The organism is Mucilaginibacter sp. (assembly GCF_035492695.1).
GTDB lineage: Bacteria > Bacteroidota > Bacteroidia > Sphingobacteriales > Sphingobacteriaceae > Mucilaginibacter.
This window is the reverse complement of sequence record NZ_DATJJC010000009.1, coordinates 1-57,671: the sequence shown is the minus strand read 5'-3', so window position 1 is coordinate 57,671 and position 57,671 is coordinate 1. Positions and strand designations below refer to the sequence as shown.

56 protein-coding genes and 2 tRNA genes (1 of these 58 running past the window's edge) are annotated in these 57,671 nt (G+C 44.7%); 36 read left to right on the top strand and 22 right to left on the bottom strand.

Annotation, left to right across the window (positions count from 1 at the left end; genetic code table 11):
- On the bottom strand, positions 1-347 hold the 5' portion of the coding sequence (locus VL525_RS06640) for a dihydrofolate reductase family protein (protein ID WP_325384642.1). Its footprint begins 217 nt before the window's first position; only the first 347 of its 564 coding nucleotides appear in the window; its start codon is at positions 345-347; its stop codon lies off the left edge, out of view.
- Between the two features lie 489 nt (positions 348-836).
- Here VL525_RS06640 and mutS point away from each other — a divergent pair, with 489 nt between their 5' ends.
- The 3 genes from mutS to VL525_RS06625 all read left to right on the top strand — a co-directional run bounded on the left by mutS (position 837) and on the right by VL525_RS06625 (position 4,404).
- Entirely contained in the window at positions 837-3,446 is a 2,610-nt protein-coding gene (gene mutS, locus VL525_RS06635) for a DNA mismatch repair protein MutS (RefSeq protein WP_325384640.1), read from the top strand.
- A 208-nt stretch (positions 3,447-3,654) separates the two neighbouring features.
- Positions 3,655-4,215, top strand: coding sequence for a C40 family peptidase (locus tag VL525_RS06630; protein ID WP_325384638.1), 561 nt, complete (start codon positions 3,655-3,657; stop codon positions 4,213-4,215).
- Positions 4,216-4,281: 66 nt separating this feature from the next.
- Complete coding sequence (locus tag VL525_RS06625) at positions 4,282-4,404, top strand: hypothetical protein (protein WP_325384636.1); 123 nt, start codon at positions 4,282-4,284, stop codon at positions 4,402-4,404.
- Here VL525_RS06625 and VL525_RS06620 read toward each other — a convergent pair whose 3' ends face one another.
- Together VL525_RS06620 and VL525_RS06615 are read right to left on the bottom strand one after the other, a co-directional pair.
- Entirely contained in the window at positions 4,405-6,312 is a 1,908-nt protein-coding gene (locus tag VL525_RS06620; protein WP_325384634.1) for a DUF3857 domain-containing protein, read from the bottom strand.
- Positions 6,309-8,291: a DUF3857 domain-containing protein gene (locus VL525_RS06615; RefSeq protein WP_325384632.1), complete on the bottom strand. Its 1,983-nt coding sequence runs from the start codon at positions 8,289-8,291 to the stop codon at positions 6,309-6,311. Before VL525_RS06615 ends, VL525_RS06620 begins: the two co-directional genes overlap by 4 nt.
- Before the next feature lie 116 nt (positions 8,292-8,407).
- Between VL525_RS06615 and VL525_RS06610 the strand changes: the two genes are divergently transcribed.
- A complete protein-coding gene (locus VL525_RS06610) occupies positions 8,408-9,490 on the top strand; it encodes an exonuclease domain-containing protein (RefSeq protein ID WP_325384630.1) in 1,083 nt (360 codons plus the stop codon).
- A gap of 129 nt (positions 9,491-9,619) precedes the next feature.
- Here the strand turns inward: VL525_RS06610 and queG are convergent, their stop codons facing one another.
- Positions 9,620-10,567 (bottom strand): tRNA epoxyqueuosine(34) reductase QueG, encoded by a 948-nt coding sequence (queG, locus tag VL525_RS06605; RefSeq protein ID WP_325384628.1) that lies wholly within the window; start codon positions 10,565-10,567, stop codon positions 9,620-9,622.
- Between the two features lie 112 nt (positions 10,568-10,679).
- Between queG and VL525_RS06600 the strand changes: the two genes are divergently transcribed.
- Positions 10,680-11,144 carry an STAS/SEC14 domain-containing protein gene (locus tag VL525_RS06600; protein ID WP_325384626.1) on the top strand — a complete coding sequence of 155 codons (465 nt, stop codon included), beginning with the start codon at positions 10,680-10,682 and terminating at the stop codon, positions 11,142-11,144.
- Between the two features lie 4 nt (positions 11,145-11,148).
- Complete coding sequence (locus VL525_RS06595) at positions 11,149-11,382, top strand: hypothetical protein (RefSeq protein ID WP_325384624.1); 234 nt, start codon at positions 11,149-11,151, stop codon at positions 11,380-11,382.
- Between the two features lie 43 nt (positions 11,383-11,425).
- Here VL525_RS06595 and VL525_RS06590 read toward each other — a convergent pair whose 3' ends face one another.
- Entirely contained in the window at positions 11,426-12,205 is a 780-nt protein-coding gene (locus VL525_RS06590) for a polysaccharide deacetylase family protein (protein WP_414684725.1), read from the bottom strand.
- 96 nt (positions 12,206-12,301) lie between these two features.
- On the opposite strand from VL525_RS06590, the gene VL525_RS06585 reads away from it, so the two are divergent.
- A complete protein-coding gene (locus VL525_RS06585) occupies positions 12,302-13,417 on the top strand; it encodes a permease (protein WP_325384622.1) in 1,116 nt (371 codons plus the stop codon).
- 1 nt (position 13,418) lies between these two features.
- Here the strand turns inward: VL525_RS06585 and VL525_RS06580 are convergent, their stop codons facing one another.
- From VL525_RS06580 to ruvB, 3 genes are all read right to left on the bottom strand, one after another.
- The gene (locus VL525_RS06580) at positions 13,419-14,498 is read right to left on the bottom strand and encodes a Gfo/Idh/MocA family oxidoreductase (protein WP_325384620.1); all 1,080 of its coding nucleotides are present in this window, start codon (positions 14,496-14,498) and stop codon (positions 13,419-13,421) included.
- On the bottom strand, positions 14,488-16,764 hold the full coding sequence (locus VL525_RS06575) for a GH92 family glycosyl hydrolase (protein ID WP_325384618.1): 2,277 nt from the start codon (positions 16,762-16,764) through the stop codon (positions 14,488-14,490). The genes VL525_RS06580 and VL525_RS06575 overlap by 11 nt, the downstream gene beginning before the upstream one ends.
- Positions 16,765-16,887: 123 nt before the next feature.
- The gene (ruvB, locus tag VL525_RS06570; RefSeq protein ID WP_325384616.1) at positions 16,888-17,910 is read right to left on the bottom strand and encodes a Holliday junction branch migration DNA helicase RuvB; all 1,023 of its coding nucleotides are present in this window, start codon (positions 17,908-17,910) and stop codon (positions 16,888-16,890) included.
- Positions 17,911-18,059: 149 nt separating this feature from the next.
- Here ruvB and VL525_RS06565 point away from each other — a divergent pair, with 149 nt between their 5' ends.
- Positions 18,060-18,494: a GyrI-like domain-containing protein gene (locus VL525_RS06565; RefSeq protein WP_325384614.1), complete on the top strand. Its 435-nt coding sequence runs from the start codon at positions 18,060-18,062 to the stop codon at positions 18,492-18,494.
- Between the two features lie 101 nt (positions 18,495-18,595).
- Here the strand turns inward: VL525_RS06565 and VL525_RS06560 are convergent, their stop codons facing one another.
- From VL525_RS06560 to VL525_RS06545, 4 genes are all read right to left on the bottom strand, one after another.
- Positions 18,596-19,327, bottom strand: a complete 732-nt coding sequence (locus VL525_RS06560; RefSeq protein ID WP_325384612.1) for a polyprenol monophosphomannose synthase — start codon at positions 19,325-19,327, stop codon at positions 18,596-18,598.
- A 101-nt stretch (positions 19,328-19,428) separates the two neighbouring features.
- Positions 19,429-20,913 (bottom strand): MFS transporter, encoded by a 1,485-nt coding sequence (locus tag VL525_RS06555; protein ID WP_325384610.1) that lies wholly within the window; start codon positions 20,911-20,913, stop codon positions 19,429-19,431.
- Positions 20,914-21,094: 181 nt separating this feature from the next.
- The gene (locus VL525_RS06550; protein ID WP_325384608.1) at positions 21,095-22,009 is read right to left on the bottom strand and encodes a hypothetical protein; all 915 of its coding nucleotides are present in this window, start codon (positions 22,007-22,009) and stop codon (positions 21,095-21,097) included.
- Positions 22,010-22,017: 8 nt separating this feature from the next.
- Positions 22,018-23,196: an acetyl-CoA C-acyltransferase gene (locus VL525_RS06545; RefSeq protein ID WP_325384606.1), complete on the bottom strand. Its 1,179-nt coding sequence runs from the start codon at positions 23,194-23,196 to the stop codon at positions 22,018-22,020.
- 233 nt (positions 23,197-23,429) lie between these two features.
- Between VL525_RS06545 and VL525_RS06540 the strand changes: the two genes are divergently transcribed.
- The 8 genes from VL525_RS06540 to queD all read left to right on the top strand — a co-directional run bounded on the left by VL525_RS06540 (position 23,430) and on the right by queD (position 31,472).
- On the top strand, positions 23,430-25,496 hold the full coding sequence (locus VL525_RS06540; protein ID WP_325384604.1) for an HDIG domain-containing metalloprotein: 2,067 nt from the start codon (positions 23,430-23,432) through the stop codon (positions 25,494-25,496).
- 397 nt (positions 25,497-25,893) lie between these two features.
- Positions 25,894-26,328 (top strand): Rrf2 family transcriptional regulator, encoded by a 435-nt coding sequence (locus VL525_RS06535; protein ID WP_325384602.1) that lies wholly within the window; start codon positions 25,894-25,896, stop codon positions 26,326-26,328.
- Positions 26,329-26,385: 57 nt separating this feature from the next.
- Positions 26,386-27,666, top strand: a complete 1,281-nt coding sequence (locus tag VL525_RS06530; RefSeq protein ID WP_325384600.1) for a hypothetical protein — start codon at positions 26,386-26,388, stop codon at positions 27,664-27,666.
- 11 nt (positions 27,667-27,677) lie between these two features.
- On the top strand, positions 27,678-28,631 hold the full coding sequence (gene ric, locus VL525_RS06525) for an iron-sulfur cluster repair di-iron protein (protein WP_325384598.1): 954 nt from the start codon (positions 27,678-27,680) through the stop codon (positions 28,629-28,631).
- Positions 28,632-28,686: 55 nt separating this feature from the next.
- Positions 28,687-29,496, top strand: coding sequence for a DUF2249 domain-containing protein (locus VL525_RS06520; protein WP_325384596.1), 810 nt, complete (start codon positions 28,687-28,689; stop codon positions 29,494-29,496).
- Entirely contained in the window at positions 29,496-30,752 is a 1,257-nt protein-coding gene (locus tag VL525_RS06515) for a hypothetical protein (protein ID WP_325384594.1), read from the top strand. Before VL525_RS06520 ends, VL525_RS06515 begins: the two co-directional genes overlap by 1 nt.
- Before the next feature lie 47 nt (positions 30,753-30,799).
- Positions 30,800-31,081, top strand: a complete 282-nt coding sequence (locus tag VL525_RS06510) for a metal-sulfur cluster assembly factor (RefSeq protein ID WP_325384592.1) — start codon at positions 30,800-30,802, stop codon at positions 31,079-31,081.
- 34 nt (positions 31,082-31,115) lie between these two features.
- Positions 31,116-31,472, top strand: a complete 357-nt coding sequence (gene queD, locus VL525_RS06505) for a 6-carboxytetrahydropterin synthase QueD (protein WP_325384590.1) — start codon at positions 31,116-31,118, stop codon at positions 31,470-31,472.
- Between the two features lie 11 nt (positions 31,473-31,483).
- Here the strand turns inward: queD and VL525_RS06500 are convergent, their stop codons facing one another.
- From VL525_RS06500 to VL525_RS06470, 7 genes are read right to left on the bottom strand one after another with little or no spacing between them, the layout of a single operon-like run.
- Positions 31,484-32,251, bottom strand: coding sequence for an ABC transporter permease subunit (locus tag VL525_RS06500; protein WP_325384588.1), 768 nt, complete (start codon positions 32,249-32,251; stop codon positions 31,484-31,486).
- Between the two features lies 1 nt (position 32,252).
- Positions 32,253-32,978 carry an ABC transporter ATP-binding protein gene (locus VL525_RS06495; RefSeq protein WP_325384586.1) on the bottom strand — a complete coding sequence of 242 codons (726 nt, stop codon included), beginning with the start codon at positions 32,976-32,978 and terminating at the stop codon, positions 32,253-32,255.
- Positions 32,975-34,183, bottom strand: coding sequence for a nitrous oxide reductase family maturation protein NosD (gene nosD, locus VL525_RS06490; RefSeq protein ID WP_325384584.1), 1,209 nt, complete (start codon positions 34,181-34,183; stop codon positions 32,975-32,977). The genes VL525_RS06495 and nosD overlap by 4 nt, the downstream gene beginning before the upstream one ends.
- A gap of 29 nt (positions 34,184-34,212) precedes the next feature.
- Positions 34,213-34,665 (bottom strand): nitrous oxide reductase accessory protein NosL, encoded by a 453-nt coding sequence (locus VL525_RS06485; RefSeq protein WP_325384582.1) that lies wholly within the window; start codon positions 34,663-34,665, stop codon positions 34,213-34,215.
- The gene (locus VL525_RS06480; protein ID WP_325384580.1) at positions 34,641-35,219 is read right to left on the bottom strand and encodes a hypothetical protein; all 579 of its coding nucleotides are present in this window, start codon (positions 35,217-35,219) and stop codon (positions 34,641-34,643) included. Before VL525_RS06480 ends, VL525_RS06485 begins: the two co-directional genes overlap by 25 nt.
- A gap of 58 nt (positions 35,220-35,277) precedes the next feature.
- On the bottom strand, positions 35,278-37,266 hold the full coding sequence (gene nosZ / locus VL525_RS06475) for a Sec-dependent nitrous-oxide reductase (RefSeq protein ID WP_325384578.1): 1,989 nt from the start codon (positions 37,264-37,266) through the stop codon (positions 35,278-35,280).
- Between the two features lie 28 nt (positions 37,267-37,294).
- A complete protein-coding gene (locus VL525_RS06470) occupies positions 37,295-37,780 on the bottom strand; it encodes a cytochrome c (RefSeq protein WP_325384576.1) in 486 nt (161 codons plus the stop codon).
- Between the two features lie 275 nt (positions 37,781-38,055).
- Between VL525_RS06470 and VL525_RS06465 the strand changes: the two genes are divergently transcribed.
- A complete protein-coding gene (locus tag VL525_RS06465) occupies positions 38,056-38,529 on the top strand; it encodes a hypothetical protein (RefSeq protein ID WP_325384574.1) in 474 nt (157 codons plus the stop codon).
- A gap of 38 nt (positions 38,530-38,567) precedes the next feature.
- A complete protein-coding gene (locus VL525_RS06460) occupies positions 38,568-39,065 on the top strand; it encodes a hemerythrin domain-containing protein (RefSeq protein WP_325384572.1) in 498 nt (165 codons plus the stop codon).
- Between the two features lie 139 nt (positions 39,066-39,204).
- Here the strand turns inward: VL525_RS06460 and VL525_RS06455 are convergent.
- Both VL525_RS06455 and VL525_RS06450 read right to left on the bottom strand, forming a co-directional pair.
- Positions 39,205-39,291, bottom strand: a tRNA-Ser gene (locus VL525_RS06455).
- Positions 39,292-39,420: 129 nt separating this feature from the next.
- Positions 39,421-40,287 carry a universal stress protein gene (locus tag VL525_RS06450; RefSeq protein ID WP_325384570.1) on the bottom strand — a complete coding sequence of 289 codons (867 nt, stop codon included), beginning with the start codon at positions 40,285-40,287 and terminating at the stop codon, positions 39,421-39,423.
- 142 nt (positions 40,288-40,429) lie between these two features.
- Between VL525_RS06450 and VL525_RS06445 the strand changes: the two genes are divergently transcribed.
- From VL525_RS06445 to VL525_RS06405, 9 genes are all read left to right on the top strand, one after another.
- Positions 40,430-42,955, top strand: coding sequence for a cation-translocating P-type ATPase (locus VL525_RS06445; RefSeq protein WP_325384568.1), 2,526 nt, complete (start codon positions 40,430-40,432; stop codon positions 42,953-42,955).
- A gap of 10 nt (positions 42,956-42,965) precedes the next feature.
- Complete coding sequence (locus VL525_RS06440; protein ID WP_325384566.1) at positions 42,966-43,577, top strand: Crp/Fnr family transcriptional regulator; 612 nt, start codon at positions 42,966-42,968, stop codon at positions 43,575-43,577.
- A 67-nt stretch (positions 43,578-43,644) separates the two neighbouring features.
- Positions 43,645-43,860 carry a DUF2892 domain-containing protein gene (locus tag VL525_RS06435; RefSeq protein ID WP_325384564.1) on the top strand — a complete coding sequence of 72 codons (216 nt, stop codon included), beginning with the start codon at positions 43,645-43,647 and terminating at the stop codon, positions 43,858-43,860.
- Positions 43,861-43,998: 138 nt separating this feature from the next.
- Positions 43,999-44,283, top strand: coding sequence for a rhodanese-like domain-containing protein (locus VL525_RS06430; RefSeq protein ID WP_325384562.1), 285 nt, complete (start codon positions 43,999-44,001; stop codon positions 44,281-44,283).
- Between the two features lies 1 nt (position 44,284).
- Entirely contained in the window at positions 44,285-44,596 is a 312-nt protein-coding gene (locus VL525_RS06425) for a rhodanese-like domain-containing protein (protein WP_325384560.1), read from the top strand.
- Positions 44,597-44,598: 2 nt separating this feature from the next.
- Complete coding sequence (locus VL525_RS06420; protein ID WP_325384558.1) at positions 44,599-44,841, top strand: hypothetical protein; 243 nt, start codon at positions 44,599-44,601, stop codon at positions 44,839-44,841.
- 6 nt (positions 44,842-44,847) lie between these two features.
- Positions 44,848-45,147, top strand: coding sequence for a thioredoxin (trxA, locus tag VL525_RS06415; RefSeq protein WP_325384556.1), 300 nt, complete (start codon positions 44,848-44,850; stop codon positions 45,145-45,147).
- 11 nt (positions 45,148-45,158) lie between these two features.
- Positions 45,159-45,611, top strand: coding sequence for an OsmC family protein (locus tag VL525_RS06410; protein ID WP_325384554.1), 453 nt, complete (start codon positions 45,159-45,161; stop codon positions 45,609-45,611).
- Between the two features lie 152 nt (positions 45,612-45,763).
- Positions 45,764-45,837: transfer RNA gene (locus VL525_RS06405), tRNA-Pro, on the top strand.
- 120 nt (positions 45,838-45,957) lie between these two features.
- Here VL525_RS06405 and VL525_RS06400 read toward each other — a convergent pair.
- On the bottom strand, positions 45,958-47,523 hold the full coding sequence (locus tag VL525_RS06400) for a M81 family metallopeptidase (protein ID WP_325384552.1): 1,566 nt from the start codon (positions 47,521-47,523) through the stop codon (positions 45,958-45,960).
- A gap of 288 nt (positions 47,524-47,811) precedes the next feature.
- On the opposite strand from VL525_RS06400, the gene VL525_RS06395 reads away from it, so the two are divergent.
- From VL525_RS06395 to VL525_RS06355, 9 genes are all read left to right on the top strand, one after another.
- The gene (locus VL525_RS06395) at positions 47,812-49,065 is read left to right on the top strand and encodes a DUF4249 domain-containing protein (RefSeq protein ID WP_325384550.1); all 1,254 of its coding nucleotides are present in this window, start codon (positions 47,812-47,814) and stop codon (positions 49,063-49,065) included.
- A 269-nt stretch (positions 49,066-49,334) separates the two neighbouring features.
- Positions 49,335-50,297, top strand: a complete 963-nt coding sequence (locus VL525_RS06390) for an AAA family ATPase (protein WP_414684726.1) — start codon at positions 49,335-49,337, stop codon at positions 50,295-50,297.
- A 5-nt stretch (positions 50,298-50,302) separates the two neighbouring features.
- Positions 50,303-51,184 (top strand): DUF58 domain-containing protein, encoded by an 882-nt coding sequence (locus VL525_RS06385; protein ID WP_325384546.1) that lies wholly within the window; start codon positions 50,303-50,305, stop codon positions 51,182-51,184.
- Between the two features lie 4 nt (positions 51,185-51,188).
- On the top strand, positions 51,189-52,160 hold the full coding sequence (locus VL525_RS06380; RefSeq protein ID WP_325384544.1) for a hypothetical protein: 972 nt from the start codon (positions 51,189-51,191) through the stop codon (positions 52,158-52,160).
- A complete protein-coding gene (locus tag VL525_RS06375) occupies positions 52,153-53,151 on the top strand; it encodes a VWA domain-containing protein (RefSeq protein ID WP_325384542.1) in 999 nt (332 codons plus the stop codon). Before VL525_RS06380 ends, VL525_RS06375 begins: the two co-directional genes overlap by 8 nt.
- Entirely contained in the window at positions 53,151-54,191 is a 1,041-nt protein-coding gene (locus VL525_RS06370; protein WP_325384540.1) for a VWA domain-containing protein, read from the top strand. The genes VL525_RS06375 and VL525_RS06370 overlap by 1 nt, the downstream gene beginning before the upstream one ends.
- On the top strand, positions 54,188-54,919 hold the full coding sequence (locus VL525_RS06365) for a tetratricopeptide repeat protein (RefSeq protein ID WP_325384538.1): 732 nt from the start codon (positions 54,188-54,190) through the stop codon (positions 54,917-54,919). The genes VL525_RS06370 and VL525_RS06365 overlap by 4 nt, the downstream gene beginning before the upstream one ends.
- A 13-nt stretch (positions 54,920-54,932) precedes the next feature.
- A complete protein-coding gene (locus VL525_RS06360) occupies positions 54,933-56,732 on the top strand; it encodes a BatD family protein (protein ID WP_325384536.1) in 1,800 nt (599 codons plus the stop codon).
- On the top strand, positions 56,722-57,495 hold the full coding sequence (locus VL525_RS06355) for a tetratricopeptide repeat protein (protein ID WP_325384534.1): 774 nt from the start codon (positions 56,722-56,724) through the stop codon (positions 57,493-57,495). Before VL525_RS06360 ends, VL525_RS06355 begins: the two co-directional genes overlap by 11 nt.
- The last annotated feature ends 176 nt before the right edge of the window (positions 57,496-57,671 follow it).

Here is a 57,671-nt window from a genome sequence, read left to right as displayed (position 1 = left end):
TTTGCTTTTAGCCGTTCAGTCACCAGTTTGTGCAGGTCGCCCGAATAAATTTCAACGTTCGGTCTGTCAACCGGCAGGTTCCGGTGAGATAATACGATCGTCGGCACATCGCCATACGCCCACCCATATGATTTGGAGAGTTGCAAAGCATGTTCGTAGGTATGGGAGCCCATCACATAGCAATCGATGGTCTTCAAAAAATCCGCCACATCCTGGTCGCTAACGGTAACGCCATTCTCGTAGCGATCAGCGGTCTCAAACCACGAAACGCTGTTGTCCTTTCTGGCAATAATGCCATCAAGACTTGAAACCATGTGTATCGTTACTTTAAATGGATGTGTTGCCATTGAGAGTATGAAGGTTTACCCGAAGATAAGATTTTCATAGATAACTGAACTCAAAATATCTTACGGACGGCGGTGCAATATAATGTACCCGTCATGCTGAACTTGTTTCGGGACCCCACATGCTGAGTATACCGAACAACGTCGACTTATCCTGTGGGGTCCCGAAACAAGTTCGGCATGACATCGTGGTATGGCTGTGCGGCCGGGATCACGATAATCATCTAAATCTGTTTAATCCCGGTTCAGACAAAATGCGTAAGCGATGGCAGTGTATACCGGCCCCGCGCCTAATGCCTGTAGCCGTATGAACGTACAGCGCGGCCCCGATATATCGGGGAACGCCCAATATTAAAAGCCAACCATCTTCCGGACTTTCCGACTTACGCGGACTTCCTGACTCCCAACTATCCACACTCCCCCGACTTTTCCACAATCCCCATTCCCTGCACCCAATGTCTTAAATTAGCCGATTGTAAAAAATAGCAGCCGTTGGCCAAAGATCACACTAAGGAAACCCCGTTAATGCAGCAATACAACCAGGTAAAAGCGAAATACCCGGGTGCGCTGCTGCTGTTTCGCGTAGGTGATTTTTACGAGACCTTTGGCGAGGATGCCATCAAGGCTTCGGGTATTTTGGGCATTGTGCTTACCCGTCGCGCTAACGGCGCGGCTACGCATATCGAGCTGGCCGGCTTCCCGCACCATTCGCTGGAAACTTACCTGCCCAAACTGGTGCGCGCGGGGCAGCGGGTGGCCATTTGCGACCAGCTGGAGGACCCCAAAACCACTAAAACCATTGTCAAGCGCGGCGTTACCGAACTGGTTACGCCCGGCGTGGCCATCAGCGATAACATCCTGCAGCAAAAAAGCAATAACTACCTGGCCTCGCTGTTTTTTGACAAGAACAGCATTGGCGTGGCTTTCATCGATATTTCGACAGGTGAATTTTTGACCGCGCAGGGTAATGCCGAATACATCGATAAGCTGTTGCAGGGCTTTAACCCGAGTGAGGTTATCTATCCCAAAAGCAGTCACCGTGATTATATAGATGCCTTTGGCGACCGCTACTATACTTACAAACTGGACGAGTGGCCCTATAGCGGCGATTATGCCGAGGAAACCCTGCTGAAACATTTCGGCGTAAAATCACTGAAAGGTTTTGGCATCGACAGGCTGGCTTTGGGCATTACCGCAGCCGGAGTTGCCTTGCATTACCTGAACGAGACTGAACATCGCAACCTGCAGCATATATCGTCCATCAGCCGGATAGAGGAGGGGCGATACTTGTGGCTCGACCGTTACAGCGTGCGCAACCTGGAGCTGGTGGGCTCATCCAACGAAAACGCTACCACGCTGGTGGATGTGCTGGATCAAACCTGTTCGCCCATGGGCGCGCGGCTATTGCGCCGCTGGATAGTAATGCCGCTGAAGGAGATAAAACCTATCAACGACCGCCTGGGCGTAGTGGAATACCTTATAGGCCAGGAGCGCCTGCGCGAGGAACTGCAAAACAACATCCGCCAGATAGGCGACCTGGAAAGGCTGATCTCCAAAATAGGCTTACAGCGCGCCAACCCGCGCGAGGTTTGCCAGCTGAAGAGGGCGCTAAAAGCAATCGAACTGATAAAACAACAATGCCTGGAGGCCGAAAGTGCGCCGCTGAAAGCCATTGGCGAGCAGCTAAACCCCTGCACCAGCATCAGTGAAAAGATAGAGAAAGAATTGAACCCCGAACCACCGGTGATGCTGGTAAAAGGTTCGGTTATCAATTCAGGTATAAACGAGGAACTCGACCGGCTGCGCAAGATCGCCTTTGGCGGGAAGGGCTACTTGTTAGAGATACAAAAACGAGAGGCCGAGCAAACCGGCATACCTTCGCTGAAAGTGGCTTTTAACAATGTGTTCGGCTATTACCTGGAGGTAACACACGCGCATCGCGATAAAGTGCCATCCGACTGGATACGCAAGCAAACACTGGTAAACGCCGAGCGTTACATTACCCCCGAGTTAAAAGAGTACGAGGAGCAGATATTAGGCGCCGAGGAAAAGATACTGGCGCTGGAAACTTCCTTGTATAACGACCTGCTTTATTCGCTGTCCGAATACATTCGCCCGATACAGTTGAACGCGCAGCTGATAGCCCGGCTGGATGTGCTGCTGAACTTTGCCACCATAGCCATCAAAAACTATTACGTCAAACCGGAAATAAACGACAGCCGTATCATTGATATTAAGGGCGGGCGACACCCGGTGATAGAAAAGAACCTGCCCCCCGGCGAGGAATACATCACCAATGATGTTTACCTGGACAGTGAATCGCAGCAGATCATTATTATTACCGGGCCGAATATGGCCGGTAAATCGGCCCTGTTAAGGCAAACGGGTTTGATCGTACTGATGGCACAGATGGGCTGTTTTGTGCCGGCCAAATCAGTTTCGATAGGCTTGGTGGATAAGATATTTACACGGGTAGGGGCATCAGACAATCTTTCGGCAGGCGAATCGACCTTTATGGTGGAGATGAACGAAACGGCCAGCATCCTTAATAACCTGTCCGACCGCAGCCTGATATTACTGGACGAGATCGGTCGCGGCACTTCCACTTACGATGGTATTTCCATCGCCTGGTCCATCGCCGAATTTTTGCATAACCACCCTAATGCCCGCGCAAAAACACTGTTCGCTACGCACTACCACGAGCTGAACGAACTAAGCAACTCGCACCCGCGAATCAAAAACTTTAACGTAACGGTAAAGGAAGTTGGTCACCAGATCATCTTCCTGCGCAAGCTGGTTCCTGGTGGCAGCGAGCACAGCTTTGGCATCCATGTAGCCAAGCTGGCCGGTATGCCGCATAAAGTAGTGGCCCGCGCCAACGACATCCTCAAAAAACTGGAAGCCGAGCGCACCGGCGGTGAACATATCAAAGAAAGCATCCGCAAAGTGCAGAAACAGGCCGTACAGATGCAAATGTTCAGCATCGACGACCCGGTGCTGGTAAAAATACGCGACACGCTGAACAACCTCGATGTTAACACCCTTACCCCGGTGGAGGCCTTAATGAAATTGGACGAGATACAGCGGGTGATAAAAGGGTAGTCCGAAAGTCCGCACAAATTTTGTCATTGCGAGCGTAGCGAAGCAAACTCGTCGCGTTTTATTGGCGGATCTTATAGCGCGAACTAAGCTGAGGTCAATAAACGATGATTACTTAAGTCTCCCCTGCCGGGGGAGATTTAGAAGGGGCATGTGGAAATGTTAAAAACCCTTTGTAACCCGCCGCAGGCAATCCCCGTATTTTTATACCATGGGGAAAAAGTGTGCCTTATTGATTTGTGCCTTTGCGGTTATCATCCTGTCGTCCTGCCATTCAAAAAAGGCGGTGATGCGCGGCGAGCCCGGCGACGTTGTGGTTCCGCAGCCTTCCATCGCCGAAAAATATTCAAGCCTTTTGGGTGTAGATAAAGATCAAATTCAAAATGGCAGACTATATGCTTTTATCGACCAGTGGATGGGTACGCCCTATAAGTTTGGGGGACTCGATCATGATGGTATCGACTGCTCGGGGCTGTCTTTTTTATTGGAGCAGCAGGTTTACGGCATCAATATTCCACGTACAACCGGGCAGCAGGTAACCGTTATTAAACGGAAATACGAAGAAGAATTACAGGAAGGCGACCTGGTGTTTTTTGACTACGATGGGAAAAAATTCAGCCATGTGGGCATCTACCTTCAGAACGGCTATTACGTTCATGCCAGTTCCACAAAGGGTGTTATCATCGTTAAACTGCACGATCCATACACGTACAAATACTTTTCGCGCTGCGGTTCAGTGGTGGATACTGTTGCCGATGCAGCCGGTAAGTAAGAGGATATTGACCCGCCTTTATCCCATAAATAATTAATTCATGCAAAAATTGATTAATTTTACCTCATGCCTGACGAAAAGGAAAGATACGATTTCTGGACAAAGTATAAGAAGTTCGCCACTACAGAAATATTGCTCTACGTCATCATGATCGTCGGTATCATCCTTGGCATCATCATTTTCGGCTGATCATTTTTTTACAAGCGCAACAGTGGCGTTATCGGCGGCCCGTACTTTGTCGTAAAAGTCAAGAAGATCATCATAGACTTCCTTATTGAAGGTGCCGTCCTTTAGCTGAAATTTCCGGTCGTAGATCAGTTCGCTACCTTTCATCTTCATCGTAACGGTGAAGTTTCCGAATGGTTTATCGATTGCTATATTTAAAGGTTCTGAATCCAATACGTAGCCCTGCGGCAGGGTATAAGTTATTTTGTCCTGTTCGGTGTAGCCATGGGGTATGTAAACAGGGTTAACACGGTTCCTCACCTGGTGCAGGCCCAGCGAAACCCTGTCGATAGAATTCAGCGGGAAATAAAATTTGCTGCCATTAACCGCCCCATACTCCTGTGCCGTCAACTTTATATTTTCGTAAGTCACCGGATCGAGGCTTTTATCCTGCTTGTAATCCAGTTTTTTTATGTCGATGTTGTTGATGGGGTAATACCGTTTTATATCTTTCAGCCTTTCCGTTTGTGCCTTTGCTATCATTGATTCGCGGTCGTCGTATTCCAGTCCCTTGAATGCAGATTCTATATCGCCGCTCAGTTCACCGGCATCATTCAATACAAAAGCTGCATCGCGCTTAATAAGGTTATCTTTTGCGTCGTACTTCGGCGTCCGCATCAATTTGCCTCCGTTGGGTGTGCAGGCCAGCACGGTGCGGTCATCCGTAAAGTCGCCCAAAAAACCGAAAGGGAGGTGCTGCGCGGTACATTCCAGCCAGGTAGTATCGTTTTTAAACGGCAGGCATAAAATGATATGGTTGCCCTGCATGCTGGCAAAATTACCAAGCATACTCTTTTTCTCCTCATGGTCGCCCCATACCACACAATACCAGGAGTCGATACCCGCAACCTTTAATAACGACCGCGTGTAATTTACCAGCGCTTTGCAATCCCCGTAACCTTGCTTATCCACATCTGAGGCCAGAAAAGGCTGAAAACCGCCAATACCTACCTGCACGCTGATGTAGTGGGTTTTTTGCTGCATGTATTCGTATATCTTTTTCGCTTTAAGTTTGGGGTCAGTAATGTCAGCAGTCAGATTTTTAATGTATTGCACTGTTTCCTCGGGTACATCCGCCCGGCTTTTAAGCAGGTCGTCATATTCCCATTTGCCCAGCTGCTGCCAGTTGGTAAACGAACCCGAATGTTTATCGTAATAAAACTTTTCGGGAGCTACCATCAGTTTTATCATGTACTGGTCTTCAAACGGACTCCAGGGTTCATCCCTTCGCGCCTTCAGGTTTTGAGCCGTCCAGGAGTATACTTTTTCCCCGTCTTTATTAGTTGATACCGTGCCCTTTGCTGGCAGGTTGAATTCTTTATACCTGATGTTGAAATCAGGTTTGCATAAAAAACTATAAACACTTTTCTCAACTGCTACATTGGTTTCATATTGCGGCTCCCATGGTGCGAAGTTCAGCGTTTGCTTCACTTTCAACTCGTATTCAATTTCAACAGTGTAAGGGTAGCTTGTTACCGCCCTGGAATAGTGTTTTACACGGTCGTCCTGGAAAAGCGAAAAGCCATCGCTTACGGCCTCGTCATCAAAGTCCCGTTCGCTTATCTTACGGTCAACCTTGCCGAATTCGTTGTAAATAAATCCTTTAATATATTTCACCGATATAAGGTTATCATAAAATACATTCAGGTTTGTTTTATCATCCCCATTTTTATTCAATACAGTAATAATGCGTTTTACATGATAGGTCACATTATCCGGTTCCTTAACGTCGGTAGTTATTTCCTCGCTCCTTACAACCGCGCTGGCATACGGCAGCAAGTCGCCGGGAATAAGGCTTGCAGCATAATTATTCTGGGCCGATACCCTTATGCCGGCAATCAGCAATAAAAAAAGTAGTATTCGCCTCATCATTTTTTCTTAAACTCCAACTGGGTTTTCTCCGCGGTTACTATCCGGTTAAACAGTTCCTTAAGGCTGTTGTATTCATCCGTTCCGAAAACGGAACTATTGATCTGTGTTACATACGAAAAAGTGAATGTGCTGCCATCGTTTTGGAAATCGGTAATAAACCTTCCTCCCTGGCTTGCCATCGCAAAGGCCTGTCCCTGCGGTGGGTTATCAATAGTATATTGAGCCGGCAAATGAACAGTTACAATGTACCTTTCTTCCGAGGGTATACCCATATCAACCGGGTAATCGCGCCGGGCAAGTTTGAATGGGTTTGTTTTGAGTTTGCCGATGATAAAAGGATTGAATCCAAAACGGTCGTGATTCATGCCGTCATAAGCATTCATCTCAACCTGGTAAGTTTCGCCCACAGGCATATCCAGGCTGTCCACATTTACAATGTCCGACTTTAAAATTTTGGTGCCCGGCATATCGCTGCTTAAATGATCCACATATTCATCCAGCGAATTGTACTTCTTTATCTCTTTACGCCGCAGGTAACCGCTATAGCTGGACGAATAACGTATAATATTCCCTTTTAGCTTACCATCATCGCCAAGGGTAAGTTCGATATTGTAAGTAGTTTTGGCACGCTGCGCGGTGTTCATATCCATCCAGTACGACGGCTTATCGACATTGAATACCCTGCCCTGGTCGTTCAGGCAGCGTAAAGGCAACATGCCAAAGGGCAACATGGGATCGGTAGCATCCAGCAGGTACACCTTGCCGCCAATTGAAGTTCGGGCTATTACATAATCAAAATCATTAATAGTGGGATATAATTTATTGATGGAGCCATTTTCGCGCGTCGAGACCAAAACAGCCTCGGCCGGTATCCCCGCTGAAGTCAGTGCGTTAACCAATGCCAGGTTGATATCCCCTGCGTCGCCGGTATGCGCATCCAAAGCTTTTTTTATCCCGTCCACACTGCCGTCGTTAGCTCTTTCGTTCCATTTAAAACTTTTTTGAATAAACGTGTAAACCGCTTTAGCTTTCGCAAGGCTATCAGTTTTCCCCGCTATTACCGGAGTAACGCGATCTTTCAGCATCTCCTTCCGCTTCAGTTGTCCGCCGAACCAATATTGTTCCTTTAGTTCGCGGTCAAGGTCTTTCCAATCCTTTGAATATTTTTCCTTTGCGCCCGTCCGAAGGTTTGTAAATTCAGCCAATTGCCAATAAACACCGGACAGGTAATTGTTGGGCGACGTCATGTATTCTTCCCGAACAAATGCCGGAACATCTTTCATGGTAAACGTAAGGTGCGAACAATCGCTTTTGGCGCCATGGTAGGTAAAACACTCGCGATCAATAGTAGCTTTACTGTCGGTCAGCTTCAGGTACCCACGCAGTGATGCATTATAGTTCCAGAAGCCAGGTATAATGGCCTCAAATTGTGAATTGAGTTTTGGAAGATAATCCTGGAACATCCACGAATGGAAGTGGTTCCAGTAATAAGGCGACTCGATCTCGTATTTGATCTCGATAATGCAGCCTTTACGCAACGCGGGCATGGCAAATTTAACCAGCGTATGGTGTTTGTCCTGTTCAACCCGGAATATCTTTTTCGGATCAAGGTCTGCTTTTTGCAGGTTGCCTGCATCGTCCCTGTAATAGGTAACCGCTTTTACATCAACTAACTTTTCATAAACTAGTCCATCGCTGCTATAAATCGGTATATCGAAGGTTCCGTATCGTTCAAATTCCTTATCGTCAAAAAACTTGATCCTGATATGGTGTTCAAATATCAGGTTAACGTCCTCGCTACTGGTTTCGCTTATCCTCGCCCGCCCATGTTCGTTCAAAACAAGGGCGTGGGCCGAGGTATCCTTGTCGTATTTTTGCATATCCATCTCTTCCTGGCTTACCTCGCCGAACGGGAAATCCTGGGCTGATGCTGCAAATGAAATAAGGCTGACGGTAAAAAGGAGTATAAATTTTCGCATATTGTACATAAAGTTTGGTTTGTTCAAATTAAAAAAATTATGCTGATATATTAAATATTTAAAAAATTTAATCGGCTCGAAACTTTTTATGACCTTTACGCCTCTGCATTTATAAAATGAAATTAAATCTAAAACGCCCGCTGGCCTTCTTCGATATTGAATCTACCGGTACTAATGTGGGCTCCGACCGTATCGTCGAATTGTCTGTTATCAAAATGAACCCGGACGGCAGCGAAGAAGTAAAAACCTGGCGAATGAACCCCGGAATGCCTATCCCGCTTGAATCATCGCTGGTACACGGTATATACGATGAGCATATAAAAGATGAGCCGGCTTTTGAGGCATTGGCCGCGTCGGTGGCAGAGTTTATTGGCGAAAGCGACCTGGCGGGGTACAATTCCAACAAGTTTGATATCCCGATGCTGATGGAAGAGTTTTTACGCGTGGGCGTTAATTTTGACCTGGAGAACCGCTTTTTTGTGGATGTGCAGAACATCTTTCACCAGATGGAACAGCGTACATTGAAGGCAGCTTACCTTTTTTATTGCAACAAACAGATCATCAACGCCCACTCCGCCGAGGCGGACACGCGCGCCACCATGGAGGTTTTGCTGGCGCAGGTAGAGAAATACGAAGGCAAAGACTGGGAGGATAAAGCCGGAAAAATATCGAAACCGGTGGTCAACGATATAGAGGCGCTGCACAAGTTTACCAACCTGAACAGGCCGCTCGATTTCGCGGGCCGTATGGTTTATAACGAAAAAGGCGAGGAACTGTTCAACTTTGGCAAACACAAAGGTAAGCGGGTTGAAGATGTTTTCAATGCCGAACCGAGCTATTATTCGTGGATGATGCAGGGCGATTTTCCGCTTTACACCAAACGAAAGCTTGAAGAAGTGTACAACCGCTGGAATGCCAAACGAGCAGCGGAACGTCAGCAACAACGGCCCGTTCAACCCAGGCCGGCTGATAACGGCGCCAGGCCTGCTCCGCCCAGGCCGGTCGAAGCAGGGGCCAGACCAGCCGAACAAAAGCCACAGCCAGGTCAGCCAAAAAAGGAATTTCAAAAACCGGATAACCGGAGCTATCACCAGCAGCAAAACCGCCCGCAATTCAAAAAACAGGATGACGGCCCCGCAAAACCCGTTGACGATGATATGCTGAGTGCCTTAAGGGATAAGTTTAAGAAAGGGTTATGATCGGGTTGGTGATTAGTTAATTTGTGACTAATTAACTGGTGATTTGTGATCAATTGAATATATCCATCGTCGGGCGTTTTCTATTAGCGTGTATTCCCTAATCACTAATTAACTAATCACCAACGCTAGTTAACCAATTACATCACCACTCCGCAAAAACTCAATATTCCTCTTCAACCCTGAGTATTTCGTCCTTTTTACAGGCGAATTTTTAAATACTTTCAGAAAGATGTCTTCCGTAATGTCTTCCCACTCGTATTTATTCATACCGAGCAGGCCAGCTTCGGGTTGAAAGGCAGGCTCGTGGTTCAGCACCGAAAAACGGTTCCAGGGGCATACATCCTGGCATACGTCGCAGCCAAACATCCAATTATCCATTTTGCCTTTAAATTCGCCCGGTATCTCGTTTTTTAGCTCGATGGTAAGGTATGATATGCACCGGCTCCCGTCAACAACGTAAGGGGCAACAATAGCTTCGGTGGGGCAGGCGTCTATGCAGCGGGTGCAGGTACCGCAATGGTCGGCGGTTGAAGATACATCATACTCCAGTTCAATATCGACGATCAGCTCCGCCAGGAAAAAGAACGACCCTTTTTTTGTGTTGATCAGGTTGGTGTTTTTACCTATCCAGCCCAGTCCGGCCTTTTTCGCCCATGCTTTATCCAGCACAGGCGCCGAATCAACAAAGGCGCGGCCATGTACTTCGCCTATTTTTTCATTAATAATATCAAGCAGTTGCTTTAGTTTACTTTTGATCACCTGGTGGTAATCGTCGCCATAAGCGTATTTGGAGATCTTTGGCGCCAAAGGATCGAGCTGAATTTGATCGGTATAGTAGTTCAGTCCCAGCGATATGACCGATCTGGCGCCATCAACCAGCAGCCGCGGGTCCAGCCGCTTGTCGAAATAATTTTCCATGTATTGCATTTCGCCTTGCATACCCTTCTTTAGCCAGGTTTCCAGCCGTGGCGCCTCCTCTTCTAAAAAATCAGCCTTAGCTATACCGCAAAACATAAAGCCGAGGTTTTTAGCCTCCTTTTTTATCAATTTACTGTATGCGGTAAGTTGTTGCTGCATAAGGGCAAAGATACAATAACCGGGCGGATGGGGCACCCGGCTGCGCAAATGCTGAATTAATAAAAAACAGAATCAAATTACTGCCGTTGTATTAATATAAATACACAAGATTATGTTACAGTTCATTAATGATTTGCCCGGCAATGTGGTGGGAATATATGCCACCGGCGAGGTAAATAAAGAAGATTATGAGAGGGTGCTGATCCCCCGCATGGAGGAATTAGCGGAAAAGCAGGGAGAGATAAGTTACCTGCTTGTGCTGGAAACCGACGTGCAGAATTTCTCTGCCGCTGCGTGGTGGCAGGATTTTAAACTGGGTATGAAAAATTTCAGCAAGTGGAAAAAAATAGCCATTGTTACCGATCAGAAAGGAGTTGAATGGTTTACCGATTTTTTTAAACATTTTATTCCCGGCGAGTCGAGGGGTTACCCGCTAAGCGAATTAAATGAGGCTATCGATTGGGTTTCGCACGACGAAGAACCCGAACACGCCGAAATATCGTCGGACAATGTAAAAGAAAACGTGGCCAACCGGGCATCAAATAAGGGGCAGGGTCCGGCAGGTGAAAATTTATAAAGCAATGGAGCATGTACAAACGCGGGACCCGAAGGACGAGCAGATAACAAATAGGGACGACTCGGTAACCAATAAGGACGGCGACAACGACCTTGAAAAAGGCACGCAGCTAACAGGTCAGCCCCAAAATGGGGATGTACAGGTACCTACTGTAACGCCGGATAACAATAGTGGCGACCCAGGCCCGCCGGCTGAGAACGAATCAAATAGCGACGGGGCGCCCGGGGCAGATAAGTGAATCTTTCAAATGACAAAGGCATTCCCCTTCAGGGGGCCAGCGCTTAAAAACTATGCCTGATGCTGTTGCTCAGGTTTTTGGTGGTCCAGTAACCGCTGTCCAGTATCCGGCGAACCGTCATTAAAGGATCGTTCGCGTCGCGTTTATCTGCTAACTGGAAAGCCAGTTTAAAACCACGCTTATGCAATTGCGGCAGGTTTTGTTCACTCCATACACCAAATGGAAAGGCAAAATATTTAACCGGTTTCCCTGTAATCTCTTCCAGCTTTTTAGTAGGCTTGTCTAACTGGATCTCCCAATCTTTAGCGGTTGATAATTTCTTGAAATTACTATGGTTCCAGGTGTGGCTTGCTATCACGTTACCTTCGTCCGACAATTGCTTGATCTGCGCCGAGCTCATGTAATGTTTAACCTTTCCTATCGAAACTGTCATGATAAAAAACACGCCTTTGAAGCCATATTTCTTCATTTCCGGGCGGGCTATTTCAAATTGGTCGAGGTCGGTATCATCAAACGTAAGCATAATGGGCTTGCTTGGCAGGGCTGTGCCTTTGGTCAGGTAATCGTATAGCTGATCGGGCAGGATCGTGTGGTATCCGCTATCGGCCAGCATTTTCAGGTGAGCCTTGAACGCTGCCGGTGGAATGATATAGTCCTTGTCAACTTTAGAATCCTTGGGCCGCCAGTCGCGTATCTGGTGGTAACACAATATCGGCACCTGCTTGCGTGCCATTATCGCAGCTTTATTCCCCTGGGCCGATGCTGTAAAAACTGAGGTTAAAAGTAAAGCGGATGCTAAGATAGCTGATGTTATTTTTGACATAATAAAGGGGTGATTTTATAAGCGCGAAATTAGAATAAATACCTGTTTTATAAACGATAATTATCAACAATTAAACAGAAATCGGGTTAGTCTAGTATGTGGCATATCCTAAAAAACATCTTTACCGAGTTATTTTATATGATATGGGAGATCTATTGGGGGCTTGCGCTCGGGTTTATACTTTCATCATTAGTAAGGGCATTTATTTCGACAGAAACCATCAGTTCCCGGCTGGGAAAAAATAATGTAAAGGCAATTGCCTTATCGACATTTTTCGGGGCAATATCTTCGTCGTGTTCCTACGCAGCGGCGTCTATGGCGCGCACGCTTAAACTAAAAGGCTCCACCTGGTCCAATGCGGTAACTTTTATGGCCGCAAGCACTAACCTCGTGTTCGAAATTTTCATTGTCATCGTCACCCTGCTTGGCTGGGCATTTTTTGGCGCCGAAGTAGCGGGTGGCTTGTTATTTATCGTCATTTCCGCATCGCTTATAGCCTGGTTCTATCCCAAAAGGGTAAGAGAAGATGGCGATAAACACCTGGAACACACCGGCCATGCTTCGGGCGGGCATGAACATCATCATCACGGCGCGCACAACCATCAACCCGATAAGACCTTCGGAAAGAAAATGGCCGAAGCCAGCGGTCATTTTTATATGGACGTAATGATGGTTGGGAAGGATATTCTTATCGGGGTAGTCATCGCATCTGTTTTAATGGCTTTGGTGCCGCTCACTTTTTGGAACACACTCTTTTTAACCAACAATCACGGCCTTCCGCATTTTGTGGTGTTGCTTTGGAATATATTGATGGGCGTGTTTATAGCTATTATCAGTTTTGTTTGTTCGGTAGGTAATTTGGTGATGGCAACGGTGTTCTGGCATGGCGGAATATCCTTTGGCGGAGTGGTAGCCTATATACTTGCCGACCTGGTGACAATCCCTATGCTGGCAGTGTACCGCCGCTATTACGGCATGAAAACCATGCTGGCTTTGCTGCTGTTCCTTACAATCAGCATTATTCTCGCAAGTTTGCTGGTTGATATTGGTTTTGATGTGATGGGGTGGATACCCAAACACCCGAAAACCGGCTTTATGGCTATGCACGATGCCATCACCCTGAATTACAAAACTGTGCTGAACATCATCTTTATACCTGCCTCCATCATTTATTTCTTTTGGGGACGGAAACAAAGCAAAATGAGCATGTAGCTTATAAAACGATCTTCCGACCCTCTTTAGCCGACCTTTTTGCCGCATCCAGTATCTCCATCACGATCATGTTATATTTCAATGATGCCTGGTCGTCCGTCCCTGCTACTTTGTGCTGAAGTACCGCTGCCAAATAAACCAACGGATCGTTAATAGGCTCGGGCAATGGGGGCGCTTTAACCGAGCTTCTCCTGTTCTCCCGCATACGAATGTCGATATCCGTGCCATTCAACGAATGCAGGTAGCCATGCTCGCCAAATATTTCCATGTCCTTAATACCAAACGGCCAGTTCCATGAGGCTTCTATTTGCCCGGAAGCGCCTTTATATTCAACTAATATGGTCGCGTCATCATCAACCTTAGGATAAATATCAGGCTTATACTGGTGCGTGATAGCAGTAACGGCGATAGGTTTTTGGCCGTGCATCAGCCAGGTCATCAGGTCGGCGCCGTAGCAGCCAAAGTCGTTTAAAGCGCCCGCGCCGTTCAACACAGGGTCGGTAAGCCAGGCTAAAAACTCTTTGCTGCAGCCTATCTCCTTTGGCCCCTGGTGCCCGTCGTGTACCACCATTTTTTTGATGGGACCTATACTGTCCGCAGCAATTTCGTCATAAATGTATTTACCCGACGGATACCACGTAGTTTCGTAATTGGTGAGCACCAGCGTGTGGTATTTATTGGCCAGTTCCTCCATCCGCTTAGCCTGCGCCAGTGTAGCGGCCAGGGGTTTTTCCACCATAACGGGTAAGCCAAGTGGCGCGCAAACTTCCACGATATCCACATGGTTTGCCACCGCGTTATAACCCAAAACGGCGTCCGGCTTTTTGCCTTTCAGCATGGTTTTCAGGTCATCATAAAATACGTTTGCAGGTAAATTGAACTGCTTGCCATATTTCGCCCAAAGTTCATGGTTAGGCTCGGCAATGCCTATGATATCCACCTGCCCGTTTTTGTAGGCGTTCATGATGTTCCAGATATGGTCGTGGTTTAACCCGGCCACGCACACCTTCAACTTTTGAGCTGTTGCCATGCTGATGCAACAAACCAGCGCACCAATAGTGCCGATAATTTTATTTTTCATTGGATAACGAATAAGGAAAGTCACTGTCTTTTATACCGCGTTGTTTGTTTGGCGCGGCCGACATATCAAAATTAAGCACGGCGCCCTGCATCAACGTTTTATGATCCAAATAATTCAGATCATAGGGTTTGCCATTGTAGGTCAGCGTACTTACATATTTATTGGCCGCACTGTTCTTTGGCGCATTGATGATAACTTTTTTGCCATTCTCAAGCGTCAGCGTCACCTTGTTGAATAAAGGCGCACCCAGCACATACTGCCCGGCAGCCGGGCATACGGGATAAAAACCCATTGCCGAAAATACATACCAGGCCGATGTTTGCCCGTTATCCTCGTCGCCGCAGTAGCCGTCGGGGGTGGCTTTATATAATTTGTTCATGGTTTCGCGCGCCCAGTATTGGGTTTTCCAGGGTTCGCCGGCATAGTTATAAAGGTATATCATGTGCTGTATAGGCTGGTTGCCGTGGGCGTACTGACCCATGCCCGCTATTTGCATTTCGCGTATCTCATGGATCACTTCACCATAATAACTATCATCAAAAATAGGGGGCAAACTAAATACCGAATCCAGTTTAGCTACGAATTTCTTCTTGCCGCCCATCAGGTTTTCAAGGCCCTGTATATCATGAAATACGCCCCAGGTATAATGCCAGCTGTTCCCCTCGGTAAAAGCATCGCCCCATTTAAACGGGTTGAAAGGCGTTTCGAAAGTGCCATCCTGGTTTTTACCGCGCATCAAACCGGTCGCCGGGTCGAACAGGTTTTTGTAATTCATGCTGCGCGTTTTGTAAATTTCTATCTCCTCTTTCGGCTTGCCCAAAGCTTTTCCTAATTCATAAATGGCAAAGTCATCATAAGCATATTCCAGCGTGCGGGCCGCGTTCTCGTTTATCTTTACATCATAAGGGACATAACCCAGCTTGTTGTAATATTCAACCCCTTTGCGGCCCGTGGCTCTTGGGCCTTCGTTGTTAGCGCCATGTACCAGCGCCTGGTATAAAGTTTCGATATCATATCCGCGCAAGCCTTTCAAATAAGCCTCCGCCACTACTGATGCAGAGTTATTACCCACCATTACATCCGAATAACCGGGGCTCGACCATTCCGGCAGCCAGCCGCCTTCTTTGTAATCGTTGATCAATCCTTCCTGCATCTCTTTGTTGATGGAAGGATAAACCAAATTCAGGAAAGGGTAAAGCGCCCTAAACGTATCCCAAAAACCCGTTCCGGCAAACATATAGCCCGGCTCGGTTTTGCCGGTGTAGGGGCTGTAATGTATGCGGTTACCTTTTGCATCTATCTCGTAAAGCTTGTTTGGGAAGAAAAGCATACGGTACAAGCAGGAGTAAAAAGTCCGTTTCTGGTCAATAGTGCCGCCTTCTACGGTAAGACGGCTTAAAGTTTTATTCCAGGTGTCTTTTGCTTTTTGTTCGGTCATATCAAAACTGTCCTTTCCCTGTTCAGCCTTCAGGTTTTGTTCTGCCTGTTCAATGCTGACAAAGGAAGAAGCCACCCGCATATGTACTTTTTCGCCTTTGGCTGTTTTAAAACCGATAACCGCGCTGGCATGTTTGGCATGCAGTTCCAGCGAGTCGGTCATGGTGCTGTCGCTGTAAGTATGATACAAGCTGATCGGTTTATCTACATAGATCACAAAGAAGTTCTTGAAATTTTTGAGTGGCCCGCGGGCAAATTTGGTTGAATAACCTACGATCTTTCTTTCTGAAGGAATTACCTTTACATAAGACCCCCGGTCAAATGCATCGATCACGATAAACGAACTGTCGCTTTTGGGGAAGGTGAACCTGAACTGTGCCGACCGTTCGGTCGGAGTAATCTCCGTGGTCACATCATGGTCGGCCAGGTAAACGCTGTAATAATAAGGTTTTACGATCTCGGTTTTATGCGAAAACCAGCTTTGGCGGCCATTTTGCGTAACCTTTAAATGACCGGTCTCAGGCATAATAGCAAACTGCCCGTAATCGTTCATCCAGGGCGATGGCTGGTGTGTTTGCTTAAAGCCGTTGATCTTATGGGCATCATAAGTGTACTGCCAGCCGTCGCCCATTTTGCCTGTTTCGGGCGTCCAGAAATTCATACCCCAGGGCAAAGCGATGGCAGGGTAGGTGTTACCGTTCGACAAGTCATATTTCGAATCCGTACCCATAAGCGGGTTCACGTACTCGGCCAGGTCGGTAGTCTTTTTTGTTTGTGAAAAAGATAGAAACGGCGTTAAAGCCAGTAATAGAATAGATAATCGTTTCATAGGTAGCATTAATTAAATATATCGATTTGTCATCTCGAACGACAGTGAGAGATCTTAAACGCCTTGCTTTATTCGCTTGTATAAGATTTCTCCTCGTTTCTCGTCGAAATGCCTTTTAGTGACTCAAAACAACGTAGGACTCCCGCCCATTCTCAATTTTCCCAAATGCTTATAAGCATTGTCGGTCGCTTCGCGGCCGCGTGCTGTGCGCATCAAAAAGCCTTCCTGTATCAAAAACGGTTCGTAAACTTCCTCAATAGTACCCTCGTCCTCACCAACAGCCGTTGCAATGGTTTTTAAGCCCACCGGCCCGCCCTTAAACTTATCGATAATAGTCAGCAATATTTTGTTGTCCATTTCATCCAGGCCATGCTGATCGACGTTAAGCGCATTCAGTGCATAATTGGCAATGCCGGTGTCGATGTTGCCGTCGCCTTTGATCTGGGCAAAATCGCGCGTGCGCCGAAGCAGGGCATTGGCAATACGCGGCGTACCACGACTGCGCCTTGCTATCTCAAAAGCACCCTCGTCGCTTATCGGTGTTTTTAATATCGAAGCCGAACGCAGTACTATGGTGGTCAATAGTTTGGCATCATAATATTCGAGCCGCGAATTGATGCCAAAACGCGCCCGTAACGGAGCAGTTAGCAAACCCGAACGGGTAGTGGCGCCAACAAGGGTAAACGGATTTAAGGATAATTGTACCGAGCGGGCATTCGGCCCGGTCTCCAGCATAATATCGATCTTGAAATCTTCCATGGCCGAATACAGGTATTCCTCCACCAACGGACTCAAACGGTGTATCTCGTCGATAAAAAGAATGTCGCCGGGTTCCAGGTTGGTAAGCAGTCCGGCCAGGTCGCCGGGCTTATCCAGCACAGGGCCCGAAGTTATTTTGATACCCACGCCCATCTCGTTGGCGATGATGTGGGAGAGGGTAGTTTTTCCTAATCCCGGAGGCCCATGAAGCAGCACATGATCGAGCGCCTCGCCACGCTGGCGGGCTGCCTGCACAAAAACCCGCAGGTTAGCCAGTATTTTATGCTGACCCGTAAAATCCTCAAATGCCTGTGGGCGAAGTACTTTTTCAATATCACGCTCGGCAGATGAAAGGCGTTCGGGAGCTGGATCCAGGTTCTCGTTCATTGCCGCTAATTTAGTGATTAGTGATTAGAGATTTGTGATAAGTTTTCCTTAACAAAAATCATTTAAAAAAAATCAGAACCTAAAGGCACTTGCTTCTTAACATCAAACAGTTAACTTTAAACGCTATCATAAATTTAGCCTTGTAAATTATGGATGTAACCATTATCAACAAGCCCTTCTGCCTCAGACTTTATGGCTTTTCGGGCACTGCCGTAAATAAAAATTACGGAGAGACCGGATTTAAATTAATGAACAAAATGTGGGAGACTGTGCGGGCAAATAATTTGAAAAATAAGGGAATGAATGTTTGGGTTTATGGGCCTAATGAGGAAGTATTTGCAGGGGTAGAACTTGAACCGGCTACACAGGAAAATACAGGTATGGAGGCGAAGCAAATAAATCTTTCAAAATACGCTTATTGCAAACATATTGGCCCTTATAGTGGCTTAGCCCAGGCCTATGCTAAAATGAGGGCATATTTAGCAGAAAACAATCTAAAAGCAGTTTCTCCGGGTTTAGAGATCTACGGGCATTGGAACCAGGATGAGTCAAAGCTGGAGACGGAGATATTAATGGGATTGTGAGCAGTGATTAGTGACTTGGGCTTTATGAATTGACTAAAATACGAGTTAACCAATCACTAATTAACCAGTTGACAAGCCACTAATCGCAAATCAACCAATCATCAGCCTTCAGGGTATTTCCTGAACATTGCATTGATCCTCATCTGGATAACACCGAATACCGCTTCGCGGAAAATGCTGGTCGACATTTTGGAGGTGCCCTCGGTTCGGTCGGTAAAGATGATGGGCACTTCGGTTATTTTAAAACCATGTTTGATGGTAGTGTATTTCATTTCTATCTGGAAGGCGTAACCTACAAATTTAACTTTGTCCAGCTCGATGGTCTCCAGTACTTTGCGTTTGTAACACATAAAACCTGCGGTCCAGTCGCGTATATCTATGCCGGTAATAAAACGTACATAAACCGATGCAAAATAACTCATCAATACGCGGCTCATGGGCCAGTTAACCACATTAACGCCCTTGATGTATCTCGAACCTATAGCGGCATCTGCACCTTCTTCGCAGGCATCGCGCAGTTTACGCAAGTCGTCGGGATTGTGCGAAAAATCGGCATCCATTTCAAAGATGTAATCATATTGCCGCTCAATAGCCCAGCGGAAGCCGTGGATATAAGCCGTGCCCAGGCCCTGCTTTCCGGCACGTTCCTCCAGGAAAAGTTTTTCGGGAAATTCCTGCTGCAGTTCCTTAACAATGATGGGTGTGCCGTCGGGCGAACCGTCGTCTATCACAAGCACATGAAATTCGTGACGGAGCGAAAATACCTTCCGGATTATCCGTTCAATATTCTCTATCTCGTTATAGGTAGGTATAATTACTATACTGTCGGGCACGGCAGAATATGTTTAAAATATAAGCTGGCAAAAATAGTGTATTAGCCAATCGTTTGAAAATTATAACAGGGATTTCCGCCTTATATTATCAAAATCATAAATTACTCAATAGCGGCTATTGCCTCGTTGCTGTCAACTTCAGGCTCGTCTATATAATTGCGTAATTTCATACGGGGCGAAACAAATAGGAACGCAACGACAAACACTGCGATCATACCTACAAAGCACCAATAAAAGTTGGCCCCCCGCATATAAGGTGCTAAAAATCCTTTTTGAGAAATGTTTTCGTTTATCAAGCCGGTGATCACGTTGCCGAGCGCCACAACCATTAAAAATATGGCTGTCATGGTGCTTTTCATTGATTTTGGCGAATGCGTGTAGGCATACTCCAGGCCGGTAATAGAAACCAAAACTTCGGCCGCCGAAAGTAAAATATAAGCAAATACCTGCCACCAAAGCGTTGGATGACCGCCATGGTCAATATTGGTTTGTATCATTGCGATAACAACAAAAGAAAGCGCCGTTAGTACCAGGCCTGCGCCAAACCTTCTAAGCAAGGTTGTTTTCAGCCCCATCTTATCCAACTTGGGATAGATCCAGTAATTGAATATTGGTATGAATATCAACAGGAAGATAGCATTGGTTATTTGTATCTGGCCGGGAATAAATTCATATTTAAAAAAGCCAAAATTAATAACGCGGTCCATCTTATTCGATTGCAACACCCATTCGGAAAGGTTTTGGTCCCACACGATCCAATATGCGAGCGTGAAGAAAAACACACCCATTACACGCCAAACGGCTTTGATACCCTCTACTTTTTCCGCGTCAAATGGCCCTTTGGAAACATCCAGCAAGGATTGCCCCTTTTGCTTTTTCTTTAAGTTAAAAAGAGCGTATATCGATATGAATACGAAATTGTTTTTATTTACGCCGGCAGGGGGTACCCTGACATACATTTTACGGCCCGAAAAGAAAATGATGGTGGCTAAAGCCATTAAAGTACCCGGAATGCCAAATGCTATTCTCGGACCTAAATTCTTATAAGCCCATGGTATAAGGGCGAAAGATACCATGGACCCTGCATTGATACTGAAATAGAACCAGCCATAAACCTTTGACATCAGGTCCTGGTTGTTTTTATCAAACTGATCGCCTACATTGGCTGTTGTGCATGATTTTATACCACCCGCCCCGGTTGCGATAAGCACCAACCCCATAGTAAACAGTGGTAGATTGGTGGTAAACGAAGAAGTGAAAAGATTGCCAAGGCAATACACGATAGATAGCCATAAAATAACTTTGTATTTTCCAAAAAACCAGTCGGCCATTATCCCACCCAAAAGAGGCATGAAATAAGAAAGCGCCACAAAAAAATGAGTGCTTGCGTTGGCATGTGCCTCAGCGGTTTGTGTAAGAGCCGGATCTAACGTCGGGTTATAAAACTGCGCCACTAAAAAGGTTACCAGTATAGAGCGTAAGCCGTAGTAACTGAAGCGTTCGGCTGCCTCGTTGCCTATAATGTAAGGCACTGCTTTGGGGAATCGTGATTTGGTTTTAGCAACCGCGATTGGGGTTTCTTGCATAGTTAATTTCTTGAGAAAATTTGACTAATGTACTATTATTCCCGTAAATCAAAATTTTATACCGGAATTATTACAGTTTAGCTTGTTTATGTTTTGTGATATAGTTGATTGAGTTCGATTACATTAAGTGGCAAACATATTCAACTAAACCCAACTTAATTTAACTCGGTCAACCATTCAACTATTGCCCGCCAGCCGTCGCTTTATCTACCTCCCGTTGCTTTTTCGGGTCAATGTAATCTCCGTCGCGGCTATTTGGCTTGTTCCGCATGTCAAGGTTATCCGCGTACTCCCATCGGCCGTCTTTAAACCGGTAGCCGTCGTAACTCAGGTCGGGGCCGTAAACATCAAAATGGCCGGTCATTTTTTTATCAGGCGGCACCAGGTGATCGAATACAATAAGGTGCTCGTCTGGCACATAGTTCAACAGCATCGATGCCTGCCGGGTATATTCAAAAACAACGCGCTTGCGCACTTTCCCGTTCCCGTCAAACACCGAATGCCCGAATACGGGCTTATCATTCCTGAAACTGATAACGTCGATCACTTTTTTGTTTGTTTTTACCGTGTTTCCCTTCCAGCCCAGTAATACATAGTAGGGGTATTTTTCGGTGTATACCGGGATTATCTTATAATACACAGCGCCCAGCCATTTGGTGTTGTCGGTTACGGTGTCTTCGGCGTTTTTAATGTAAGGCGTATAGTCATTAAGCGGGAACATCACCAACTTTTCGCCGGTATTCATTTGTACAGTTCCATAATAGCGGTAGCTGCCGTCATCATACTGCATACACCAGGTAAATATCCTGAAACGGTTATCAGGCGCATTCAGCACACGCACCGCTTTAAGCGAATCAAAGTTGAAATTGAATGAATGAGGTATCTTTAGCGCTTTTACCAATGTTTTTATAAACTCAACATTGGCGTTCTGACGCTCCATTTCGGTATCGTTATTCACCAGTTGTTTGCTGATGGTAACCAGGCTGTCCTGGTATTTCATTAACTGCCGCACATTGCCGCTATCGTCTGCGTGCTGGGCGTATGTCATTAAGGGCAGCATACCAGCTGCCAGGAATAAAGTAAACAGTTTTTTCATTAATTAAATTAACGCAAATTTTCGATAACCATTGCACTGGCGCCACCGCCGCCGTTGCAAATACCGGCAGCGCCATATTTGCCGCCGTTTTGCTGTAGTACGTGCAGTAAAGTTACAATAATTCGCGCTCCCGAAGCACCCAGCGGGTGTCCTAATGACACTGCACCGCCATTTACGTTCACTTTAGCCGGGTCGAGGTCCAATTGCTGATTGTTAGCAATAGAAACTACGGAGAATGCTTCGTTGATCTCGAAATAGTCGATTTGGCCCGGAGACAGACCGGCGCGATGCAATGCCAGCGGTATAGCCTTTGACGGCGCTGTAGTGAACCATTCAGGCGCCTGTTGCGCGTCGGCAAAGGAAATTATCCTTGCTAATGGTTTTATACCCATCCCATCAGCCTTTTCTTTGCTCATTAATACCAGTGCCGCGGCGCCGTCATTCAGGGTCGATGCGTTGGCGGCGGTAACCGTGCCGTCTTTTTTGAAAACGGGTTTCAGCGTGGGTATTTTCTCGAATTTAACCGCTTTAGGTTCTTCATCGTCAGCAAATAAAGTAACATCCCCCTTTTTATCTTTTAACTCTACCGGTGTTATTTCGTCCTTAAATTTTCCATCGCCCTGTGATCTTTGCGCCCTTTGATACGATTCAACCGCAAAAGCATCCTGATCTTCGCGACTGATATGGCATTCGGCTGCGCATAATTCCGCAGCCGAACCCATGTGATAATCATTATATACATCCCACAAGCCATCTTTTACCAGGCCATCAATGATCTGCCCATTCCCAAGCCTGTAGCCGTTACGTGCCTTATCTAAATAATAAGGCGTATTACTCATACTCTCCATTCCACCAGCCACCACGATATCATTTTGACCCGACAGGATGCTTTGTGCAGCAAGCATGATAGCTTTCATGCCCGAGGCGCATACCTTATTAACCGTTGTTGCCGGTAAATAGGGGAGGCCTGCAAATATAGCCGCCTGCGTAGCCGGAGCCTGTCCAACATTAGCCGATAGCACATTGCCCATAAAAACTTCCTGTACGTGGTTGGGCTGAAGACCTGCTTTTTCTACTGCCGATTTGATGACGATGGCACCAAGCTGGGTTGCCGTCAGGGGTGACAAAGCTCCGCCGAAACTGCCTATGGGCGTACGGGTTGCCGAAACGATATATACTTCTTTCATGAACACAATAATAATTGGTGCCGCAAAGTTAAATTATTTGCCCAAAGGAAATGCTATGCATGCATAATATTTGACGATTGGTTGAAGAGGGTATTGAGTTAAATGGGCGGCGCTAAAGATGGTCACTATCGCCTGTCAATAGGCTTGTTCCGGGCGGGTTTAATCAACCCAATCCAAGTTAATCAACCCAAACCAACGGAAAATATCTTATTTTTGATGGGTTAATACAATAAATGGCTACGCTTACTTCCTCCCGCCAAAAGGCTTTTTTGCGAAAATACTCCAACTATCTAAGGTACTTTATGATAGTGTCGAGTATCTGCGTCATCGTTTTTACACTGCCCAAGCAAGCCAAATTCAGGTACGAGTACGACCGTGGCCGGATATGGGCGCAAAAGGACCTGGTATCGCCCTACAGCTTTGCCATCCTGAAAACACAGCCCGAGATAGATAGCGACAGGCAGGCTGCCCTGCGCAGTGTAACGCCGATATACCAGTTGGATGATGAGGTGGCTATGCAGGCGCTGGAAGGTTATAAAAATGATTTCGACATTAAGTGGCACGATGCCGGGCTGAAAGAGCCGCAAAAACAAAGCTATTTTAATGCCGGCGAGCAGTTATTGAAGAACATATACAGCAAGGGGCTGCTCTCTTTAAACGCAAAGTATCAGCAAAATCAGCAGAATTATGCCATAACAGTTCTTGATAAAAATGTTGCGACCGATAAAAATACGGCTGATATGTTTACCAAGGACAAGGCGGTTGCCTATTGCGACCAGGAACTGTCCCGCAGGAAAAACCTTGATAAAACTTTTGTGCTCGACCTGGTGCAAAACCGCTTGCAAAATAACCTCAGGTACGATGATAAGCTGACAACCCGGCTCGAAAAGGAGGTGTTGGACGGCTTGTCGCTTACCCGCGGCATGGTGCAAAAAGGAGAGGTGATCGTGCAAAAAGGATCGGTCGTTAACGACGTGGTTTTTCAAAAGCTCGAATCATACAAAAAAGCATTCGAGGATAACGCCCGGGTAAACGGCGACCACAGGCTGGTACTGGTGGGCCAGTTCCTGCTGGTTTCTATCGTCATCACGCTGCTTATCGTGTTCCTGTACCTGTTCCGCAGGGATATCTATCTGGATAACCGTCTTGTCGGCCTCATTTTGCTGGTCGTTACGTCCATGCTGGCGTCGCTGTCATTTGCTATCAGGCTGCAGCTGCCCAACCTGTACTATATACCCTATTGTATAGTTCCCATTATCATCCGCATATTGTTCGATACCCGCCTTGCGCTCAATATCCATGTGCTGGTGATCCTTGTAGCAGGTTTTTTTGTGCCGAACAGTTTCGAATTTGCCTATTTCGAGATAACCGCCGGCATGGTTTCTATATATAGCATTAAGAACCTCATCCGCCGCGGGCAGTTCCTGGTATCGGCCCTTATAGTCACTACCGGTTACTTTGTGGCGTTTTTAGGTATATCTTTTATCCGCGAAGGCACGCTTACGGGTATCGATTGGCTTGAATTTGTCCCGTTCGCGGTAAGTGTGCTGCTAACATTACTTGCTTACCCGCTTATATACGCTTTCGAAAAAGTGTTTGGCATCACTTCCGATATTACACTTATCGAAATGACCAATACCAATTCGCCATTACTGCGCGAACTGGCTTTTGCTGCACCGGGTACTTTCCAGCACTCGCTGCAGGTAGCCAACCTGGCCGAAAATGCCATTTTCAGGATAGGTGGTAACGCTTTATTGGTGCGGGCCGGGGCGCTTTATCACGACATTGGCAAACTGGAGAACCCGTTGTTTTTTGTGGAGAACCAAAGCTCGGGCTTCAACCCGCACGATAAGTTGCCATACGAGGAAAGCGCTCAAATTATCATCAGGCACGTAAGTACGGGGGTGGAAATGGCGCGCAAAGCCAACCTGCCCGAGATCGTGGTCGATTTTATCCGTACGCACCATGGCAATACCCGGGTCGATTATTTTTACCAGTCTTTCCTGAAGAATTTTCCCGAAAAATTTGTCAATGAAAACATCTTCCGTTATCCCGGCCCCATACCGTTTTCAAAAGAACAGGGGGTATTAATGCTGGCCGACTCGGTAGAAGCCGCTTCCCGCTCGCTCCGCGAACCTGACCAAAGGTCTATCAGCGACCTGGTGGACCGTATCGTCAAATACAAACTTAACCAGGACCAGCTAAAGGACAGCGACATTACGCTGAAAGACATCGAAACCATCAAGGAAATATTCAAGCGCATGCTGATGAGTATATACCATGTCAGGGTGGAGTATTAGGGGATTATCAACGAATTATATATAAAAACACCCCGCATTTGTCGGGATCAAGATTCGTTTTGGAAAAAGCTGCTTTTTGCCGGCTGTATATTCTGGCTAAAGCTTTCCATGCCCTCATTTTTCATGGACCGTTTCAAGCCAATTAACAGTTGTTGAAATTCTCGAAAAGATATGCGAACATCTTTTTTCAGAATGCATGTCATTATTAACAGTGCTTGCCCGGTTATCTGGTCTGATGGTTAGATTTATGAAAATAATATGATGTATGTCATATTATGTCATGATATCTAACATGTGAAAAAAAATCTATCCAGGATAAATTGCACAAGATTTATTTCAGCAACGACAACGGTATAAAATAGGATACTGATGTGTTTTGGTGCTAAGAATAAAAATTATGTTTTCAAAATCAAGCGAGTATGCGATCAGGGCTGCCATTTATATAGCTGCAGAGGGAAGCGAAAGTAAAAAAGTCGGTGTTACTGATATATGCGACCACATTGAGGCACCACAGCACTTTACCGCCAAGATATTACAAATTCTCACCCGGAATAATATCGTCACTTCTCAAAAGGGTGTAAATGGTGGGTTTTATCTTGATAAAAAGCAAAATGAAACGGCACTTATTGAAATTGTCACCGCTGTTGATGGCGACCATCTGTTTACGGGATGCGGTATCGGACTTAAAGAATGCTCTGAGATGGAACCGTGTCCGTTACATAATAAGTTCAAATCCCTCAGAAATGAGATCAAAAAAATGATGGAAGAGGCGACTATTGGCGGTATGGCGAAAAAACATAAAAAGGGAAATGGTTTCTTGAGAAAAGTGTAAAAATTTATTCCAATAAAGGACTTAAAGGTCCTTTTATAGTTATTAAAACAATTCCATATGATAGATAAAAGAAACCGGTGGATTACAGTAGCTTTAATTAACCTGGCAATTGTTGCCTTATTGGGGGTATTACTCAGAAGCAAAATATTATTTTCTATGCCAGGTGTCGACTTTAAATTTATTCTGCACGCGCATTCGCATTTTGCATTTGCAGGCTGGATAACACTTTGCTTGTTTATGTTAATGACTTTTGAAATTTTGCCCCAAAAGTATTGCGGTAAACCTATATACAAACTCCTTTTAACCGGATTACTGCTAACCGCTACAGGGATGCTTTTTAGTTTCCCATTTCAGGGTTATGCACTTTTCTCTATCATATTTTCAACGCTATTCATTTTTGTGACTTATGCTTTTAGCTGGGTTTTTATTAAAGACCTCGGAAAAAGTGGTGCGCAAAAATCAGTAAAATTTCTGTGCGTATTTGCTCTTGCCGCGCTTTGTATCTCGTCAATAGGGCCGTTTACGCTCGCTTATATGATGGCGTCGCACTCCGTCAATATACTTTTATACCGGGATGCCATTTATACTTACCTGCACCTGCAATACAACGGTTTCTTCACTTTAAGCGTTTTTGCTTTACTCATCAATCAATTCAAAAGTAAATTTAACAATCGGGTTAAATTGCGGGTCAAACGCTTTGCCATTGTTCTTTCCTTGTCCGTTTTACCTACTTTATTCCTTTCTTATTTGTGGCACTTCCCCAATCTAACCGTTCGTAGCATAGCAGTTTTGGGTTGTGCCTTGTTAGTGCTGACCCTGATTTGTTTTGGAGCTGTGATCGTCATCGCTAAACCCGTTTTTAGCAACATGAGCCCTTTTGCAAAAGTGACCGGATCGCTGTCGCTATTTGCCTTTGCTCTCAAAACAACGATGCAAATCGGAACTGTCTTTCCTTCAATAGGGAATGAGATTTTTTCAAATCGCCCGGTTATCATCGGCTATTTACACCTGGTGATGCTCGGTTTCATTAGTCTTTATCTGCTTGCCCATTTAATACATGTAAACTTTTTTGAGATGGAGAAAAGAATGGTAAAAGCCGGGATAATCATTTTTACTGTATCAGTTATAGCAAATGAAATTATACTAATGACCCAGGGACTATCGGAAATGATGAACAGGAACAGCTCATTTTATCCATGGCTGCTTTGGTGGGCTGCTATTGGATTATTTTCCGGCGCTTTTTTGATAAGCATATCCGCGGTCAGGGACTTGAAACCCAAAACAGCCGTCAAACCGGAATTTTCCTTACGTAACACAATTAATTTTTCAAAATCATAAATATAAATAACATGAATCAGACACAAGAATTTGAGACCGAAGTTTTGGATGTTACAAAGATAGAACCACGCTTAAAACACCCTACGATCTTTCAATATTTTGACCGTCTTGCAGGCGGCGAGGCCTTTGTAATACATAATGACCACGACCCCAAACCGCTATATTATCAACTGCTTGGCGAACGCGGGAATTGCTTTTTGTGGAAATACCTGTTAAACGGTCCCGAAGTATGGGAAGTGGAAATACGGAAAAGTGACGCCGGGCAACGACCCGAAACCCTTGGCGAAATTGTGAAGAAAGATCTTCGCAAAGCCGAAACTTTTAAGAAGCTGGGATTGGATTTTTGCTGCGGAGGGAAAAAAAGCCTGGAGGATGCCTGCAAAGAAAAAGGCTTAGATGTGCTGTATGTTAAAAATGAACTTGAAAAGGTGGCTAAAGTTTCTGCCGGCACCCCACAACATGATTTTGACGCATGGAGCCTGACCTTTCTCGCTGACTATGTTATCAACGTACACCACGGCTATGTAAAACAAAATATTCCCATTCTTTTGGAGTTGAGCCAGAAAGTGGCTAATCGTCATGGTAAAACAAATCCTAACCTGGTTCAAGTATGGCAAAAAGTGAATGCTATGGCAAATGAGCTGATCGTTCATTTAAATAAGGAAGAACGTATTTTGTTCCCTTATATCAAACAGTTGGAAGCGGCAGGAGGGCCTGTTTCTCAAAGTTTTAATTCGGTAAAAGAACCTGTAGCGGTAATGGAAAATGATCACGACATTGTCGGTAAGCTGGCGGAAGACATTAAAAATCTAACCCACAACTATACGTTGCCTGAACATGCTTGTACCAGTTATGCATTATTGTATAAGAAATTGGAAGATTTTGAGGACGACCTGCACACACATATCCACCTGGAGAATAACATTTTATTTCCGAAGGCCATAGCACTTGAAAGCAAATCATAACCGGTGAACGATACGGGGTTGAATAATAATTCCGCCCCGTTTAACCCTAAATATCATGACTATCAGTGCCGAAACCAGGATAGGATCTATTATAAAATACAAACTTGAAGCGATTGATGTATTAGTTTCTCTCAGTCCGCATTTCAAAAAGCTGAAGAATCCAATACTGCGAAAAATATTCGCTCCGAGGGTAACTGTTGCAGAGGCTGCAATAATAGGAAACTGTAAAGTAGAAAACATACTGGACGGCCTTGCCCGAATTGGGTTTGAGGTTAACAATCCGGAAAAGATTTTTGAAGAAGGCCTTTTAAATGCGGAGGTTATTCAGAATAATACAGATGTAGTTTCAACTATTGATGTCAGGCATGATCTGGCTAATGGGATAGATCCATTTAACAAGATCATGAAACAATTATCAGAAGTTCCATCTGGTAAAACAATGCTCGTTATTAATTCTTTTGAGCCCGCGCCTTTGATCCGTATACTAAAAGAGAAAGGGCACTCTATTTCCGTTTCAAAAGAACCATACGGAGCAGTTTTTACCTATATCACAAAAAACGATCAAAACAAATCGTTGAAAAGCGATGAGGCTGAAGCAGTGCCAAACCCGGATCTTTTTGATAGCGTTCTGAAAAACTATTACTTAAAGTTTACAAAAATTGATGTGAGGGAAATGGCAATGCCGCAGCCCATGATCGCTATTTTGGACGAACTTGATCGACTGAACATAGGAGAAGCACTTTATGTTCGCCATAAAAAGATTCCGCTTTTCTTATTTCCTGAGTTAAAGGACAGAAATTTTAATTATGTCTATAAACAAGCGGAAACCGAGGTTATCCTTATCATATATCACAAACACGAATAATGGAGCTGGCAGATCATCATATTCCGGCCAAAAGAACTATTATCCCTTATTATGGTGCTGCTGCCTTGAGCCTTGTTGCGATAAGCATCCTGACATTTATTTCGGCCGGGGACTTTAAAGGGCATTTTTTTCAGCCACATTTATTAGCGATTACCCACTTAACCGTTTTGGGTTGGGGAACTATGATCATTATGGGTGCAAGTAATCAATTGATGCCTGTAATTGCTGATAGCAAACTTTACAGTGAGCGGATACCGGTCGTTAGCTTTATCTTGTTACTGTTTGGCACCTGTTTACTGGTTCATTCATTTTGGAATTTTGATTTGGAAGCATCCATTTTTATTGGAGCTTCCCTGGTCTTAATTTCATTAACACTCCATGCAATCAACATACTCCTTACTTGCAAAAAAGCCCAAACCAATAATATCATAATTGATTTTATTCTTACCGCGCACCTTTGGCTAATAGTTACTGCTGTAATCGGTATAACTTTATTATTGAATTTCCGGCTGAGCTTTCTTCCTGCAGAGCATTTGCATTATTTGAAAGTACATGCTTCAATTGGAATGGCCGGATGGTTTCTGTTGCTGGTGATCGGGGTTAGCTCCCGGTTGATCCCCATGTTTTTGCTTAGCCGTAAGGAGGTTAAAGGCTTTTTGACAATCGCTTACTATCTTATTAATGGAGGTCTGATATTACTCTTAATTGAGGGGATGGTTTTAAAAAGCACCCGGTGGCATTTGGTTTATATATCCCTCATTATTGCCGGATTGCTGTTTTACATGGCCTATGTGTGGCACTGCTATAAAAGCGCTATCCGAAAAAAGATGGACGCAGGCATGAAACAAACATTTGTTGCCTTGGGAATTATCTCACTACCCTTCGTACTGCTTATAGCTGCTGTGATGTGTTATCATGATACACCGGTATCAGTGATCAGCGCCTATGGTTATTCATTTTTTGCAGGATTTATCACAACACTTATCATGGGGCAAACATACAAGACCTTGCCGTTCATTGTATGGATGCACCTAACAAAGCCTGACAGGTTAGCTGACCTGCAACCAAAAGATTTATACAAAGAGCAATTGGTGACCATCCAAATGAGAACCTATTTGCCTGGTTTTTTACTATTCCTTTCAGGTATACTGTTAAGAGAACATTATTTGATGTATGGGGGATGTGTAATGATGACCGCAGCTTCGGCTTTATATTGTAGTCATGTGTTTTACATTATAAATCATTTAAGAAAATGACAGACGTTGAAATAACTGATCCCCAGTATGAAGATAAAATAAGGTTAATGCAGATGCTTTCTCTGGTCAGAGATCCGGAATTAGAGCTTAATATTGTAGACCTGGGACTTATTTATTCAATAATTATAGATAAGGGTAAAAAGGAAGTAGCTATTACCATGACCTTGTCGACACCGGCATGCCCCGCTGGGGATTACATAAAAGGTGGTGTCGAATTAATGACAAAAGAAGCTTTTAAAGATTACGTCGTCGCGATTGTCATCACGTTTGTACCCGAATGGTCTGCCGATATGATTAGCGCAACCGGCAGGGAAGAACTGGGCTGGTAACAAGTAAGATTTAACCCGACCAATAATACATAAAATGATCATTTATAAACAATTCTCTTTTGACTCGGCACACTTTCTGCCGAATGTTCCCGAAGGCCATAAGTGCAGGGAAATTCATGGTCATACTTATTATCTCACCATCTTTGCTGAAGGTAAGATAAATAATCCTGAAGGATGGGTAGTTGATTTTGGGCACCTTAAGGAAATCGTAAAACCTGTTATCGACATGCTTGATCATCACATGCTCAATGATATTTCTGGCCTGGAGAACCCTACAGCGGAAATATTATCCGTTTGGATATGGGATAAGATAAAGCCGCTATTACCCGGGTTGATTAAAATAGAACTCAAGGAAACGCCGACATCAGGTGTTATCTATGAGGGTATTTGATTCAACTTCGATTACAGGTCTTTTTTTCTGAATTTTCTAACTGAGGTCACCAGCGGCAAGGATATCCACAGCGTCATGCAGGCGATAGAATAAATGCTGCCAATGGCGGATCCCATAAATTCTTTGAACAACGCGCCAGAGTAGCCCATCATCACGGCAACATCCAATTGCAGCAACACGAGTATGCGGCCAAGATCAACAGGGTTTAATGAGATAAACCCTAATAGAGGCTTGTCAATCGGGTAATCGCTGAACGAGTAGATGAATGAGAGGAGCAGGCCATCGAATAATAGAGTAAAGAAGAGCGCTGTAATAATAGCAGCGCCTATACCCTTCGTTTTGTCTTTGAACAACACAAAGATGAGCAACGAAAGTGCCGTAAAGATCAATGTCAGTAATACGCCGCTGATGATCAGTGTTAAAGATGCCAAACTGTAATTTAATAAAACCGAGGGCAACCCAACGCCGACCAGGTACGCTATACTTAATGCGAATGCTACTCCGATATATTCGGCCAGTATCATCGCCTTCCGTTTAATCGGTTGTGCCAATAATAGCTCTGTAAATTCCACCGAATTAAAAAAATAAATGGTTGCAAACAGGATGCTGATGATCGGTACAAACAGGAGCGTAATATTCAGCAGGCTCAACAAGCCTTTGGACGAATTTCCGCTCATGCTAAGTACACTTACTGCAAGCACAGCGAGTATAAAGGTATAAACCAGGATAGTTTTGTTTCGCAACAGATCGAGCAATACATATTTTATGATCGTCTTCATATTATATGGCATGAACTTTTAAAAAATCTTTTTGCATGATCATAGCGATCACTTTATTCAGTTTGTTTTCACCGGTTGACTCCTTCAGTTGTTCGATATCTTTGTAAAATATTAATTTCCCTTCCTGCAGGTAAACAACGTGGCTGGTAATATCATCCAGGTCGCTCAGTACGTGTGAGGTAATAAGGATAAGTTTTCCATTTTCACGTTCCTTGATGATCTTATCCTTAAGCAATTCGCTCGATACAGGGTCTAGCCCCGCGGTAGGTTCATCCAGGATAAAAATATCAGGCTGGAAAAGAAATGCCAGGCATGCGCTTACTTTTTGACGTGTGCCGCCCGATAGGCTGCGCATGGTTTTGTGTTGTAAAGCTGGGATGCCAAATCCTTCAATTAATTCCTCGTCATAACTATTGCAGTCCTTTCGGATTTCCTTAAGCATATTGATTACCTGGCGTATGGTCATATTCTCAGGATATCGTCCTATTTGAGGCATATAGCCTATTTGGGAACGGTATATGGGGTTTGATTTGATCTCTGTTCCGTTTATCCTTATTATGCCTTTTTCCGGTATCACCAACCCAAGGATAGATTTGATTAGTGTGGTTTTCCCCGAGCCATTTGGCCCGATCAGAGAAATGGTATTTCCACGATTGAAACTTAGGCTGACGTTATCAAGCGCCTTAAATTTTCCGAATGATTTTGTTAAGTTTTCTACCGAGATCATAGTTTTATTTTTTTCATCCTTGGGTGGTCGTCTTTTAACTTATCTGGTATAATGGTTGGCATTACTTTTTCCACCTGGTCCATAATATCCGTAAGCAAGCTATGATATAATATCATTGCTACCGGTATTTTTTCAGTTAGCACTGAATAAACACTAACCGGGTAATAGGGTACATCGCCGGTCTGATCTTTATCCAGATCGTAACCGTCATATTTATCCCAAAAATTCCCATTGAAGTTATTTAGCATTAAAGTGCCATTGGTGGCTACGTCGAAGGAATTCCCAATAAAGTTATTTCCGCTAAATTTGCTGCCGGTACAACTCGCCTCCACACGGGATGCCCAGCCATTATCCTGAAAAAGGTTTCGTTTCACATCTACATTAGTAGTTGTCTCCATGTATAATCCTGTTGTATTTCCAATAAATCTATTATGCTCAATTTTACTATTGGAGATTTCCTTGAGTAGCAGACCATATGAGGCATCACCCCAATTATGTACAAAATTATTGTCGCGCATGATCACTCCTTTTGAATACATGACAGCTACTCCCGCACCATTGTCCTTAAAAGTGTTATTGGTGTAAGTATTATTATGTGAGAACATAAAATGAAGCCCATAACGCACATTGCCGGAAGATGTATTTTTCATTATTCCTGATTCAGTAACAAATTCGAAATAGAGACCATCGCGATGACCGGATACGGAATTTCCTTCTATCAACAAGTGGTTTGACTTCCAGGCATGTACACCATTTCCTCCGTTTAACTGGTCTTTTATATTGCAATGGATTATATTATTAATGACACGGCAGTAGGCTGAATTTTGGAGGTACACGCCGAATGTGTTGTTAATCAGCCGGTTGCTTTCAACGATGACATTTTTTGAGTTTGCAATTCTAATGCCAGCCATATCGGTTACACTCGCTGTACCAACATTCTGTATCTGCAAGCCCTTGATAATTACAGAATCATAGCTAATGGTAAAAACCTGGTATCTGCTTTCTGCGTCAATTACCGGGTACCCGTTCCCAATGATCACCAGTCGCTTTTGAACAATTATATTATGTTCTTTGTAAAGTCCCTTTTGCACCAATAAGGTATCGCCGTTATGTGCCTTGTTTATGGCATTTTGAATACTATGTGCGCCCGGAAACACTTTAATAACAAGGGCGAAGCTTGCTGTGGTTTTAAAACACAGAGACATCAGGAGTATTATAAAAGGCGATATCCTTTTCACTTGCTCAGGTTTATCCAGGTTAATATCTGACTATGTGCGCTTTTATTCAACTGATTGGCTTGAATCTCTGAGGCTGTGGCCGCAAAATTCCCGTTCATGGGTGACCTCAATGTTTCATCATGAATAAATACAGCATGACGCGCATCTAAAAAATCTCCTCCGGGATGATTAAAATCTGCTACAAATATCATTGCACCGGGATCGCTAAAATTCTCTTCTTTTACCCAACCTAAAAGGCATCCGAAATCATCAAATTTAATTGCTCTTCCTTTGCTTGTTATGATCTCGGCAGCAAAGCGTTTATCCATTATGGTCATACGACAGTGTGTACAGGCTTCATGCCCATAATTGATTGGATCAAACTGCCGTTTGCAACCTGCGAGGCAAAACGCCCCTGTGAAAAAAAATAATAAAATCTGCTTTTTCATTTTGCCATGTTTTTTTTCCATTCATAAATAGTTATTGAAACCAACAATACCCCTGCTCCAATATAAAACCACCCTGCAATATCCGGCTGCGAAAGCACCTCGAAATTCAATAATTTTTTATAGCCAAATAATGGCGGCTGATAAGACATACCCGGAACCTTAATGGGAGCCTCCGGATTGAGATTATGCCCATAGTTATATTCCCATTTATAAAAATCGTAGAATGAAAAAACACCTATAAAAGCGAACATACCTGTCCAGATATAGTAACCGACTTTTCTGTTTAAAAGCAATACCCCCAAACCCAGTGACATAAAAATTGCCATGGTAGTGGGAAGGAATACAAACTCAGGGAAATCTTTCTTGTGTATCGTACTCATACCGATGTAGTGATTTAATCCATTGATTATGTCTACGTCGCCTTTCACGTCGTTGATCCATATTTTCATGGATAGCCCCCCTGGGTATTGAGGCGCCCTAAGATCAATTCGCCACATTGGTAAAACCCATAAGGTTGACAGGAAAAGTATAATAACTACAATACTTGCTTTACCCGGATTGGTTAACTTTTTCATGATGAATGAGATGAATATGGTAATGCCCCGGCAAGAGGCATCACCGTATATTATAATCTTATTTTGCTACAGTTTCCGTTGCATCTGCAGTTGCCGGTGCAATTACGCCTGTGCCAAATTTCAAAGGGACATTACTTCCTTTAGGAGACACCCGAAGATAGCCTGACATTTCCTGGTGGAGCGCTGAGCAAAAGTCAGTACAGTAGAACGGAAATATCCCCTGTTTATCTGCATTGAATTTTATTGTAAGGGTCTCACCCGGCATAATTAACAGATCGGCGGTCGGTGAGTTCTTCACGGCGAAACCATGCGGTACATCCCAATCCTGCTCAAGATTAGTGACATGGAAATAAACTTCGTCTCCAACAAAAACGCCTTCAATATTGTCTGGAACCAGATGCGATCTGATCGCAGTCATATAAACATCCACCCGGTTGCCGGTACGAACCACATTGGCTTTCTTTTCGCCCATAGAAACGTATTTATTGTGATTTTTATTGATATCATAGTATTTAACTTGCTGATCTTTTATAATACTTGCAGGTATTGCTTGTCCATAGTGCGGCTCTCCAATAGTTGGGAAGTCAAGTAGTAATTGCATTTTATCCCCTGAAATGTCGAATAACTGGGCCGATTGGCATAGTTCGGGACCGGTTGGCAAATAACGGTCTTTAGTAATTTTGTTATAAGCCACCAGGTATTTGCCATAAGGCTTTCTGGTATCGCCTCCCGGAACCATCAAATGACCGGTTGAATAGAAGGTAGGTGCGCGGTCCAGTACCTTAAGATCGCTTAGCCTCCATTTTACAACCTCGGATGAAAGGAACATAGAGGTGTAAGCATTGCCCCGGCCATCAAATTCGGTATGCAAGGGGCCAAGACCGGGTTTTTTAACTTCACCATGCAGTGCTGCTTCATACTTAATTACCGGGATGCCATAATAATTACCTTCAAATTGCTTGTCTTTTATCGCTTTTATTATTTTGGTGAACGAAAAAACGGGGATCAAAGCTGCCAGTTTACCGCTGCCCACAATGTATTCTCCGGTTGGATCAACATCTGTACCATGAGGGGATTTTGGACATGGTATCATATAAACCATATCAGGGCAATCTTTTGGGTCCAGTAACAATACTTCCTTTTCAATCACGGATGTGGCGGTTTGCTTATCCTCATCATAGGTATTGTGGGCATATGCAGTTGCCATTTTATGCCCTTTGCCTGCCTTTGCATACTCTTCGGCTTTCTTCCAATTTACAGCCACAATGAAATCCTTGTCTTTCTGTGATGCATTTACTTCAAGCAAAGTGTACGCTTGTTCCGTATTGTAGGATGAAAAGAAAAACCAATCATGCGAAGGCCCTTTACCTGCATGGCTCAGGTCAAGGTTCATTCCAGGTAAAATAATTTGAAACGCGATGTTCATATGCCCGCTGTTTTTATCGACGCTAATAAATGAAGCGGTGCTTTTGAAATTTTTCTTAAATGAGCTTATGGGCACATCGGCATTCCCCAGGGGAACAGAAAAACGTGTTCCTGCCACTACGTATTCTGTGTTTTCAGTAATAAACGGCGATGAGTGATTCCCCCCGCTGTTAGGTATTTGCAGAATTTCGGTTGTTTTAAAGGTTTTTAAATCAATCCTGGCAACCCGGGGGGTGTTATTTGCATTGGCAAACAGCCATCGTCCGTCATGAATACCATTAGTTTGAGACAACTCCAGGTGATGTTGATCATCCCATTGTACCAGGCCATTAGTCGTGTTGAGCATCGCCTTGGTTTCTTCACTATATCCATAACCATTTTCCGGGAAAACAGAAAAAACAGGTATAACCTTCAATAGCCGACCCGATGGCAAACCATACACAGTAACCTGCCCGCTAAAGCCTCCGGATACAAAATTGTAAAATTCATCATATTTGCCTGGGGGGACATACACTTTAGATGCTGCATCACCCGCCACCGCTGATTCAGTGGTCTTCATTTTACAGCTTTGGAGAGATGCAACCAGGGCAACTGCGCCAAGCACTAAGAAAAGTTTATTCATGATATTAATATTAATTGTGATTAAAGATTTAATTTTTACCATCATTATTGCGCATATATTCCAGAATATGACGGGCATCGTCATCACTAAGATGTTGATTCGGCATACGGACCATACATCTTTCGACCATAGCTTGCGCTGCTGTATCTTTACTCAGCATCACATCTGTATTGGTAACGAAATTCATGATCCATTCAGGTAATCTTCTGTCTGTAACCCCCTTCCACCCTGGTCCAACTAATTTTTCAGACGTAAGCTTGTGGCAAGCACTACACTTTACATCATAAATGGCTTTACCCTGGCTAACCATGGCCTGGTCAAGCGGGTGGGTAAGCTTTACATCAGTAAACTTGCCGGTGCCTTTGGGATCGTTTGTTTCCGCAGTTGTACCCGCCGTTGAAGAAGTCGCGGTTGAATCAGAGGTAGATTGCTGAGTGCTCCCTCCGCAGCTGTAAATAAAGAAACTGGTTATAACTGTTATAACCAGTGTTGATAAGTAGTGGGTTTTGCTCATTGCTTTACGTATTTGAACTTTATAAATGATTTATTTTTAGAAGCTATCTTTCTGGCAAATTATCGCTGCCATTTATTGTTATTCTATTCGGCCGCTTAAATTGCTGGTGTATTTTCAGACAAATTTGTCCTTAATGAGGGGAATCTCCGTTGACTTAACTCATATAAATTTATGATTTAAATCATATTTATAGTATAAATTAAAAGATATTTTTGTCTGTAATATTACTTATGCAATGTTTATGTTAATAATTTAAGCCAGGTAAAAATTAAGAGATGAGAGGGTTACTTATTGCATTATTGTCGGCAGCAATATTATTTGCAGATTTTAGTTGCAAGCAAGGCGGACATAAAAATTATGCTGCAACAGCAGAGGAGGATGATGAAAAAGATGACGTCGATACAGGAAAACTTGCCCTGGATAATGGTGCCAAATGGAAGGTTGATTCGATTACCGACGCGAATGTTCATAACCTGCAAGACATCCTTCAGAAATTCAATACAACAGGCAAGGAACATTCCTCAACGGATTGCACAAATGTCCAGAATGATCTGCGATATGGGATCGATAAAATGATCAGCGAATGTAAAATGAAAGGACCCAATCACAAGGCATTGCATCAATGGTTGAAACCGCTGATCGGCCAAGTGGGTAACCTAAAAAAGACGATGGGAGTTCCCGATGCTATAGCAGCGTGTAAAGTCATAAAATCCCGGTTAGATATGTACAATCAATATTTTGAATTGTGAGATCCCTTAAAGCCGATGAATAATAGTAAAATCAGAAAATGGAGCACAAGCCACTTAAACGAAGCCCACACATAGTTGCCCTGTCACAGGATCATCATTTAGGGTTGCTTTTTTGCTGGAAAATAAAAGAGGGTTTAAAAAAAGGGATACATTTATCAAGGATCAAGGCTTATCTAAACTATTACTGGCAAAATCACCTTCTTGAACATTTTAGAGAAGAAGAAACATTATTATTCAACGAAATTAATAACGCACTTATTCAGCGTGGCAGAGATGAGCATCTCCTATTATCGAAACTGGCCAATAAAATAGTTCGGGATAATAACTTTAATAATGCTGATTTTCTTTCTTTTGCCGAATTACTGACTAAACATATCAGGTTTGAGGAACGGATACTTTTTCCCCAATTAGAAGCTGAACTACCAACGGCAACCCTGGTAGCCGCCGGCATTTATCTAAATCAACAACATGCAACACATTGTATAGATAACTATCCAGATCAGTTTTGGGTTGACGAAATTAAACCTGTCAAATAACGGTTTTGAAGTGTCAACTGACCGATTTACTCACTTTTTTATTGTGATTTTGTGCATAAAACAGAGTTTTGACTTAAAAAACAAAAGCCTGCAATTATTTGATTTGCAGGCTTTGATCTGTTTTTGACATTGAAATTAGCGGTGAGGGAGGGATTCGAACCCTCGGTACAGTTTCCCGTACGTCAGTTTAGCAAACTGATCCTTTCGGCCTCTCAGGCACCTCACCTTTATTATAAATACAACCCCATTTTTGGGGACTGCAAATATAGTAAATAGGCTAAGCCGTCAAAAAAATATTTCAGTTTTCTGGAAATGCAATAATGCCGGATGAGAAAGCCTGACGGAACGTCCGGCTTTATAATTCATCCATCATCTTCGACGGGAAGATCATCAGCGGTATTTTCTGGTTTAACAGCGCCTTTCTGGTAATACTTTCGCGAAGTATATCCATCAGGAATGATTCTTGGTGATGCACCATCGCTAACATGCCAGCGTCGGTCTCGTCAATAAAGCGGTTGAGCCTGTTTACAATATCAGCGCCTCTGATATTTTGATATGAGATATTTTCGTACCGTATTTTTTTGAATTGGTTCATGAAAGCCAGTTCATCTTCATCAGGAGCCTCTTTTTTTAATCCCGATACATGAACGATCTCCAGTTTAAAATTAAACAAGCCGCCAAGTTTGAGCAGGGATTTAATAGCCACCATATCATCCGCTTCAAAATCGGTAGCGAATACTACTTTGTTTAACTTTTCAAGATCAAATTTTGCCGGAATAAAAAGCACAGGCCTCTTAGCTTTTCTCAGCACTGATTTAGTATCACTTCCGAACAAAATATTCTCGTGCGAGGTTTTATCACGGGCACCCATCATGATGAGTTCGATGTTATTAAGTTTACTTATTTCGGCCACGTTGCTGCCAAGATCGCCTTCTTCTGATAAATAAGTTATCGTGGGCATTTCCGGTTCGATTCCATTTTTTACCGGAATATTTTGCAGGTTTTCCGCAACCAGGCTAAGGTGGTTTTTACTGTGACCCTGTTTATGCATAACTTCGTCAACTGCCCATGATCCTCCTGCATAGGAAGCTATTGTCGGGAGTTTGCTGTAACTGTTAAACAACAGGATATTTGCGTTAAGCTTTTTGCCAAATTCCACCGCTATTTCAGAAGCCTTTGCAGCATTATCAGAGAAATCGGTCAGTACGAGTATCTTTTTCATAATCGGTTGTGCATCTGTCAGCAAAGATTGAATGTTTTGTTATAAGGATAAATGACCTATGTCACATAAGTGGCTGACCTTAAGCATGTCTCTTAGTGCTGTTGTCGGTTTAATTTGTCCGATATTTATAGGAAGCAAAAGTATGTCGCAAAAATCACAGGTTGCGGTCTCTTCAAATAATTTCGGAATATCCGGCTTAAGTTCCGGACAGGTTGCGCTTGCCCGGGGAAAATATGGCGACAACAGGCTGGTTTATAAAAAGAACAACGGTTTTTTTGAGGCATTAAAAGGGCTGGCAGGTGAGCCGATGGTTATTCTTTTGCTTGTCGCATCAGGTATCTATTTGATCAGCGGGAAAACGGGCGATGCTGTGTTCCTGGCTGTCGCTATCGTCCTGGTTTCCGCTATCTCGCTATACCAGGACAAGAAAAGCCGCGATGCCCTGGAAAAACTAAAAGACTACAATCAGCCGGTTTGCAAAGTTATTAGGGACGGAAGGACAATTCAAATAAATACCGGCGACCTGGTAAAGGGTGATAATATCGTTGCCGAAGAAGGGACGCTGATAGCCGCCGACGGGGTTATTGTACATTCAAATGATTTTGCAGTAAACGAATCCCTGCTCACCGGCGAATCATTGCCCGTTTACAAGGACCGTTCGCAAATAGACAATTTGGTCTACAGGGGAACAACCGTTTTCAGCGGGCTGGCTATTGCCGAGGTAACTGCTATTGGCAACGAAACAAAAATCGGTAAGATCGGCAAAAGCCTTGAGTCGATCAAAGAGGAAAAAACCCCGCTTGAAAAACAGATCGGGAATTTCGTCAAGAAAATGGTGCTGGCGGGCATTATCGTTTTCATCATCGTATGGGGCATCAATTACACCCATTCCCGCAACGTACTTGATAGTTTATTAAAAGCGTTGACGCTGGCTATGAGTATCCTGCCCGAAGAGATACCCGTTGCTTTGACCACGTTTATGGCACTCGGCGCCTGGCGGCTGATGAAAATGGGTATCGTGGTAAAGCAAATGAAAACCGTGGAGACATTGGGAAGCGCCACGGTTATCTGCGTTGATAAAACAGGCACCATTACCGAAAACCGGATGACCCTGGCAAAACTTTGCACATGGCCTTCAAAAAAAGTGACCGACCCTGCCGCGAGTTTAGACAGAGAGGGAAAAGAACTCATCAGGACAGCCATGTGGGCAAGTGAACCTATCCCGTTCGACCCTATGGAAATAGCACTTCACGATGCGTATGGGCGGCAGGCGGCTAATGATGAAAGACCCGGATATCGCATGATCCACGAGTATCCGCTTGGCGGTAAACCACCCATGATGACCCACTTGTTTGAAAATGACAAGCATAACAGGATAATTGCCGCCAAGGGAGCTCCCGAAGCTTTAATGGCGGTGGCAAACCTTAGTATAGCAGAAAAGGAGCAGATCATAGAAATTGTTAAAATGATGTCGCAGGATGGCTGCCGGGTATTGGGGGTAGCCGATGCAAGTTTTAAGGGCGACGATTTTCCGGTTGAGCAACAGCAATTTCGCTTTCACTTTAAAGGGCTCGTGGCGTTTTACGATCCACCAAAAAAGAATATAAAGTCGGTTATCGAAGGGTTTTATGCTGCCGGTATCGCTGTAAAGATCATCACTGGCGATAATGCTGCCACAACAACCGCAATAGCTAAGGAGATAGGGTTTAAGGGTTACGAAAAAAGCATGACAGGTGATGAGTTGATGGGCCTGCCCGCGGATGAAATAAGGGCCAGGGTGGCCGAAACAAACATTTTCAGCCGTATGTTCCCCGATGCTAAATTGAAAATAATCGATGCGCTGAAGGCCGGAAACCAGATCGTGGCGATGACAGGTGACGGCGTAAACGATGGCCCGGCTTTGAAAGCGTCTCATATTGGCATCGCAATGGGAAAAAAGGGGACAGAAATAGCCAAGCAAGCTGCTTCGCTGATCCTGCTCGAAGACGATCTCTCTAAAATGCTCGATGCGGTGGCTATGGGCAGAAAGATATATGCTAATCTCAAAAAAGCTATCCAATATATCATATCCATCCATATACCTATTATTCTTACCGTATTTATACCACTGGCGTTGGGATGGATCTACCCTAATATTTTTTCGCCGGTACATGTCATTTTCCTGGAACTGATCATGGGGCCTACATGCTCCATCGCCTATGAGAACGAACCAATGGAGAAGCATATCATGCGGCAAAGCCCACGTCCTTTTGCCGCAACGTTCTTTAACTGGAAGGAACTTGCTACGAGTCTTCTGCAAGGGCTGGCGATAACAACAGGTACGTTAATGATCTACCGCTATTCGGTGTCCCGTGGTTTTGATGAAGCGCTTACCCGTTCGATGGTTTTTACAACCCTGATAGCTGCAAATATTATGCTGACGCTGGTTAACCGGTCATTTTATTATTCTGTTATCACCACCTTGAAGTACCGGAATAATATGATCTACTATATCATCATTTTAACCATATTTATTACTACGGCGCTGATATTTGTTAAAGTACCGGCTGATTTTTTCAGCTTTGAAGCTTTAAGTATAAGTGGATTACTAATTTGCGTGGCGACAGGATCTTTGTCAGTAATTTGGTACGAAGCCGTCAAATGGAGAAAGAGAATCAAGAGTAAATAATTAAAGGAACATGAATGATCAGATATTTACCGATCCGCGACTGTTGGACGATATTAAAAAATTCGCCAGGACGAAAGCCGTTAAAAGAGACGATGTGTTGATAAACCCCGGCGATAAGATACTGTTTGTACCCATTGTGCAGAAGGGGGTTTTGCGTATTGTAAGGCAGGATATGGATGGCAAGGAAATATTTCTTTATCACTTATACCCCGGCCAAACATGCGCCATGGCCATTAATTGCTGCCAGTCGAACAGGGAAAGTATGATCAAAGCCGTTGCTGAAGACGACTCGGAAGTGCTTCAGATACCCGTAAATATTGTGGAGGACTGGTTTAAATACCCCGAATGGAAAGCTTACATCAACAGTACCTACGGCAGCCGTTTTGCCGAACTGATAGAGGTTATCGACCTGGTCGCGTTCCATAATATGGATAAACAGGTACTGCATTACTTGCAGGAACGCTCGAGAGCGGCCGATTCAAAATTCATCCAGATAACTCACCAGCAAATTGCCGACGAATTGCACACGCACCGCGAGGCCATCAGTCGCTTGTTACGTACAATGGAACAAAAAAATATCGTGAAACTCGGCAGGAACACCATCGAACTTTTACCGGCCTAATGGAACAATTGTACCCGTGTTTGATTTCAGGTAGCGATAGATTTGTTTAATAAATCAAGGTTAAATCATGAAAAAGAATATGGGTACAACAGATCGGGTATTACGCTTGCTGGCAGCGGTGGTAATGCTAGTATTGTATTTTACCGGCGCCGTAACCGGAACAATCGCTATTATCTTGCTGGTATTTACAGCAGTTTTTATTCTGACAAGCCTCGTAAGCTTCTGTCCATTATACCCGCTGCTCGGCATTAATACATGCAAAAAAACGCCGGTTAGAAAATAACCAGGCGGATGTTTCGGATCAGTGAGCCCTATCAGTTTTGATATGGGCTTTTTTATTTTATTAAATCGGTATTATCCAACAAATGTTCCAATACGACAACGTGCCCGTCCCGAACTTTGTATCATAAGATCAAAGAAAATGAATAATATATCAGAATTAATGAAGTCGGGTGCCATCGTATTGGATGTGCGGACGCCGGGCGAGTATAGCGAGGGGCATTTCAGTGAAAGCATCAATATTCCATTAAATGAAATACCGGCACGTATTAGCGAGCTTAAGGATAAAAGAGACATCATTGTTTGCTGCGCATCAGGTATCCGGAGCAGTAAGGCGATACGCTTTCTGAAACAAAACGGCATCAATTGCCATGATGGCGGTTCGTGGCTCAATTTAAAAAGTATGTCAAATATTAACACACAGTAAAATGATAAACACTATTAAAAAATTATTTGGGCTCGGCTCAAAAACAGACATGGCGGCGCTTATTGCCAGTGGTGCGGTGATCGTCGATGTACGTTCGCCGGCGGAATATGCTTCGGGTCACATCAGCAATTCGGTCAACATGCCACTGGATAGCCTGCAGGGTCGGTTGTCGAAATTAAAAAAAGGCGTTCCGGTTATTACATGCTGTGCGTCGGGTATGAGAAGCAGAGTGGCCAGGTCGATATTGCAATCAAACGGATTCAAGGTTTACAATGGTGGCAGTTGGAACAATCTGAAGCAATACACAAAATGAATATGTTAAAACAACGAATATTCACCAACTGGAACCTGATGCGGGTGGTACGGCTCGGCCTGGGGCTTTGGCTCCTGGTCATGTCGGTACAGGCGAAGGATGTAGCTATGGTTTTTTTTAGCGCATTTTTCGTGATAACCGCCATTGGTGGCATAGGCTGTTGCAGAGTAAATGGCTGCGCTGCGCCCGGAAACAATAAAGGAGCCCAGCCTTTAACAGAGATTGAGTACGAAGAAATTAAGTAGAGCGAAATGGAATCGAAAACTTTTAATGAGCTGATAAGCGGCACTAAAATGGTGTTGGTAGATTTTTTTGCCGAATGGTGCGGCCCGTGCAAAATGATGAAACCAATACTGGAAGAATTGAAGAACCAAATGGGCGATGAAGTGACGATTCTTAAAGTGGATGTAGAAAAAAATCCTGCAGCGGCCAGGGCCTACAGCATTTCGGGTGTGCCAACTCTGGTACTTTTTAAGGAGGGTAAGCCTGTTTGGCGGCAATCGGGTGTGGTACCGGCCGGTTATTTAAAACAAGTTATTGGAACACATTAAAAACTAAAGAAATGAACACAGAACATATTTATGAAGTAGAGGTAAGCTGGGTGAATAACAGGATCGGCCTTTTATATTCGCCTGAATTAAATGATAGGATTACGGTAGCCACGCCTCCGCAATTTCCAAAAGGAGTGGAGAAGATATGGTCGCCCGAGCACCTGTTTACCTCGGCGGTAAATAGTTGCCTTATGACCACTTTTTTGGCAATAGCCGAAAATTCCAAACTGGATTTTGAAAGTTTCACGTCAAAAGCACTTGGAAAACTTGAATTGGTTGACAATAAGTATATAATGAGCGAGGTTACGCTGATGCCGCAAATAACCATAACCAGGGAAGAAGACAGGGAGCGGGCATTACGCATATTGCAAAAATCGGAAGCTGCCTGTCTTATCTCTAATTCAATTAAGTCAGCGATAAAACTTGTCCCGGAGATCATTATCAGCTCGTCAGTTGCAGCCTGAATTAGTCTCCATTAGTGCGCGACAGTTTCACCGGAGTAGGAGTAAAACAAAGGCATTTCGATGTCCGTAACCAAAACAGGATCGATTGATTAAATTATCTTTTTAAAAAATATTTGCAGCAACGTTTTAAAATCTTACTTTTGCAGCCCCGACGGGGTGTAGCGTAGCCCGGTATCGCGCCACATTTGGGATGTGGAGGCCGCAGGTTCGAATCCTGCCACCCCGACTAAACCGGTAAAAGTCTTGACGATAGTCAAGGCTTTTTTTGTTTTCGGAATGTCCTAAATTTTTTCAGCTACATGAAGAAAATAAAAACGCCGGGAGCACAATGGAGCCCGTTCCCTGGCTATTTTATTTTGTCGGATAAGGGCACCAATTTAGCTTTCAGGTCGGGCTCTTTCATGTTTTTATCCAGTGGGAAAATAGGTCTTATTAATCGCTTATAAGGCAGATGTTCGATGTCCTGGTCCACGCCGCCCGGTGTTAGCGCCAGCAGCCAGTCGGCACGCATGGCATAAAGTTCAGGTTCAAGGTAACCTATCTTCACTACAACAATGTCTGCCGTCCGCGGGTTAAGCCCCAGTTTTGTAAAATCCTTTTCGTGGTGGTATGGTTTTCTTTTTTGTGTGACGATGATGTGCACGCTTCCCATTTTTATGGAGGCTTCCACTTCGGCATCAACATCACCTTTCACAATGGATTCCACCGTACCCGCAATATGCACAGGTGGCGCAAGCCGCGAGTCTACTTTAGCGCCTGCATAGCCGTCCACATGCCCGCCAACACCAGCTGCTATTGCCTTTTTGATCAGGTCGGGACCCGGGATCGAGGCATAAAGCAGCGACGGCCCTTTATCTGTTTTAAATTCCGGCCGCTTCAATATTTGCGTTAAGGTCCAGGTTACATCTCCGGCGCCGCCGGCTGTCGGGTTATCACCCGAGTCGCTGATATAGAAAGGATGTTTTTTACTGGCGACCGCCTTGTCCAGGCATTCCTTTAAATTGCCGGTAGGCGCCACAAACTTAAACTGTTCCCGCACATCCCAAAAACTTTTGGCCAGGTATTCGGCTGTTCGGGTCACTTTGGCTTTATCATCGCCGGTTACCATAACCACTGCATGGTTTCGTGGTTCATCTGCCCAGGCGTAACCTATCCATATCGCAGCATCAACAACGCCCGGTTGTATAGCAGCCGGCCATACTTTCTGGTATAAACTTTTGCCGGGTTCTATCCTGGTGCTGGTCTTTTCGCCGGGTAATAAAATAGGTACTGCTATATACGCTTTGTACGCAGGCTTGCCTTTGCCGCTCACAAGCCGGTCTATCAGGTTGGTTACTGCACGGCGTTTGGTTTGCAGCGCATCCTCGTGCGGGGCCATTCGGTAGCAGGTGATCAGGTCGCTGTTCTCCGCCAATCGCCATGATACGTTGCCATGCAAGTCCATAGCTGTTGAAATGATAGTCTTTTTGCCAACTACTTTCCTTATCCGCACAATGAAATCCCCCTCAGGGTCATCCAAACCAACCACACTCATTGCACCATGAATATCGTAGAACAAACCGTCGTATGGGCCATGTTTTTTCAGCGAGTCCAGCGTCTTCCGCACCAGCGACTCATACGCCGCCCGGGTAACAGCACCTCCCGGCAAGGCATGCCCGTCTATTGCCGGCACCCATACTGCAGCTTTACGGACGGCAGAGTCGGGCGCCCAGAAAGGATAGATGGAGAAAATATCGTTACCATATTTTGCATGAAATGCAGCCTCTTCCGTCAACGCCGGCGAAAAGGTGCTCGATTCGATGCCCAAACCTGCTATTGCAATGCGTGGCAGGCGTTTACCCGGTGAATAGGGCTGCGCCATAACCAACGATCCGGTCAGGCAAAAGATCATAGCGTAGAAGAGTTGTTTCATAGCAGTAAGAAGAGGCTAAATTCTGTTTCTCAAATATATTGATTTTTAACCGCACCAAACTCAATGCCCATTGAGGCAACCCAGCAGCCCTTAAATAAGTAATATAGATATTAAGCGTGGGATGATCGTGCGGCGCTTTTCCGATGATTATCGCACATTTGTTTCGGCGATATACTTTGTTACTTTGAAAATGTTAGTGCTTATCTTTAATAATGTTACCGGCATATACTGTATCGCTCAGCAAACTATAAGTAAAATATAGCGACGATATCGTATCAAAAAAGAGTTATGAAATATATCTCTGGCTTATTTATATGTTTGTTCATAGCTATAACCGGGTGTAAGAAATCTTATAAGCCGCCTGTAATTACGGCGCCGGGCAGCTATTTGGTTGTGGAAGGCGTAATAAACGCAGGTCCGGGTAAAACCACTATCCTGCTCAGCAAAACGGTCGACCTCTCCAGCTCAAATACGGTCAACCCGGTTTTAAATGCGTCCATAACGATCGAAAGTGACAAAGGGGCGAATTTTCCCGTACCGGAAGACGGACATGGAAGATATGTATCGGCTAACCTGTTCCTCGACATTACTGCAAAATATCGCCTGCATATCCGGACGGCGGATAATCATGAATATCTCTCGGATTTTGTACCGGTGACAAATTCGCCGCCTGTTGACAATGTGAGTTTTACCGTTAAAAACAATGGGATCCAAATATATGTAAGTACGCACGATGCAACAAATACCACGCACTTTTATCGTTGGGAGTACGAGGAGACCTGGGTGCTGCATACCGCATTTTTTTCCCTTTTCAAATCAAATGGCGATACCGTGCTGGAACGTGACCTGGATAACGACCAAATATATCAATGCTGGCGTTCCGACACATCGACCACAATTACACTGGGCACAAGCTCTGGCCTGTCGGCCGACGTTATCAACAACGCGCCGATTACCTTTGTTGAAGCGGGATCGCGCAAACTCGATGGTAAGCAAAGCCAGGTATTTACACAGAAACAGCCGGAGACCAATGCCTATAGTATCCTGGTAAAGCAGTTTGCCCTAACCGGCGATGCCTATCGTTACTGGATAAACATCAAGAAGAATACCCAGGACATCGGCAGGGTATTTGACCCTCAGCCTACGGAGATCCGCGGCAATATCCACTCGGTTACCAACCCGTTGGAACCCGTGCTTGGTTATATAAGCGCAGGTACTACAACCACCAAAAGGCTATTCATAGCCAATGGGGACATACCTACCGTATGGACACTCAACTCACCGTATGACGACTGCCGCATGGATTCGCTATTCCTTGATACATTATTGAGAGGACATTTGGAACGGATAAACCAGGAAAATACAGCCTTTAACCTGAATAGGGGCACCGAAACCAATGTGCTGCAAATACCTGTATTGGGTATATATGATCCGCTTACCGGCAAAATAATAGGTCATACCGGGTCGTCGCCTTATTGTGTTGATTGCACGCTGCAGGGTACTAACAAAGTGCCCGATTTTTGGCAATTTACCAATCAGTAGGCGGTTTACCGGGTTATTGGTCGGCAGGTTTTTATATTGATTTTTCCTTATAAAAACATGCTGCTCCGGGACAGGATAGCTCAATTTAACATTATTTAACATTTAAAGGTCGAATTTTTGTTGGCATTAAATTGACAGGGTGGTTAAGTTTGCCCAGTCAAAACAAAAAAGTTTTCATGGAAGATTTAAATACGAATGCCGGGCATCCGTCTACCGATGCACCGGCAGGGACTTCATCTTATTCGACAGACATCAGGGCTATTAACGAAATGATACAGCGTGAAAGCGCCTTTGTTGATCTTTTAAAAATGGAAATGGACAAAGTAATTGTGGGCCAGAAATACATGGTTGAGCGGCTGATGATAGGTTTGCTTGCCGATGGTCACATTCTACTGGAAGGCGTGCCGGGATTGGCTAAAACACTTGCGATCAATACGCTTTCCAAAGCCATACAGGCCGACTTCAGCCGCATACAGTTTACCCCCGATCTGCTGCCTGCCGACCTTATCGGTACGATGATCTATAACCAGAAAAAAGAGGAGTTTATAGTCAGAAAGGGCCCCCTGTTTTCGAACCTGATCCTGGCCGATGAAATAAACCGAGCCCCGGCCAAGGTGCAAAGCGCGCTGTTGGAAGCAATGCAGGAACGACAGGTCACCATTGGCGACCATACTTTCCCGCTACCAAGCCCGTTCCTGGTACTGGCAACGCAGAATCCTATCGAGCAGGAAGGGACCTACCCGCTGCCCGAAGCACAGGTGGACCGTTTTATGCTGAAGGTAGTGATAGGCTACCCGAATAAAGAAGATGAGAAGAAAATTATACGAGCCAACATAGCGCCACAAGGCATGCTGAAACCCAGTCCTGTTGTAAAGCCGGAAGATATTGTGCGCGCCCGCCAGGTGGTAAGGGAGGTATACATGGACGAAAAGATAGAGCAGTATATCATCGACATTGTTTTTGCGACGCGCTATCCAGAGCAATATAAACTATCGGCCTATAAAAATCTCATCGGTTTTGGCGCGTCTCCAAGGGCAAGTATTAACCTGGCCTTGGCGGCAAAAGCTTACGCGTTTATAAAACGAAGGGGTTATGTGATCCCCGAAGATGTGCGGGCGATCTGTCACGATGTATTGCGGCACCGTATCGGGCTTACCTATGAAGCCGAAGCCGAAAACATGACCAGCGAAGATATTATTACCGGTATCCTGAACGCGGTTGAAGTACCTTAATAGCGATGGCAAAAGACACCAAAGAGCTGCTTAAAAAGGTAAGAAAGATAGAGATTAAAACCCGCGGACTAAGCAATCACCTGTTTTCGGGCGAATATCATTCGGCTTTCAAGGGGAGGGGTATGGCTTTTGCAGAGGTGCGCGAATACCAGCTGGGCGACGAGATAAGGACCATCGATTGGAATGTTACCGCCCGGTTTAACCATCCCTACGTCAAAACTTTCGACGAGGAAAGGGAGCTGACGGTGATGCTGCTGATGGATGTAAGCGGTTCGGGCAACTTTGGTACCATTAACCAGCAGAAGCTGGACCTGGCTACGGAAATATGTGCCGTACTGGCATTTTCAGCCATTCAAAATAATGATAAGGTTGGGGTGATATTCTTTAGCGATAAGATAGAGAAATTCATCCCGCCGAAAAAGGGCCGCAGCCACATCCTGATGATCATCCGGGAACTGATCGATTTTAAGCCCCAAAACACGGGAACTAATGTAGCTGAAGCGCTTAAGTATTTTACGAGTGCGATAAAAAAGCGATGCACGGCTTTCATTATATCCGACTTTATCAGTCCCGAATTTGAAGCCGAACTGAAGATCGCCAACAAAAAGCACGACATCATCGCCTTAAGGCTGTTTGATAAGCATGAAGAAGAGTTCCCCGACCTGGGATTGATACCGGTGAAGGACGAAGAGACAGGCGAAGTGATGTGGATAAATACCGGCGACAAAAAAGTGAGGGATGCTTTTAAAATAGATGCTTTAAAACGCAATGCCCATGTGAAGGAAGTATTCAGCCGCTCGGGTGTAGATACAGCGGGTATTGGCACGCACGAATCGTATGTTAAACCATTAATGACATTATTTAAAAAACGGGAAAGAAGAAGGTGATAAAATGAAGAACCAGTTTTTCAGAATTGTCCTGGCTTTGATAATGTTAACCTGTTCCATTTACAAAGCAGGTGCACAGAATATACAGGCCGAAGCCAAGCTGCAGCAATATACCATCCGGATAGGCGATCAAACCAAACTATTCATCAGCGTTCATCAGCCGGCAAAGGCGCACGTTAATTTTCCTAAGTTGACGGATACCATTACAGGCAAGGTGGTGATAGTAAAAGCTAACAAACCTGATACCGCCTACGACAAGGATAACCATAATGCTTTCACGGTAACTCAAAGCTACCTTATTACTTCCTTTGATGCCGGTACTTATACTATTCCGACTTTTTCGATAGGCTCAGAGGGTGGGGTATTGAAAACTAATGAACTGACCTTACAGGTTGAAACCGTAAAAGTAGATACTACAAAAGCCATTTATGATATTAAGCAGCCGATGGCCGTGGTTTATACGTTTTGGGACTGGCTGCACGATAATTGGTACTGGGTAGCGGGGCCCCTGTTGGTTATCGCCGTTGTAATTGCAATTGTCTTATACCTGCGGAAACGGCCGAAGGCAGAACCTGTTGTCCGGGTAGCTAAACCGGCCACGCCGCCCCATGCCATTGCTTTAAATAAATTGAAGGAATTGCGCGACAAAAAGCTATGGCAACAGGAGCAGGTGAAACAATATCATATAGAATTAAGTGATATTATCCGCGAATATGTTGAACAGCGGTACGAGATAAAAACACACGAAAAAACTACCGATGAAATATTTGCCAGCTTAAAGTACACAGACATTGCCGGCGTGAACAAGGAGCTGTTAAGACAGATTTTAGTTTTGGCCGACCTGGTGAAATTTGCAAAGGAAAAGCCGCTGCCCGCTGATAACGAACAAAGCATGGATAATGCTATTGCCTTTGTAAGCCAAACGCAAAGGTTTTACAGCGAAGAAAATAAGGAAAGGGGCAAAACTGATGTTTAAAGGAATCGAATTTGCCCAGCCGTTGTTCTTTTGGTTGCTCGTTATCATTCCGGTAATGATAGCATGGTATATATGGCGCGAACAAAAATTGCAAGGCAGCTTAAGCGTGTCGGCAGTTAAGGGGTTTTCCGTTTCGGCAAAAAACATCCTCCCAACGATGCGGCATTTGGGCATTGTTCTAAGGTCACTTGCTGTTGCTGCTTTGATCGTCGCGCTTGCCAGGCCGCAAACTTCATTAAGCTGGCAAAATACCACCACCGAAGGTATCGATATTGTCATCGCATCCGATATTTCGGGAAGCATGCTTGCAGAGGATTTCACGCCGAACCGGCTGGAGGCAGGAAAAAACATTGCCATCGATTTTATCAAGGCCCGCCCCGACGATAGGATAGGCCTGGTTATATTCAGCGGCGAAAGCTTTACTCAATGCCCGCTTACTATTGACCATGACGTACTGATCAACCTTTTTAAAGATGTTAAAAACGGCATGATAGATGACGGTACGGCAATTGGCATGGGGTTGGCGACGGCTGTGAACAGGCTAAAGGATAGCGAAGCAAAAAGCAAAGTGATCATCCTGCTTACCGATGGATCGAACAATACGGGCTCGATACCGCCGGTCACTGCTGCCGAGATAGCAAAACAATTTAATATCCGGGTTTATACGGTGGGCATAGGCACACATGGCTATGCCCCTTACCCGGTACAAACGCCATTTGGCATCCAGTACCAGCGGATGCCGGTGGACGTTGACGAGGGAACGCTTACCAAAATTGCCAATATTACCGGTGGAAAATATTTCAGGGCCACGGATAATCGAACGCTCAAGAATATTTATGAGCATATCGACCAGATGGAGAAGGCAAAGATTGCCGTGACGCAATATCATAAAAAGACGGAACTGTTTTTGCCTTTTGCACTGATAGCGCTTTTGTGTTTGACGGTAGAGTTTTTATTAAAGAATACCTGGTTGAAAGGAGCGCTGACCTGATGCTGCGATTTGCAAATATCGAGTTTTTGTGGGGCCTGGCTGTAATCCCTGGTTTTATCCTGCTTTATATTGTGGTAAGCAGGTGGAAAAAGCGCGCCTTTGCCCGGCTTGGAGATAAAAATGTAGTTACGTTGCTTATACCGCAGGTGTCGTTTTCCAGGCCCTGGCTTAAATTCATCCTGTTTATTATTGCCTATGCAGCAATGATAATCGCTGCTGCCGACCCGCAGATCGGCTCGAAAATGGAAGAGGAAAAACGCAAAGGCGCCGACCTGATGATATTGCTCGATGTTTCGAACAGTATGCTTTCGCAGGATATGTCGCCTAACCGGCTCGAGAACGCCAAACTGGCCATTACGCAACTGATAGATAACCTGCATAACGACCGCATCGGCATCATCGTTTTTGCAGGCGAAGCCTATGTGCAGTTGCCTGTCACCACCGATTATTCTGCCGCTAAGCTGTTCCTGAATACCATCAATACTAATATGGTGCCCACGCAGGGCACAGCAATCGGAGCTGCAATAGACCTCGGGATGAAATCCTTTGATTTTAAGGATGGTACCGGTAAAGCGATGATCATCATAACCGATGGGGAGAATCACGAGGACGACGCAGTTGCCGCCGCACGCAATGCTGCTGATAAGGATGTGATGGTTAATGTAATTGGTATGGGGTCGGAAAATGGGGCACCGATACCGGTTTATCAAAACGGTAAAGAGGTGGGTTTCCATACAGATAGTGCCGGGCACACGGTGGTAAGCAAATTGAACGAGGATATGTGTAAGGAGATAACTGCCGCTGGCAAGGGCGCGTACGTAAGGGCCACAAATGCCAACAGCGGCCTTAATATTGTGATGGACCAGATAGGTAAAGTTCAGCGGAAAACCTACGACAGCAAAATGTTTAAGGACTTTGAGGACCGTTTTCAATTCTTCCTTGGCTTTGCATTTGTATTGCTGGTTGTTGAGTTTTTTATTTCGAACCGTAAAAATCTGAAAATAAGCGGTTTGAGGCTATTTGAAGTGAAAAAGACATGAGGTATTTGATCGTAGTCGTATTATTTTTATGGGTGTGCCCGCGGCTTTTGGCGCAGGAAAAGAGCTATATCAAAAAGGGGAACAAACTTTACAGCGAAAAGCAATACAAGGAGGCGGAGGATAATTACCGAAAATCTGTCGCCAAAAAAAGCGAGAATGTGGAGGGTAATTTTAACTTAGGCGATGCTCTTTACAAGCAAAAGAAATTTGCCGATGCCGGCGCTCAGTTTGATAAACTGGCCCAATCGGAAGGGAAAAACAAGATACTGACCGCGCAGGCCTATCATAACCTGGGTAATTCGCTGCTTGAAAATAAGAAGCTGGAGGAAAGTATTGAAGCTTATAAAAAAGCGCTGCTTAATAACCCAAAGGACGACGAAACACGCTATAACCTCGCCTATGCCCAGGAAAAGCTGAAAAAGCAGCAGCAACAGAACAAAAATAATAAGAACAACAAGAATAATAAGGATAACAAAGATCAGCAGAAACAGGATAACAAGAACAATAAAAACGATCAGAATAAAGACAAAAAGGATCAGAACAAAGACCAAAATAAGCCGGATCAGGATAAAAAAGACCAGCAGAAACAGCAAAATCCGGATAAGCTGTCGAAAGACGATGCAGAGCGGATGCTCGATGCATTGAACAACGACGAAAAGCAAACCCAGGAGAAACTAAAAAACAAAAAATTGAAAGGGGCCAGGGTAAAGATCGATAAGGATTGGTAACCTTTTTATAGCAATGAAAGCCAGGTATCTCATATTTATAGTATTGTTGTTTGCCATCAGGCCGGTGCTTGCGCAGGATGTGAAATTTACAGCATCCGCGAGCAAAACAACGGTTGGTACAGGAGAACAATTCGAGGTCAGTTTTTCGTTGAATGGCAATGGCGGACAATTCGATCCCCCGGATTTTGGGAATTTCCAGATATTGTCTGGCCCGAACATGTCTACCAGTATGGAGTCCATCAACGGTAATACAACCGTAAGCAGTTCGTACGGCTTTATTTTGATGCCGATAAAGGAAGGCGAATATACCATCGCCCCTGCTTCTGTAGTAGTAAACGGACGCAGGCTTAGCACAAATCCCATCAAAATAAAGGTGGTAAAAGGCAGGCCGGTACCACAGGGAAACCAGGCACAAAGCGGGCCCGACAACAGCATTGCAGAAGGCAACACGGCCGATCTTTCCAAATCTATTTTTATAAAAGCCATAACCGATAAAAATAGTGTGTACCAGGGGCAGCAATTGGTGCTCACTTTCCGGCTGTACACCAAAGTAGATATCGAACAGAGCCAGGTAGACAATGTGCCCGATCTGAATGGTTTTTGGAACGAGGATATCAAACTGCCGCAGCAAACCCAATGGCGCGTTGAGTCATACAAAGGTGCCAGGTACAATGTTGCTGATATCAAGAAAAATATCCTGTTCCCCGAACATGCCGGCAATATCACCATCGACCCTATGAAGATGACCTTTATATTACGGGTGCAGGCACCGTCGAGGGATGTTTTTGACCAGTTTTTCGGCACTTATAAAGAGGTAAAATATAAAGTGAGCAGCACACCACTTGTGGTGCATGTAAGACCGCTTCCCGATGCGGGCAAGCCGGCAGGCTTTACCGGTGCCGTAGGGAATTTTAGCGTACAGAGTTCGGTTGACAAAACGGAGCTCAAAGCCAACGAGGCCCTCAACTATAAAGTGAAGGTGAGCGGCTCGGGCAATATCAAGCTTTTGAAAACACTCAACACCGGTTTCCCTGCCGATTTTGAGAAATATGATCCGAAAATAACCGACTCCGTTGATGAGAACGAGAATGGCGTATCGGGCACCCGGATATATAATTATTTGCTTATTCCCCGGCACCAGGGCGACTTCGATATCGGGCCGCTTAAGTTTTCCTATTTTAATCCTGCTACGGGCAGATACACCACGCTCAACGGCAAAGGTTTCCACATCAAGGTTGCCAAAGGTTTATCAGAAAGTAACGTGACAGCATTTTCAGCCGATAAACGGGATGTGAAAATGCTTGAAAAAGATATCCGGTATATCAAAACAAGCGATGCGGGCCTCTCGAAAGCAGGCGATCAATTCTTTGGGTCTTTCGGATATTATTTGATATTATTGATAGGCCCTGTGGTATGCTATGGCGCCTACGCTTACCGCAACAGGTTGCGCAAATACAACAGCGATGTGGTTATGGTAAAAAGCAAGCGCGCCGGTAAGGTTGCCGCTAAACATTTGGCCAATGCCCAAAAACAACTGCTGGCCAATAATACAAAGGCGTTTTACGAAGATATTTCAAAGGGTCTTTATGGATATTTAAGCGATAAGTTAAATATTCAATATGCTCACCTCGACAGGGAAACCATTGTTTCGGCCCTACAGGCAAGGCCGGTCGGCCAACTGCTCACACAGCAGTTGCTGGATACGCTTGATCTTTGCGAAATGGCCCGTTACGCCCCGGTAACCCATATTTCGGAAAAAGAGGTTTTTGAAAAGGCAAAAGGGATTATTAATGACATTGAAAATGAGATTTAAGAGATCGCTTAAGATACTGTTGCTTTTTGGATGGTTTTTGTTGCCGTTATTTTGTTTTGGCGACAGCCAGGCCGGCGAGCGGTTTTTGCAGGCCAATGCCTTGTATGGAAAAGGACAGTACAGTGCTGCCGCAAAGGAGTATAAAAAATTGATGGATGATGGGTACGCGTCTGCCGCCCTTTATTTCAATGCGGGCAACGCAAGCTATAAAAACGGCGACATCGCGTCGGCAATACTCTATTATGAAAAAGCCCGCAAACTTTCACCCGGCGACGACGATATCAATTTCAATCTCAAATACGCCAATTTAAAGACGGTCGATAAAGTGGATGCGGCCCCTGAGTTTTTCCTGACCAGGTGGTGGAAAGGGCTTATCTTAAGCCTTTCATTAAAAACGCTGTCCATGCTCAGCATTATTTTAGTGCTGGCCGGTTCGGCGGCATTGATACTTTATTTCTTTGCTGAAGCCGTTAATATAAAAAAGGCAGCTTTTTATTTGGCCGTGGCGTTGTACATTTGCGGCCTTTGCGCTGTTTTCATCGCGGGCAGTCAATCCGGCTATTTTGCCGATCATCGCCAGGCTATCGTTTTCACAAGTACCGTTAACGTGAAAAGCGGACCTGCAGAACGGGCGAGTACCCTGTTTGTCCTTCACGATGGTACCAAAGTGGATATACTTGACGATAATAACGGCTGGGTAAAGATCCGGTTAGCCAATGGAAATGAAGGGTGGATACAGCAGCCAGATATCAAAGAGATGTGATGCTTACCTGCTGAGCTAAGCTTTGCCTTTGAATTTGACGCGAAACACCCGGTGATATGCCGCATTTGCACATTTCATTATTCGCGATTGCCGGCTAACTTTACTGCCGCTAATCTGATCGTCGTTATGAAAATAGTAAGGGTACATTATACCACCACCGCTGAATTTGCACCAAG

Coding starts and splice junctions, on each gene's coding strand:
- VL525_RS06630 (WP_325384638.1), top strand. CDS start 3,655: ATGGGGAAAAAGTGTGCCTTATTGATTTGTGCCTTTGCGGTTATCATC.
- VL525_RS06625 (WP_325384636.1), top strand. CDS start 4,282: ATGCCTGACGAAAAGGAAAGATACGATTTCTGGACAAAGTATAAGAAG.
- VL525_RS06620 (WP_325384634.1), bottom strand. CDS start 6,312: ATGATGAGGCGAATACTACTTTTTTTATTGCTGATTGCCGGCATAAGG.
- VL525_RS06615 (WP_325384632.1), bottom strand. CDS start 8,291: ATGCGAAAATTTATACTCCTTTTTACCGTCAGCCTTATTTCATTTGCA.
- VL525_RS06610 (WP_325384630.1), top strand. CDS start 8,408: ATGAAATTAAATCTAAAACGCCCGCTGGCCTTCTTCGATATTGAATCT.
- queG (WP_325384628.1), bottom strand. CDS start 10,567: ATGCAGCAACAACTTACCGCATACAGTAAATTGATAAAAAAGGAGGCT.
- VL525_RS06600 (WP_325384626.1), top strand. CDS start 10,680: ATGTTACAGTTCATTAATGATTTGCCCGGCAATGTGGTGGGAATATAT.
- VL525_RS06595 (WP_325384624.1), top strand. CDS start 11,149: ATGGAGCATGTACAAACGCGGGACCCGAAGGACGAGCAGATAACAAAT.
- VL525_RS06590 (WP_414684725.1), bottom strand. CDS start 12,205: ATGTCAAAAATAACATCAGCTATCTTAGCATCCGCTTTACTTTTAACC.
- VL525_RS06585 (WP_325384622.1), top strand. CDS start 12,302: ATGTGGCATATCCTAAAAAACATCTTTACCGAGTTATTTTATATGATA.
- VL525_RS06580 (WP_325384620.1), bottom strand. CDS start 14,498: ATGAAAAATAAAATTATCGGCACTATTGGTGCGCTGGTTTGTTGCATC.
- VL525_RS06575 (WP_325384618.1), bottom strand. CDS start 16,764: ATGAAACGATTATCTATTCTATTACTGGCTTTAACGCCGTTTCTATCT.
- ruvB (WP_325384616.1), bottom strand. CDS start 17,910: ATGAACGAGAACCTGGATCCAGCTCCCGAACGCCTTTCATCTGCCGAG.
- VL525_RS06565 (WP_325384614.1), top strand. CDS start 18,060: ATGGATGTAACCATTATCAACAAGCCCTTCTGCCTCAGACTTTATGGC.
- VL525_RS06555 (WP_325384610.1), bottom strand. CDS start 20,913: ATGCAAGAAACCCCAATCGCGGTTGCTAAAACCAAATCACGATTCCCC.
- VL525_RS06550 (WP_325384608.1), bottom strand. CDS start 22,009: ATGAAAAAACTGTTTACTTTATTCCTGGCAGCTGGTATGCTGCCCTTA.
- VL525_RS06545 (WP_325384606.1), bottom strand. CDS start 23,196: ATGAAAGAAGTATATATCGTTTCGGCAACCCGTACGCCCATAGGCAGT.
- VL525_RS06540 (WP_325384604.1), top strand. CDS start 23,430: ATGGCTACGCTTACTTCCTCCCGCCAAAAGGCTTTTTTGCGAAAATAC.
- VL525_RS06535 (WP_325384602.1), top strand. CDS start 25,894: ATGTTTTCAAAATCAAGCGAGTATGCGATCAGGGCTGCCATTTATATA.
- VL525_RS06530 (WP_325384600.1), top strand. CDS start 26,386: ATGATAGATAAAAGAAACCGGTGGATTACAGTAGCTTTAATTAACCTG.
- ric (WP_325384598.1), top strand. CDS start 27,678: ATGAATCAGACACAAGAATTTGAGACCGAAGTTTTGGATGTTACAAAG.
- VL525_RS06520 (WP_325384596.1), top strand. CDS start 28,687: ATGACTATCAGTGCCGAAACCAGGATAGGATCTATTATAAAATACAAA.
- VL525_RS06515 (WP_325384594.1), top strand. CDS start 29,496: ATGGAGCTGGCAGATCATCATATTCCGGCCAAAAGAACTATTATCCCT.
- VL525_RS06510 (WP_325384592.1), top strand. CDS start 30,800: ATGCAGATGCTTTCTCTGGTCAGAGATCCGGAATTAGAGCTTAATATT.
- queD (WP_325384590.1), top strand. CDS start 31,116: ATGATCATTTATAAACAATTCTCTTTTGACTCGGCACACTTTCTGCCG.
- VL525_RS06500 (WP_325384588.1), bottom strand. CDS start 32,251: ATGAAGACGATCATAAAATATGTATTGCTCGATCTGTTGCGAAACAAA.
- VL525_RS06495 (WP_325384586.1), bottom strand. CDS start 32,978: ATGATCTCGGTAGAAAACTTAACAAAATCATTCGGAAAATTTAAGGCG.
- nosD (WP_325384584.1), bottom strand. CDS start 34,183: ATGTCTCTGTGTTTTAAAACCACAGCAAGCTTCGCCCTTGTTATTAAA.
- VL525_RS06485 (WP_325384582.1), bottom strand. CDS start 34,665: ATGGAAAAAAAACATGGCAAAATGAAAAAGCAGATTTTATTATTTTTT.
- VL525_RS06480 (WP_325384580.1), bottom strand. CDS start 35,219: ATGAAAAAGTTAACCAATCCGGGTAAAGCAAGTATTGTAGTTATTATA.
- nosZ (WP_325384578.1), bottom strand. CDS start 37,266: ATGAATAAACTTTTCTTAGTGCTTGGCGCAGTTGCCCTGGTTGCATCT.
- VL525_RS06470 (WP_325384576.1), bottom strand. CDS start 37,780: ATGAGCAAAACCCACTACTTATCAACACTGGTTATAACAGTTATAACC.
- VL525_RS06465 (WP_325384574.1), top strand. CDS start 38,056: ATGAGAGGGTTACTTATTGCATTATTGTCGGCAGCAATATTATTTGCA.
- VL525_RS06460 (WP_325384572.1), top strand. CDS start 38,568: ATGGAGCACAAGCCACTTAAACGAAGCCCACACATAGTTGCCCTGTCA.
- VL525_RS06450 (WP_325384570.1), bottom strand. CDS start 40,287: ATGAAAAAGATACTCGTACTGACCGATTTCTCTGATAATGCTGCAAAG.
- VL525_RS06445 (WP_325384568.1), top strand. CDS start 40,430: ATGTCGCAAAAATCACAGGTTGCGGTCTCTTCAAATAATTTCGGAATA.
- VL525_RS06440 (WP_325384566.1), top strand. CDS start 42,966: ATGAATGATCAGATATTTACCGATCCGCGACTGTTGGACGATATTAAA.
- VL525_RS06435 (WP_325384564.1), top strand. CDS start 43,645: ATGAAAAAGAATATGGGTACAACAGATCGGGTATTACGCTTGCTGGCA.
- VL525_RS06430 (WP_325384562.1), top strand. CDS start 43,999: ATGAATAATATATCAGAATTAATGAAGTCGGGTGCCATCGTATTGGAT.
- VL525_RS06425 (WP_325384560.1), top strand. CDS start 44,285: ATGATAAACACTATTAAAAAATTATTTGGGCTCGGCTCAAAAACAGAC.
- VL525_RS06420 (WP_325384558.1), top strand. CDS start 44,599: ATGTTAAAACAACGAATATTCACCAACTGGAACCTGATGCGGGTGGTA.
- trxA (WP_325384556.1), top strand. CDS start 44,848: ATGGAATCGAAAACTTTTAATGAGCTGATAAGCGGCACTAAAATGGTG.
- VL525_RS06410 (WP_325384554.1), top strand. CDS start 45,159: ATGAACACAGAACATATTTATGAAGTAGAGGTAAGCTGGGTGAATAAC.
- VL525_RS06400 (WP_325384552.1), bottom strand. CDS start 47,523: ATGAAACAACTCTTCTACGCTATGATCTTTTGCCTGACCGGATCGTTG.
- VL525_RS06395 (WP_325384550.1), top strand. CDS start 47,812: ATGAAATATATCTCTGGCTTATTTATATGTTTGTTCATAGCTATAACC.
- VL525_RS06390 (WP_414684726.1), top strand. CDS start 49,335: ATGATACAGCGTGAAAGCGCCTTTGTTGATCTTTTAAAAATGGAAATG.
- VL525_RS06385 (WP_325384546.1), top strand. CDS start 50,303: ATGGCAAAAGACACCAAAGAGCTGCTTAAAAAGGTAAGAAAGATAGAG.
- VL525_RS06380 (WP_325384544.1), top strand. CDS start 51,189: ATGAAGAACCAGTTTTTCAGAATTGTCCTGGCTTTGATAATGTTAACC.
- VL525_RS06375 (WP_325384542.1), top strand. CDS start 52,153: ATGTTTAAAGGAATCGAATTTGCCCAGCCGTTGTTCTTTTGGTTGCTC.
- VL525_RS06370 (WP_325384540.1), top strand. CDS start 53,151: ATGCTGCGATTTGCAAATATCGAGTTTTTGTGGGGCCTGGCTGTAATC.
- VL525_RS06365 (WP_325384538.1), top strand. CDS start 54,188: ATGAGGTATTTGATCGTAGTCGTATTATTTTTATGGGTGTGCCCGCGG.
- VL525_RS06360 (WP_325384536.1), top strand. CDS start 54,933: ATGAAAGCCAGGTATCTCATATTTATAGTATTGTTGTTTGCCATCAGG.
- VL525_RS06355 (WP_325384534.1), top strand. CDS start 56,722: ATGAGATTTAAGAGATCGCTTAAGATACTGTTGCTTTTTGGATGGTTT.